A 57,671-nucleotide genomic window follows, 5' to 3' on the forward strand; every position below is an offset into this window, starting at 1 on the left:
TGGCGTCCCCATCGTCGGCGACGACATCAAGAGCCAGGTCGGTGCCACCATCACCCACCGTGTCATGGCGAAGCTGTTCGAAGACCGCGGCGTGCAGCTCGACCGCACCATGCAGCTCAACGTCGGCGGCAACATGGACTTCCTCAACATGCTCGAGCGCACCCGCCTCGAGTCGAAGAAGATCTCCAAGACCCAGGCCGTCACGTCGAACCTGCAGAAGGAATTCAACGCCAAGGACGTCCACATCGGACCGTCCGACCACGTCGGCTGGCTCGACGACCGCAAGTGGGCCTACGTCCGCCTCGAAGGCCGCGCCTTCGGTGACGTTCCCCTGAGCCTCGAATACAAGCTCGAGGTCTGGGACTCGCCCAACTCTGCCGGCGTCATCATCGACGCAGTCCGCGCCGCGAAAATCGCCAAGGACCGCGGCATCGGTGGACCGGTCATCCCGGCTTCCGCTTACCTGATGAAAAGCCCGCCGAAGCAGCTGGCCGACGACGTCGCTCGCGAGCAGCTCGAAGCCTTCATCATCGACGCGTAACTCTCTGCGGCACTGACGCCCGCCGGTCCACTCAACGTGACATTGACCCCCCAAAAGGCCACCAAATGTCACATTGAGTACCGGCGGGCGTTCGGCTATCCCGCCTCGACGATGGCGCGAGGGTCGAATGTCACCCTGATTTCGGTGATTTTGCCGTTCTCGATTCGTTGCCAGTTCGCGGTGGGGGCAGGGGGTGCTATCAATGTGTGCAGCTCGAACCACGTCAGCACGTTCGGGCCATCGACGAAGACGTGCGCGATGTCGATGTCGGTGACGATCTGCGACATTCCCTTCAACCCGGCGACGCATTCTTCGCCGCTGTCGGCGGTGCCCAGTGGCCCGCGAAACGTGGCGTCTTCGTGCAGGATCGACGCCAGAGTGTCGAAGTCCTTCGACTTCCAGGCCTCGAAGTAGGTCGCTGCAATTTGTGCGGGTGTCTGTGTCATGGATTCGAGTCTCGAACCGGCGCAGTCAGAAGTCCAACAGTTGGTTCCGATCATCACCAGAACTTTTACTCATAGCCGCAGCTAGACGCTACGCGCTATCGTTCTCGCGTGGCCATCGATCCCACCTCGAAGCATCCGATTCTCGAACGCGTTCGCGCTCTGGCGTTCGCGTACCCCGACGTGACCGAGAAGGTTTCGCACGGCAGGCCGACCTTCCGCACGACCTCGGTGTTCGTCTACTTCGGCGGCGGCGTCAAAGGCGGCGATCAGTTCGATCTGTCGATCCTCGTCAAATGCGAGAGCGCCGAGGAGCAGCGAGCCTGCGAACTCGAGCCGCGCTACTTCCATCCCGCCTACCTCGGACCCGCAGGCTGGGTGGGATTCGACCTGAGCAGTGACCGCAAAGACAAGGCCGACAGCGATGTCTGGGCCGAAGCCGCCGAACTGATCGACTGCAGCTACCGCGTCACCGCGCCGAAGCGCGCGATAGCCCGACTCGACGCCGGCGAAGGTCCCGATCTGGGAGTACAGCAATGGAACTGAGGCAGCTCGAGTATTTCGTCGCGGTGGCCGAGGAAGCGAACTTCACCCGCGCTGCCGCCCGCGTTCACATCAGCCAATCGGGGGTCAGCGCGCAGATCAGGGCGCTCGAGCGCGAACTCGGTGCCGAGCTGATCGACAGATCCGGTGGCACAGCCACTTTGACCACAGCCGGCCAGGCGGCGTTGCCGCAGGCCCGCGCGACACTCGCCGCGGCCGGATCCGTCAAACAATCCGTCGACGATGTGACGGGCCTACTGCGCGGCTCACTGAGCGTCGGTATGGTCACCGCCTGCACCGTTCCCCCACTGTTCGACGCGTTGGCGGGCTTCCACGCGGCCCATCCCGGCGTCGACATTGCTTTGCGCGAGGGTACTTCGGACGATCTCGTCGCGGATGTTCGATCCGGCGAGATCGATCTTGCGTTGGTCGGTCTCGCTTCTCGGACCCCCGCCGGACTCGAATCGATGGTGGTGATCGACGAGCGGATCGTCGCAACCGTGCCGGCGGAGCATCCGCTGGCAGGGCGGCGAGAGGCAACGCTGAGCCGAGTGTGCGAACACCCGATCATCGCACTACCGCTGGGCACCGGCATTCGTGCGGTGTTCGACAAAGACTGCGCCGGGGTAGGTCTGTCACCATCGATTGCGTTGCAGGCCAGCGCACCTGACGCGGTGGCCGACCTCGCAGCTCGCGGTCTGGGCGTTGGGATCCTCAGCCGATCGATGGCCGAGTTCTACGGCGACCGGCTCGTCGCGGTCGAGCTGACCGACTCGCACACCGCCGCCCTGCTGGCCCTGGTGTGGCGCAGCGCGATGAGTCCGGCACTCGCCGAACTGGTGTCCGTGGCGACGACGAGTTTCAGCGAATCTTCTTGACGACGAACCACAGTGCCACCAGCAGACCGAGCAACGCCACAGACGGCAGCACGCCGGGATCACCTCCGATGATCCCGGCTACGGCGAAGCCGAGAGCGACCAGCGCGAAGAACCCCAGAATGCCTGCCAACAACTGCAGGTGGTCCTGCGCCGTCACGACTTGACGCCGCCCGCCGTCAGTCCGGAGATGATGCGGCGCTGGAACAGCAGCACCATGATCACCAGTGGAATCGCAACGATGGTGCCCGCGGCCATGATCGCGGCATACGGCACCACGAGCGGATCGTTGCCGGTGAACCGCGCGATGGCCACGGTCACCGGTTCGGTCTTGTCACTAGAGAGCTGACTGGCCAGCAGGTACTCGTTCACTGCGGCGATGAACGCGAGAATCGCGGTGGTGAACAAGGCAGGCGCGGCGAGCGGGAGCATCACCAGGCGGAATGCCTGGAATCGTCCGGCACCGTCGATCCGCGCGGCTTCTTCGAGCTCCCAGGGCAATTCGGCGAAGAACGCCGCCAACGTATAGATCGTCAGCGGTAGGACGAACGAGATGTTCGGGATGACCATCGCCTGGTAGCTGCCGATCCAGCCGATGTTGGTGAAGAACTGGAACAGCGGGGTCACCAATGCGACGACGGGGAACATCGACGCACCCAGGATGATGCCCGTCACCACGTACTTGAAGCGAAAGTCGATGCGCGAGAGTGCGTATGCGGTGAAGATGCCGATGACCAACGCGATCAGAGTGGTCGCGCCGCCCACGATCAGACTGTTGCCCACCGCACGCAGGAAGTTGTTGCCGTTCGCCGTCGACAACGCGTTCTCGAAGTTCTCCCACGTGACGTGCGTCGGCCACGGCGTCGTGTCGAAGGTGTAGCGCGGGTCGCGGAATGCGGTGACGACCATCCAATAGAACGGTGCCAGTCCCCAGACGAGAATGACGACGACGCCGAGATAGATGCGAGCTTGCTTCATCGGCCGGGCCCCTTGCGCTGATTGTCCTGAGTGGCAACGGCATTGGCACCGAGAAACTTCACCAGGATGAACGCCACGACGAAGATCATGATGAACGAGATCGTCGACAGCGAGGCAGCGCTGTTGAATCCCTGCCGAATCTGATCCACCACCAGGATCGAGATGGTCCGGGTGGCGGGATTGCCCTCGGTGAGGATGGCCGGCAAGTCGTACATACGCAGCGCGTCCATGGTGCGGAACAGAATTGCCACCATCAACGCGGGCTTGACCAACGGCAGTGTGATCTTGGTGAACCGCTGCCACGCCGACGCCCCGTCGACGCGAGCCGCCTCGTAGACGTCGGCGGGAATCATCTGCAACCCGGCCAGAATCAACAGCGCCATGAACGGCGTCGTCTTCCACACGTCGGCGATGATGACGGCGAAACGAGCGGGCCACGCGTCACCGGTCCACAGAATGTTCGTTCCCAGAATGCGATTGGCGATGCCGTCGTACGCGAAGATGAAGTACCAGAGCTTGGCCGTGACCGCCGTCGGGATCGCCCAGGGGATCAGGATTGCCGCGCGCAACAGGGCGCGTCCGGCGAAGGTCTTACCCATGATGACGGCCATTCCGAAGCCGATGACCACCTCGATGGACACCGTGACGACCGTGAAGAACGCGGTGTTTCCGACGGCGCCCCAGAACTGCGACCCCAGCGTTCCCGGCGGGCAGGGCACCGATGTGCCCGACGCCGAGGTGCATTGCTGCAGGATCCAGTGCGTGTAGTTGTCGAAGCCGGCAGATCCACCGGTGACGAACATGCCGGTGGCGGGATCGAGACCGGGATCCTTGGAGAAGGACATCACCAGGGCTCGGATCACCGGGTAGACGATGACGATCGCGAGGATCACCATCGTCGGTGCGATCAACAGCCAGGCCCGACCCTGCGTCAGGCCGAACCGCTTGTTCTTGGACCGCACATGCCGACCGCGGCCGGGGGACGAGCCCCCGGCCGCGGTGGTTGCGGCGGCCCCACTGGTCACACCAGCAGGTACAGCCATTGGTTCTCCCGAAATCAGTTGGCGCCGGCGGTTTCGATACCGGCCTGCATGTCCGTGATCGCCTGGTCGACGCTCTTCTCACCCTTGATGGCGGCAGAGACGTTGTCCTGCACGGCCTTCGAGACGGCCGGGTAGAACGGGGTGACGGGGCGCGGAACTGCGTTCTCGATGGATGCCTTCAATGCGGGAAGGTACGGCATCGCGGCGATCAGTGCGGGATCGTCGTACAGCGAGGAGAGCACGGGCGGCAAAGCACCCTCGGCGATGATGCGCTGCGCCTTCTCGCCCTGCATGAAGCGCAGGAAGTCGGCAGCAGTTGCCTTGTTCTCGGAGTACGCGCTGATCGCGGCGTTGTATCCGCCGAGCGTCGAGGTGCCCACTCCGGTGACGCCGGGAAGCGGTGCGACCGCGTACTTTCCGACCACAGCCGAACCTTCTTCTGCGGCGGTGCCGTAGACGTACGGCCAGTTGCGCAGGAACAGCGTCTTTCCGTCCTGGAACGCCTGCTGGCTGTCGGACTCCTTGAACGTGGTGTCCTGGGCCGGGATGACGCCGGTCTCGAACGCGGTGACCAGAGTCTGCAGCCCGGCCTTGGCTTCCGGGCTGTTGACGGTGGGGGTCTTGCCGTCTTCGCCGACGATCGATCCGCCGTGCGCGTTGATGATCTCCGACGCGTTGGCCGTCAGACCCTCGTAGGGGGCGAATTGCCCTGCGTAGCAGTCGATGTTGTTGTCGCGAGCGACCTGGCAGTCCTCGGTGAGCTCGGCCCAGGTGGTGGGCGCTTCGGGGAGCAGATCACTGCGGTAGTAGAGCAGTCCGCCGTTGGTGTTCTTCGGTGCGGCGTACTGCTTGCCGTTGTAGGTAGCGCTCGCGACAGTCGCGGGCAGAACGCCTGCGTTGTCGAGTGCGAATTCGCCCTCGAGCGGCACGAGCCAGCCCTTGGCCGCGAACTCGGCGGTCCAGACGACGTCGAGTGCCATGACGTCGTAGTCGCTCTGCTGCGCCTGGAGCTGCTGAACGAAGTCGTCGTGGGCCTGATCGGCGTCGGCGGACTGCTCCTTGAAGGTGACCTGCTGATCGGGGTTGGCGGCGTTCCACTCCGAGATGATCTGCTGGACGACACCGGTCTCGGTGGTGTCCTGGCCCTCTACATAGGTGATAGGTCCACGGCCGTCGGCATTTTCGGATGCAGCACCCGAATCGCCGCTCGAACCGCTGTCGCTCGAACATCCGGTGAGCGTCAGCAGCGTGGCTGCTGTCGCAACCACTGCCACCTTCGTGATCAAAGACGCCATTGTTTTCTCCACTTACTTCTACGCGGTGGTATGCGCCCGGAGATGGGCACGCAGAATCGTGCTGTGATGCTCCCCCGACACATATGTCGATGGGTACTGTGGCACACAACTCACCGCGCAGGGGTCATTATCGAGTTCCTGAATCGGTCAACCCGGACGTGTCGGAGGTGCCCGGTACCCTTTCGCTCATGAGTTCGGACAAGATGCTGACGCGAATCGGCGGATTGCTGCGTCAGGCGGAGTCCACCGACAACCCCCACGAGGCCGAGGCCTTCATGGAGGCCGCGCAGCGTTTGGCCACGTCGGCGTCGGTGGATCTGGCGGTGGCGCGTTCGCACAGCGCATCCCGCGAACGGCAGGCGACGCCGACTCAGAAGGTCATCCCCATCGGTGAACCGGGCAAGCGTGGACTCAAGACCTACGTTCAACTGTTCGTCGCCATCGCCCACGCAAACGATGTGCAGTGCGACGTCGCCAGATCGTCGACGCAGGTGTTCGCCTACGGTTTCGACTCGGACATCGAGACCACCGAGGCCCTGTACTCCTCTTTGCTGATTCAGATGGTCCGAGCGTCCGACGCGTACATCAAGTCGGGTGCCTACAAATCCGAGACGGCCATCCGCACCGTCACCGAGGTCAAGAATCGTCGCCGCTACACCCGACGCGAGGAAGTGCCCGTCGCCGCCGTGACGGCGCGTCTGAACTTTCAGACGGCATTCGCGTCGCGCATCGGTCAACGGCTCGCGGAGGTCAAGAAGGACACCGAGGCCAAGGCCATCGCACAGGAGACCTCCGGTGCCGGAACCGCTCTGGTGTTGCGAGACAAGGAGATCGAGCTACGCGACTACTACCGCCACACGTCCACTGCACGCGGGCACTGGCGAGGCCAGAGCGCGAACGCCGGGTACTCTGAGGGCGCACGCAAGGCCGGAGATCGAGCGGGACGAAACGCGAAGATCGGTGCCCACGCAGAGATCGGCGGAGCAAGCCGGCAGCTGGGACGCTGACTGCTACGTGGCCGGTGATGCCGTGAACACCGGCCATCCGATGTCGGTACGCCAGAGCGCCGAGTTCTCGGTATCCCGCGGCCCGACGACATAGACCTCGCGAACCGGCCCCGCAATGGCGAGGCCGTTGGTCTCCACGTGCACCCCGAGCGCACCGTACGTGACGTCGATGTCGTCGTGGGGTCCGTGATGAACCGTCACCGCGAGTTCGACGGGAGGCAGCGTCATCGGCCGAACTCTGCCGATGGATGGCGCATCGACGGTGGGAACGTAGACGGTCAGCTCACCCCGCCCGTCGGTGAAGAGTTCGTTGTCGTACAACCCGCCCGGTGGCCCGGTGGTGTCGGACACGACCGCGTCGATCTCGGCCATCGCGTCGGAGTACCAGCCCAGCACGTCGGACGCGTCGACTACCTCGGAAATGGCTGCGACAGAACACTGTTCAGTGAGAATTCGTCGGACATCGATCGCGGGCGGAGTGGGATCGAGCAATCGTCGCAGCGCCGTCACGGCTGATCTGGTGTCGTCCAACTGACGCTCGAGTCGAGTGAGATGCTCGGTGATCAGTCGAGCGCGGGCATCGGGATCGGGTGTCTGCACGATTGCCCGCACCTCCCGCTCCGGCATCTGCATCTTCCGGAATCGACCGATGATCTGCGCTACCCCGACCTGATCGGTGGCGTAGTACCGATAGCCCGAGTAGTCGTCGACCGTCGCGGGTTCGAGCAGCCCCGACTCGTGATAGCGACGCAGGGTCTTCACCGACAGATGCGTGATTCGAGAGAACTCGCCGATCGTCAGCAATCCGTTCATGCCCACATTCTCGCCCCTCCCCGTGGGGGAGAGTCGACTCTCCCCGGGGGAGGGGTGACGCCGGATGTAGCCGCGGCCGCCGCAAACGCGCGCGCGTTCGCCAGGTGCGCGCGGAATAGCCCCGAATTCGAGGCGAATCCACGCGCGTATGACAAACGCGCGCGCGTTTGCGGGAAATGGGGGCGGCGGGATGGGGACGACGGCGGGATGGGGACGACGGCGGGATGGGGACGACGGCGGGATGGGGGCGGCGGGATGGGGGCGGAGGAAAGGGGGCGGGGAAATGCGGGCGGCCGACAGAAGCCGGCGACACCAGAACCAACTCAGTCGAGTCGAGCCAACACGATTCGCAGGCCGATGACACTGGCGATGGGGAACAGGGCAGCGACCAGCCATGGGATTGCTGCTCCCCAGCCGGTGTCGGGTGACGCGTCGATCACCGCTCCGACGGCGATCGAGCCGAGGAGTACCCCGATGCCGCCGAGGGAGGCCATGAATCCGTAGTACGAACCGAGTCGGCGTTCGGCGGCCATCTTGGGGACGAGGTCCCGGGCCTGCGGCATCGCGATCATCTGCCCCAGTGCCAGCAGCAGCACGAACAGGGCGGCCGGAATCAGGCCGACGAGCCCCGTCAGCTCCAGAGGACTGAGGACCGCCACCAACGCGAAAGAGAGTGCCATGACGGCAAATCCGATCGGCAGCGTGATGCGCGGCGAGACCGCGGCGACGCGTCGGGTGATGGGCAACTGCGTCGTGACGACGAGTACTGCGGAGATTGCGAAGAACCAGCCGAGTACCGTCTGGGTTCCCCAGGCCCGTTCGACCTCGAGGGGGAGCAGCAGATACAGCTGGTTGTAGGCCACCAACTGCGCGCTCATGGCGACGGCGAACAGCACGAAGGTGCGGTTTCGGATCACGTCGGTCCAGCCCGAGAGCCACGGATCGTCGCGGTGTTCGCCGGGCTCGCGCGGCAGCCATCTGATGTGTGCGGCGATGACGAGGACGAAAATGACTGCGGCCGTGAGGCATGCGATCCGAAAGTCGGCCAGCAACAGCAGAGATCCGATGAGCGGGCCGGTGAACGATCCGATCTGATTGCACACCGACAACAGCGCGAAGGTCTGAACCCGGGTGGCACCGCCGGTGCGTTCGCTTTTGCCTGCTTCGATGGCGATCGCGGATTCGACTGCGGGAGAGAACAATGCGGCTGCGAACCCGACCAGTACCGTCGCGGCGACGACACCGGCGAGAGAATCGAACGCGGCCAGGCCCAGGAACCCCAGGACTCGCAGGACACAGCCGACGAGGACCACCGGCTTGATGCCCCACCGATCGGCGAGGGTGCCGCCCACGAAGAACAGGCCCTGCTGCGAGAACGTTCGGATACCGAGGACGACGCCGACGAGTGCCGCTCCGAGTCCCAGATCGGAAGTCAGGTGCACCGACAGATACGGCAACACCATGAAAAAGCCGATGTTGAACGTCATCTGGGTGAGAACCAGCAATCGCACCGTGGGCGTGGCGCGCCCGAGGTCGACGAGAAACGACCACCGCCACCGCGTCGGCGACTTGTCGGTCCTCGAACTCATGTAACGCGCCCTCCTGCATCGACTTTGCCGTCAACGCTACCGGTCGTTCTCACCCGCCCCGACGTCGCGCTGGCGACGGAGACGGCGAGGACGGCCAGCGCGATCAACGACGCCAGCGGTGCTGCCGCGACCCACGGTGCTCGCTCGACGGCGGCTACCCCGTCGGACAGGATCAGTCCCCAATCCGCGGTCGGAGGTTGCGGACCGAGTCCCAGAAATCCGAGGGCGGCGAGTGCCAGAGCGACACCGGGAAGGCGGATCATGGCGTGCCGGAACACGGCCGGCAGCACGCCGGGAACGATGGAGCCGAACAGGATTCGACCGTTGCGGGCACCGAGTGTCGGCAAGATGGAGATGTAGGGCTGTGCTCGCGCCTCGTCGACGAGTGCGGCGGTGTGCGCGGCGAGTGGAGCCCACGTCACGATCAGGACCGCGACAGCCGCCCCGCCGGCGCTCGGACCCCAGATCGCGGCGATGAGGATGCCGGTCACGACGGGCGGTGCGGCATTGGTGACCTCCACCAGGCCGCGGGTCGCTCGGGGAATCAGCCCCAGCAGTACCCCGACGCACAACGCCGCCAGCGTGACTGCCAGCGACAGGCCGATCGACCGCACTGCCCCGTCCGCCACTCGGGCGAGCAAGTCGCGGCCGGACGCGTCGGTTCCGAACGGGAACGTCGACGATGGTCGGGCGAACTTCTCACGGGTGGTGACCTGGCCGTCTCGTGGCAGCCCCACCAGTACCATCACCGCGAGCATCGATGCGGCTGCTATCGGGACGATCCACCGACGCGATGAGGGGTGGAACACCCCGCCTGGAATTGGCATCGCCTTCTCGTGCAGTGCGCTGCCGAGCAGTAGACGGCGTAACAGTTCCGCCGCGATACCGAGGGCGGCACTGACGGCCAGCAGCAGCAGGATGTCGATCTGTAGGGCGGGCAGGTCCTGCGACTGCGCGTCACCGAGCGTCGAGCGCCCCAATCCCGGTATGGCGAAGACCTTTTCGACGGCCACTGCGCCGCCCGTCATGGCCACCATGATCAAACCGACCTGCGACGCGAGTCCGGGGACGGCCCGGCGCAACACAGCGACGGCAATCTGCCGCCGCGAGAACCCGGCCACCGTCCACGTGATCACCCATCCCTCGGTGAAGGTCACGGCTACCGCGTCGGCGAGGAGGCGACCGATCAAGCCACCCGCTGGAAGGCCCAGTGCCAGTGCGGGCAACACCGCATATTCCGGCCCGTTCCACCCGTACGCCGGAAACGACAACCACACTGCTCCGACGACCACCAGTACCGAGGCGAGCAGGAACTCCGGCAGAGACGTCAGCGCGGCCGCAATGCTTCCGCCGGTACGTTTCGGCGTGCCGCGCAGCCCGGCCCGCATGCTCGGCAGGACGACGAGAGCGGCCGTCACGAGCGCGACGACCATCGCGAAACCCATCAGGGTCAGCGAGACGGACAGTGCCTCGAGCGCACCGGGCAGTACGGGTTTGCCGGTGTTCCAGGATGTTCCGGGATTGCCCGACGCGAGGCCGGTGAGCCAGTTCCAGAAAGTTCGTAGCGGCCCGGCGTCGAGACCGAGGTCGTTGCGGATGGCCGCGAGGGCCTCGGGCGTCGCTTCTTGCTCGGCGGAGCGTGCCCGCAGAATGCTCAGTGCGGGGTCTCGGTCGGACAACCACGGCAGCATCCCGACGAGCAGTACGACGCCAGCCACCGAGAGCAGCCGTGAGACAGTCGTTCTCACTGCCTACTCGAAAGCGGTCTGGTTGGTGATCAAGGTGCGCTCGCGTGGATCGCGGGCCACGCCGGTCACGCCCTCGGATTCTCCCTGGATGACGCGTTCGTGCAGCAGCGGTACCGCAGCGTCTTTTTCGAGGATCAGTTTTTCGGCGTCGAGGATCGCGGTGCGGCGAGCGTCGCCGGGATCGGTGGCTGCGGCGTCGGCGAGCGCGGTGTCGACCTGCGGATCGCAGAACTGCGAGATGTTGAACGATCCCTCGCAGGCGAAGTCGGAGTACATGTACGCGGCCGGGTCTCCGGAGTCGAGCACGGTGGCGCGGGAAAGGATGAACGCATCGAATGCACCGGCGAGAGCATCGGTTTCGATGAATTGATACTCGCGCACGACCTGTTCGACGACGAAGCCCTTGGCTTCGAGCTCCTGCTGCAGCAGCACCGCGACCTCCGGGAGTTCGGCTCGGTCGGTGAAGGTGGCGAGGGTGATCTTCTTGCCTGCGGCGTCGCCGGCCGGGGTCTGCGTACGCGCCGGACGGTCGGCGGCCCACGGCAATGCCGGGCCGAGCAATCCGTTTGCGGCGTCGGCACGGCCCTCGTACACCTGGTCGACCAGCCGATCCTTGTCGACCGACTCCCGCGCGGCGGCGCGCATGGCCGGGTCTGCGAAGACCCCGGACTCGGTGTTCAGGTACAGGGTGTTGGTGCGCGGCATCGGCACCTCGTGCACGAGTGCCTGATCGACGTTGGCGGCCTGAGACACCGGAATCGCCTCCACCACATCGGCTGTGCCGTTGCGTAGCGCTGCGGCGCGGGCCGTGCCGTCGGGTACGAAGTCGACGTCGATGCCGGAGACCTTCGCCGGCTCTCCCCAGTAGTTCTCGTTGCGGTCGAGAGTTGCTGTCGACGTGCCGTTCACGGCCTTCAACACGAAGGGTCCGGTGCCGGTGCCGATCGGGTTGCTGCTGCCCGTCGAGTACGCGTCGGGTGCCAGGATGGCCAGCTGCGGGCTCGACAGTCGTTGCGGTACCAGTGGATCGACGTCGGCAGTGGTCACGGCGACGCTGTCGGCGTCGGTGGCGGTCACCGTCATGTCGACGCCGTCGAGGATGCGCGGCTTGGGGGCCGACTGCGTGGCTGCGGTCAGTGCGGTGACGACGGCTGCTGCGTCGAGCGGGGCTCCGTTGTGGAACGTGACGTCCGGCCGGATGTCGAAGTTCCAGGTCCGATCGTCCACGCGGTTCCAGGCGGTGGCCAGACCCGGCTCGGCCTCACCGAGATCGTCGAGAACGATCAACGTCTCGGCGGTGGACCAGCGCGACAGCTTGAAGGCGTCGTCACTGAACTGGGACAACCCCGAACGAGGTGGCTGCAGCATTGCGACGCGCACGCGGTTCTCGCCGTCGTCGGAGGAGGCAGAACTGGACGAAAAGCACCCGGTGAGCGTCAGCGTGCCCACTGCTGCGAGCGCGCCGATGCGAAACATGTTGCTGGTCAATGTAGCTCCTGATTGTGTTACGTGAGCCGAGGAACGGCGTCGATCAGATCTCGGGTGTGCTCGTGTTGGGGCCGAGTGAGAATGCTGCGGACAGAACCGGATTCGACGATGCGACCCTCCTGCATCACCGACACGTCGCTGCAGAGTCTGGTCACGGCCGACAGGTCGTGGCTGACGATCAGCAGCGCACCCGGTAGGCCGGCAAGAACATCGAGTACCTGCTCTCGGAGGTCGGGATCGAGTCCACTGACCGGCTCGTCCGCCAACAGATAGTGCGGCGCGCAGGCCACGGCTCGGGCGATGGCGACTCGTTGTTTCTGCCCGCCGGACAGCTCGGCCGAACGGCGAGCCAGGAAGTGCGCATCGAGTCCGACGGCAGACAATGCGCCGGTGGCCATGGCTCGGTGATCACCCTCGATACCGAGCAGGCGTAGCGGAGTAGCGACGAGGTCGAGGACGCTGCGGCGCGGGTCGAGGCTGGTCGCCGGATCCTGCGGAATGTACTGCACCCGGCGGCGGAACCACCGTAGCGATCCGGCCGATCCGGGTCGGACGACTCGCCCGTCGAGCGAGATCCTTCCGCCGCTCGGGGCATCGACGGCAAGCAGCAGGCGCAGCAACGTCGTTTTACCGGAACCGGATTCACCGACGACGGCAATACGCCCGATCGGCGGCACCGCGAACGTGACGGCATCCAACGCGGTGTGCGACGTGCCGTGCCGGTCGTACTGCCGGGTGAGTGCCGTACCCACCAAACCGGCAGCCTCGTCCAGGCTCACGATGCAACCAGCTGCCGGAACGGATCAGCCGCCCGAGCGACGTCGATCATCTGTCGCGATCGATCCGAGCAAGGGTTCTTGAGTACCGTTGCAGTGGAACCGGATTCGATGATTCTGCCGGAATCGAGAACCAGCAGGTGGTCGCACAACTGCGCGGCGACGGCGATGTCGTGGGTGATCAGTAGCAACGACGACACCTGTCGCAGAGCGTCGAGAACGCGCGCCTGACTCAGGACGTCCAGTGCCGTCGTCGGTTCGTCGGCGATCACCAGCGAGCTCTCGCGCGCCAAGGCCAATGCGATGCAGACTCGTTGACGCTGACCACCCGAAAGTTCGAGTGGGTGCGAGGCCAGCACACGCGCGGTGTCGTGCAGACCCACTCGCGCGAGCAGCGCGGCGGCGTCGGGCGTGCGGAGTTGCCTGCCGACGGTGACCATCGGGTTCAGCGCCGTCGCGGAGTCCTGGAAGACCATCGCCGGGCGTGCGGTGCGCGGCCGCCGCGGGGTCGGAACACCGGCGACATCGTGGCCGTCGACGACGACGCGACCGGAACACGTGATGCCCGGCGGGAGGTATCCGACCAGAGCCGAGGCGATGGAGGACTTGCCCGAACCCGAGGCGCCCAGCAGGCCGACGCGTCGACCCGTGGGTATCTCGAACGAGACGCCGTCGACGATGCGGGTGCGTCCGGCGTCGATGCGGAGATTCTCGACGACGAGCACGACGAACTCCTGAGCCTGGAAGTGGGAATGACTTCGACAATCGTTGTCACTTGAACCATAGGCGAGCGCCGGTACGGAAACAACTCGACCTGCTTAAGCTGGACGAGTGAGCAGACCGAGGGATGCGCAGCGGTCGGCGGTGTACGACGCCGAACAGATGGTGCGGATCATGTTCGATCGAGCCGAGGAGCGCGACAACCGCGTCGTGACGGTGTTGGGCTCACAGATCACGCTGCCGATCGAGCGGAAGTTCGCCTCGTTGGAATCCGTGCAGAGCTATGTCGATGCGGTGCTGGCGCTGGACTGGATCGCGACTACGTGGCCCGACGCCGGTCGGACGGTGACCGTCCGGGCCAGATCCGGATCGGGTGCCGCCCACTACGAACGCGACGCCGCGACCATCGCGGTACCCCTGCATCAGGGCAATCGGGCCTGGGCGCTGCGCGAGCTGGTGGTGCTCCACGAACTGGCTCACCACTTCGGTGACGAGGACGAGCAACAGCACGGCGGAGCGTTCGTCGATCGCTACATCACGTTGGTCGGCGACATCGTCGGCTCCGAGGCCGGGTTCGTCCTCCGAGCGATGATGGCCGAGAGCGGAGTACGAGTCGGCTGATCTCGGTCGACGTGCATCGCGCGAAACGAGGTGCATCATGGGTGAGACAGCCCACACGACGAGGAGACGTACATGACCGTCAAGATCGGTGTTCAGCTTCAGCCCCAGCACGCGCCCGACTATCAGTTGATCCGCGACGCGGTGCTGCGGTCCGAAGACGCGGGGGTCGACATCGTCTTCAACTGGGACCACTTCTATCCGCTGTACGGCGACCTCGACGGCGCGCACTTCGAGTGCTGGACGATGCTCGGTGCCTGGGCCGAGCAGACGTCGAACGTGGAGATCGGCGCGCTCGTCACCGGAGGTGGCTACCGCAATCCCGACCTGCTGGCAGACATGGCGCGCACCGTCGACCACATCAGCGGCGGCCGACTGATTCTCGGTATCGGTGCCGGATGGAACGAGAAGGACTACGACAACTTCGGCTACGAATTCGGTACGGCCGGTTCACGTCTGGCGCTGCTCAAGGAGAGCCTCGGCAGGATTCGGCACCGCCTCGACGTCGGCAACCCGGCCCCGACGCGAGACATCCCGATCCTCATCGGCGGCGGCGGTGAGAAGAAGACCCTCAAGCTCGTGGCCGAGTATGCCCACATCTGGCACAGCTTCGCCGACCTCGATGCACTGAAGCGTAAATCCGAGATCCTCGCCGAGCACGGCACCACCGTCGGGCGGGACACCTCGGGCATCACCCGCTCGGTCTCGTGGCCCGGCGCGGACACCGCACAGGACTTCGTCGACGCCGGAGCCACGCTGTTCACCGTCGGTACCGGGGGACCGGATTACGACCTCACGGAACTGGGCGAGGCCATCGCGTGGCGGGACGCACACCGCTAGACGCGATTGAGGTGAGGGAATTTCGGGAACAAGCGGGTTGCTTCATACAACTGCAATGTGATTGTCGTGTGCCTCCATCGGCACGATAGCCTCGTTCGTCCCTCCCGATTGCACCTAGGAGCTTCATCTTGAACACACGTCGTTTACGAGGCCGTGCCATCGCAGCAGTCGCTGCGACGCTCGCACTCACGCTCGGAGCCGTCGCGTGTTCCGACGGAAGCTCGGGTGGCACCGGCGAGAACGCTCTGGCCGGTTCCGACCAGGCCTCGCTCGACAAGTACACGACCGACAGCGTCACCGCGCTCGATCAGATCGACACCGCGAACCTCGGTCTGATCAAGCCGGGGACGTTGTACGTCGGCACCCTGTCCGACGCGCCGCCGAACATCTTCATCGACGATGCAGGCAACTTCACCGGCTTCGACAACGAGCTGCTCAAAGCCGTCGCGGCCAAGCTGAACCTCACCGTCGAATTCTCGGCGACCGAGTTCTCGGGCCTGCTCGCAGCGGTCAACAACAAGGTCTACGACGCCGGCTCCTCGTCCATCTCGACCACGGATGCGCGTCGCCAGACCGTCGGCTTCACCAACGGGTACGACTTCGGTGAGATGGCACTGGTCGCGAAGAACGACTACTCGATCAAGACGATCGCCGAGTTGAACGCCGATCAGCGCATCGCCGTGGTGCAGGGCACCGTGCAGGACGACTACGTCACCAACACCCTCGGCATCGAGCCGGTGCGGTTCCCGGATTACAACACCGCGTACGCGAACGTGAAGTCCGGTCAGGTCGACGCCTGGGTCGCACCGTCGCAGCAGGCAACCGGTCAGGTCAAGACCGAGGACGGTGTCTCCATCCTGGAGAAGACCATCAACACCACCAACTTCACCGCGTACGCCGTCGCCAAGGACAATCAGCCGTTGATCGACGCGCTGAACGCCGGCCTCGATGCGGTCGTCGACGACGGCACCTGGAGCACGCTCGAGAAGCAGTGGTACCCGGACCGCGAGGTCCCCGCCGACTGGAAGCCAGGCAGCAAGGCGTCCGTTCTGCCGGCGTCGTAAGGGCACTCGTACCTCATGAGCACTCTGTCGAATCTGTACGACACGTTCTTCGATTGGGAACTGATCGGCGAGACCATTCCCAAACTGGTCACGGTCGGATTGCCGAACACCCTCATTCTGGCGGCCTCGTCGGGAGTGATCGGTACCGTGATCGGACTCGGGCTGGCGGTGGCGGGTATTTCCCGCACCCGCTGGCTCCGGTGGCCGGCGCGGGTGTACACGGACATCTTTCGTGGACTACCTGCCGCTGTGGTCATCCTGCTCATCGGCCTCGGGTTCGGCCCGACGCTGACCCAATTCACCGGCAGCAGAAGCCCGTTCCCGCTGGGCATCCTGGCGCTGTCGTTGATGGCAGCGGCCTACTTCGGTGAGATCTTCCGCTCCGGCATCCAGAGCGTCGACTCCGGGCAGCTCGAAGCCTCCCGCGCACTGGGTTTCAGCTACCGACGGTCCATGAACCTCGTGGTCGTGCCGCAGGGCATTCGGCGCGTGCTACCTGCGATCGTCAACCAGTTCATCTCGTTGATCAAGGACAGCTCGCTGATCTACTTCCTGGGTCTGCTTGCCTCGCAACGAGAATTGTTCCGCGTCGGCCAGGACACCGCCGCCCAGACCGGCAATCTCTCGCCGCTGCTGGCCGCCGGATTGTTCTATCTCATCCTGACCATCCCGCTGACGCACCTGGTCAATTACATCGACCGACGCCTACGATCCGGTAAGGCCGACACCTCGGGCACCCTCGGTCCCGTCGAAACATCCATCGTGGTGGAGAGGTAGCCGACGTGACTTCAGTTTCTCTGACCGGCAAGGACATTCACCTGTCGTTCGGTACCAACAAGGTTCTGCGTGGGGTGAGCCTGCATGTCGACGCAGGTAAGACCACCACTGTCATCGGGCCTTCGGGCTCGGGTAAGTCCACGCTGTTGCGGGCCCTCAATCGCCTGCACGAGCCCGAGCAGGGAGACATCCTGCTCGACGGCAAGTCGGTGCTGAAGGACAATCCCGACGAACTTCGTCAGCGGATCGGAATGGTGTTCCAGCACTTCAACCTGTTCCCGCACAAGACCGTCGCAGACAACATCGCGCTCGGCCCGCAGAAGCTGCTGGGGCTCAACAAGGATGCGGCGCGCGCGGCCGCGATGGAGCAGCTCGAACTGGTGGGCCTGGCCAACAAGGCGGATTCGCGTCCCGGCAACCTCTCGGGTGGCCAGCAGCAGCGCGTCGCCATCGCGCGAGCACTGGCCATGAAGCCCGAGGTGATGTTCTTCGACGAGGCCACCTCTGCACTGGACCCGGAACTGGTCAAGGGAGTGCTGGCATTGATGGCCGACCTCGCCAAGGGCGGCATGACGATGGTCGTGGTGACCCACGAAATGGGCTTCGCTCGGTCCGTGTCGAACAAGGTCCTGTTCATGGATCACGGCAGCGCCGTCGAAACCGGAACGCCGGAGCAGTTGTTCGACGATCCGCACACCGATCGACTGAAGACGTTCCTCTCGCAGGTGCTGTAGCAGCGACCAAGGGTTACCTCGTTATCCGGGACTTCACCTGAGCGTTCCTTTACTTTCGCTTTTGGGTGACAGCGTGCCGTGACATGAAGCCACTGCCCCTGTTCGCCGTTCACGACGGAAGCTCCAAACGATCATCGTTGACCTGCAAGTACAAGTGCGGCGATGCCTGTTTCCACGAGATTCCCAATACGTCGAAGGGCCAGTACTTCGGCGACATCGTCAAGACTGCGATGTCACGGCGCGGCGTCATCAAGGGCGGGGCGATGGCAGTGCTCGCCGTCGGCGCGGGTAGCGCGCTGGCCGCATGCTCGACCGACGAGCCGGCAGCCACCGGAACCTCGACCACCTCGGGCTCCGATACCCCGCCCGTCGACGGCGTGGATTTCGTTGCAGTGGAACCGAACACCGAGGACGCGGTCGTCGTTCCCGACGGCTACGAGCAGGGCATCGTCATTCGCTGGGGCGACGCCGTCGTCGCGGGCGCACCGGCCTTCGACTTCGACAAGCAGACCGGCGCGGCGCAGGAGAAGCAGTTCGGTTTCAACAACGACTTCGCCGGCCTGCTGCCGATCGAGGGCACGCCCAACGCCCACCTGCTGGTGGTCAACCACGAGTACAGCACCGAGCCGGCAATGTTCAAGGGCTACGACGCGGAGAACCCCACCCGTGAGCAGTTCGACGTAGCCCTTGCGGCACACGGCCTTTCCGTCGTGCAGGTGCAGGGCGAATCGGGCACCGGCAAGCTCACCCCCGCTATGGGCCAGTACAACCGGCGCATCACCGGCACCACCGAGTTCGTCATCACCGGGCCCGCCGCAGGCAGCGACTTCCTCAAAACCAGCGTGGACCCCACCGGCACCAAAGTGTTCGGCACGTTCAACAACTGCTCGGGCGGTCTCACGCCGTGGGGAACGGTGCTCTCCGGCGAGGAGAACTTCAACCAGTATTTCGCCAACGCCGAAAGCGTCACGGATGCGACTGTGGCCAAGCGCCTGTCGCGCTACGGCGTCGAAGGCGCCGCCAGCGAACGTAAGTGGGAGCGCTTCGACAAGCGATTCGATCTGGCGCAAGAACCCAACGAGGTCAATCGATTCGGCTACATCGTCGAGGTGAATCCGTGGGATCCGCAGTCGGCACCGATCAAGCACACCGCTCTCGGCCGGTTCAAGCACGAGGCCGCGACCATCCACGTCACCGACGACGGCACGGTGGTGGCGTACAGCGGCGACGACGAGCGCTTCGACTACATGTACAAGTTCGTCTCGAGCCGAAAGATGATGCCCGGCACCGGCCAGGCCGCGATGCGCAACAACCTGACCTTGCTCGACGCCGGCACGCTGTACGTCGCCAGCCTCACCGGTGATACGCCCGACGAGATCGACGGCTCGGGCACGCTGCCCTCCAACGGTGAATTCCGTGGCAGCGGAACGTGGATTCCCTTGCTCGAAACCGGCGAGGACGGCCGCGGCAAGTCTCTCGTCGACGGTATGTCGGCCGAGGAGGTGGCCGTGTTCACCCGTCAGGCGGGTGACTCCGTGGGCGCAACCAAGATGGACCGCCCGGAGGACTTCGAGCCGAACCCGGTGACCGGCAAGGTGTATGTAGCACTGACCAACAACTCCAACCGCGGCACCGAGGGCAAAGCGGCGGCCGACGAGGCCAATCCCCGCAACAAGAACAAGAACGGGCAGGTACTCGAACTCGACGACGACCACGCCGGGACGTCGTTCACGTGGAACCTGTTGTTGGTCTGCGGTGATCCGAACGAGGCCGACACGTATTTCGGCGGATTCGACAAGAGTCAGGTCAGCCCTATCTCGTGCCCCGACAATCTCGCGTTCGACTCGAAGGGCAACCTGTGGGTCTCGACCGACGGCAACGCCCTCGACTCCAACGACGGCCTTTTCGCCGTGGTGCTCGACGGCCCCCGTCGCGGCGAGACACGTCAATTCCTGACCGTCCCCGCCGGCGGCGAGACCTGCGGCCCCATCGTCACCGACGAGCGCGTCATGGTCTGCGTCCAGCACCCGGGTGAAAGCGACGACGCCACCGCCGACGCACCGATCTCGCACTGGCCCGACGGCGGCGACACCCAGCCACGGCCGTCCATCGTTGCGGTGTGGAAGTCCGCATAGCCCAAGCTGTTTCGAGTCAGCCACGATGCCCGTAGTCGAACCCTCGACTACGGGCGTCGGGCGGTGGTCACTGCGCCACCGACGACGCGATCAAATCCTCGACCACCGCGGCGATCGCGGCATTCGCGTGCTCGGGGTTGGTCACCACCGACACCGTCCGGGTCGGTGCATCGATGACGTCGATCATGTGCAGTCCGGGGAGGATCGACGCCAAGGACGACGGCAGCAGTGTCACACCCAACCCTGCTGCGGTGAGTTGACCGATGAGGTCGGCCGAATCGGCCTCCAGAATGCGTCCACGGGGAACCGACGAGCGGGTGAATGCATGATCGGATTGCAGTCTGGCCTCGCTGCCCGCCGGCCGGTCGATCATCGTCATCTCGGACAGGTCTGCCAGCCGGATCGAATCCCTCTGGGCCCAAGGATGATCGGGGCCGACGAACAGTGACAGTGGTTCGGTCCACAGGGCCGTGACCGACAATCCCGGATGCGGCCGTCCGGGCGCGAGTCCGATAATTCCGAGATCGAGGTCTCCGCGTGCGATGCCGTCGAGAACGTCGGCGCTCGGCCGCGGCAGCAACGTCACCGACGTGTTGGGAAATCGCTGGGAGATCCGGCCGACCACCGCGGCCAGATCGACACGGGCGAGAGGCGCAATCATGCCGATACGCAGCCGCCTGATGGCGGTCGTGGGATCGGGCGCGACGTCGGCCACCAATCGGGACACGGCACCGAGCACGCTGTGCGCGCGTTCGAGAAAGATCTGTCCGGCCGGGGTGATGGTGACGCTTCGGCTCGTGCGCGCGAACAGTTCTACGCCCAGCTCTTTTTCCAGGTCTCTGATCTGGCTGCTCAGCGCCGATTGAGCGACTCGCAGCCGAGCTGCTGCACGCCCGAAGTGCTGCTCTTCGGCGACCGCCACGGCGTACCGCATGTGTCTGAGTTCCACGTTCGCGACTCTATCTGTTTCGACGATCGATCTTTCGGAACGTTCTATTGGACAGCTGGATGTGCAACGAGCACCCTTGTTCATGTGAAGACAGCAAGCACCTCGCGCACCGGCGTGAGCACCCCCGTCGTCGCCCTGATGGCGATCGCCACCGGACTCTCGGCCGGCGGCAACTATCTCAACCAGCCGCTGCTCGACCTCATTGCCACCGAATTCGACGTGTCCGAGACAGCGGCAGCCACCTCGGTGACCGTCGCACAGATTTCCTATGCCCTCGGCCTGCTGCTCATCGTGCCTCTCGGCGACGTCGTCGATCGCCGCACGTTGAGCGTCGGGCTGATGATTCTCGCTGCGACGGGTCAGGCGATCACCGGATTCGCTCCCGGCCTCTCCTGGCTCCTCGTCGGCACGGCGATCGCTGGACTGTTCTCGGTGGCGGCGCAGGTGATCGTGCCGTTCGCCGCGTCGATGGCACACCCGGAGCAAGCGGGACGCATCGTCGGAGTGGTCATGGGCGGGTTGCTGACGGGCATCCTGCTGGCCCGCAGCATCTCGGGGCTGCTGTCGTCGGTGACGGGGTGGCAGGGCGTCTACCGCGTGGCAGCAGTGTTGATGCTGGTCGCCGCGGCCGGCCTGTGGCGGGTGCTGCCACGCAACACCGTGACGGCCGACGTCACCTACGGCTCGGCGCTGGTGTCGATGGTTCGGCTGGTACGCACCCACCCCAGGCTTCGGACTCGCGCGGTGCTCGGCGGTCTCGGCTTCGCGTCGGTGAGCACGGTGTTCGCGACGATGACGCTGTTGCTGTCGTCGAGGTTCGGTTTCGGTGCCGTCCAGATCGGACTGATCGGATTGGCCGGTGTCGGCGGCGCGTTGATGGCCTCCGTCGCGGGCCGGCTCGCAGACCGCGGACTGGTGCAATGGGCCAGCGGTACCTGTGCGGTTCTGCTGATCGCACTCTGGCCGATGTTCGCCGTCGGCGGCCACTACTGGGTGGTGTTCGTGGTCGCATTCGTACTTCTCGACCTGGCACTGCAGGGCGTGCACGTGAGCAACCAGCACATCGTCTACGCCCTGGAACCGGCTGCTCGCGCCCGAATCAACTCCGTCTACATGACGACGTACTTCGTGGGCGCCTCAGCAGGATCTGCCGTCGGGACGTTGGCGTGGAAGCATTTCGAGTGGGCAGGTGTGTGCGCTGCGGGGGCCGTGTTCGCGGTCGCCGCACTGCTGGTCTGGCTACTGGATCTGCAGGTGGACGCCCGTCGACGTCGGGAAAACACGTGCGGGACGCCCGGTGGGTCCGAGCCGACGATGGTGAACAGTCACTAATGCGTTCTGTTCCGAGACGTGGTTGAGTCGTTCTCGATGAGACGTGGGTAACACTCACGCTGCCGACGGCGACATACCCAGAGTCGGCACGAACAAACCATAGAAACACGAACTACTTCTCTTGGCTCGGAGGCGCACCCATGACTGTCGTGAACGATCGCATCCACGTGGCTCTCACGGAACTCGACCCGTCCGATTACGCGGTGCCGACCATCGCACCGATTCGTACGGCCGGCCACCTCGACCCGGTGTTCTGCATCCACCCCCTCGTCGGGCTGGTCGACTGCTACGCGGAACTCGCAGCACACGTCGACGACGCGCGTCCCATCTACGGCGTCCAGGTCCCGACGTCGGGAGAGCTCGCGGAGTCCCTCGTCACCTTGGCCTCGCAGTACGCCGACGACATCGTTCGCATCCAGACCGACGGGGCCGTACACCTGCTGGGCACGTCCTTCGGTGGAGTACTCGCGCACGCCATCGCCGTCGAGCTGCAGAGTCGCGGCGTCACGGTCGGTGCACTGACGTTGCTCGACAGCGACCCCGTTCGGTCCAGCGCCGACAGCGCCGACCTGCTCGGATCCATGGGCGACGACATCGATCGCAGCCACGCCGAAGAGTTGCTCGCCGTTGCCTCGCACAACGACGAACTCGCCCAGCGGCACCTGCCGGGCATCTACTTCGGCGACATCCTCGCCGTGTCCTCGATGGGAACCGATTCCGGTTCCGCGTGGCACCCCTTCGTCTGCGGCACGATCGCCAAGTACCTCGTGCCCGACGCCACCTCGTTCGACGTCGTCGGCCCGCTGGTCGACAGCTACCTCGGCTGACCCGGCCGGCTCATCCGAGCCAATCCAGCACGGCGGCGGCCGTCCAGGACTGCTGCATGCTGCCGAGCGGCTTGCCGGTGAACGGCTCGTAGTACTCCGCGAAGCTGCCGTCACTCGCCTGACGCAGACCCTCGTCTCGCAAAGACAGTGATCGCTCCGACCACCCGCGGCGTGCGAAAGCCCACGAGAACAGCCATGTCATCACCGGCCATACCGGTCCCCGCCAGTACTCGCGAGCACGGAAGTCCTTCGACACCGGGGACGTCGACGGCGGTACCGCGTACCGCAGATCCGGATGTCCGCAGAACCGGGTGCCCTCGAAGATCCGAATGAGATTGCGCTCCTGCTCGCGCGGCAGTCCTCCGCACAGCAGCGGCGCGAACATGGCAATGGTCTCCGTGCCGATCCACTGACCCGTCCGCAGATCGAAATCTCGTGCCCCACCCGAACGCGTGTCGGTGGTCGCGATGACTCCCTTGCGGAACTTGTCCGCCCACCCGCGCAATTCGCGCACATCCGAGCGCGGCCGCGAGTGGTCCTCCCCGATGGTGGCGAGGACGTCGCACGCGACGGCGAAGATGGCACTGACGAACACGTCCTCGACGGCGAAGCTCATCTTCGTCTTCAACGCATCGTCGTCGTAGCCGACCTGTTTCATCTCCTCCACCAACCAGATGTAGCGGTCGTACTCGACATTGCTGGGCCGCTGAGACGAGTCCGTGATGACCGCCTTGTCCTCTCGAAAATACGGATCCATCTCGCCGGCAACCACATTGGCGTAGGCCGAATCCCATCGCGGCGAATTGTCCATGCCGGACTCCCAGCCGTGGAACAGCGCAATACGTCCGTTGTCGTCGACGTCGCGGGCCTGGGCGAGCCAACGATGCCACCGCACCAGATCACCCCAGCGGCGATCCAGGAACTCCTCCGCCACCGCTCGCGTCGTGCGGCCGTGGCGTTTGGAGTGATCGAGAATGCGCTGCACGGCGATCGCGTGGACGGGCGGTTGGGTGATTCCGGAAGTTTGCGGACTCATCGGAGCGTGGGTCGCCAGCGTCCCGGTGGCCCACCGCGCAGGGCCGGGGAAGTAGCCGTCGACACCGTTGGCGAACACGATGTGCGGAATCATCCCGTTCTTCCACTGCGCCGACAGCAATGTGTCCATCTCCACGACGGCCCGCTCGACGCTCAACGGTGCCAAGCCGACGGAAACGAATGCGGCGTCCCAACTCCACATATGCGGGTACAACCTGGGTGCTGCGCTGGTCATGGTGCCCAGGTCGTTGCCTCGGAGCAGATACGCCGCACGTGCGGCCAGCTGCGTGGAAGTGAAACCGCGATCGCCCATGCAGATAGTTTGCGTCCGGCGGCCGATTTCTGCTCGGTTGGATTGCGGACCGAAGGTGTCCGCGATCGCTCCTAGTGTGAGTTTCACCAGCTACCAGGAGGAAAACAATGGCCACCGAGAACACCGACATCCAGAAAATGCTCGCCGAACAGCGCGCGAACTTTCTCATCACCGTCCGCGGCATCAGCGAGGAACAGGCACGCACCCGCACCACCGCGAGCGAGCTGACCCTCGGCGGACTGCTGCACCACGTGATCAGCAACGAGCGCCACTGGATGACAGTGATCGCAGAGCTGGACGAGACGGCCGAATTCGACATGGCCGCCGCCGGCAGCGAGTACGTGATGGCCGAGAACGAGACCGTCGCCGGACTCGTCGCCGAATGGGAAGAGGTGGCCGGTGCCACCTCGGCAGCGCTGGAAACTTTGGACCTCGACCTGTCGGTACCTGTCCCGACGGCGCCGTGGGCACCCGAACGAATCTGGCAGAGTGCACGATTCACGGTTCTGCACATCCTTCGCGAAATCTCTCAGCACGCCGGCCACGCGGACATCATTCGCGAGGAACTCGACGGCGCGAACACCACCCAGGCATGGGCATCGGAGGCGGGGATGAGCTTCTAGCTAACCTGAGTTCATGACTCGTACTGCGTTGGTGACCGGAGCAAGCCGGGGTCTCGGGGCCCATATCGCTCGATTGCTCGCTCCGGACCATCACGTGTTGCTGGGTGGTCGGTCCACCGAGTCCCTCGCCCCCATTGCGTCGGAACTGTCCGGGTCCACCCCGTGGCCGGTGGAACTGACCGATCCGGACGCGGTGGCCGCTGCCGCGTCGAACATCGATTCTCTGGATGTGTTGGTGCACAACGCCGGGGTGGCAGCACTCGGGACGGTCGAAGAGTCGACGGCGGACGATTGGCGTCGCCAGTACGAGGTGAACGTCATCGCCGTCGTCGAACTCACTCGATTGCTACTCCCTGCACTGCGCTCCGCCAAAGGCCATGTAGTGCTGATCAATTCGGGTGCCGGCATACGCGCCAACCCCGGTTGGGGTGCCTACGCGGCGAGCAAGTTCGCGCTCCGCGCCTTCGCTGATGCACTGCGCCTCGAGGAGCCGTCGTTGCGCGTCACCTCGGTGCACCCAGGACGCATCGACACCGAGATGCAGCAAGAGATCGTCGCGCACGAAGGCGGGGAGTACGACGGCTCGAAGTTCTTGCAGCCCAGCACCGTTGCCCGTGCAGTGCGCAACGCAATCGATACTCCCGCCGATGCTCATCCCACGGAATTGGTGCTCCGCACCAGGTGAGCGAAACTTCGTAGCAGGGGTCGAGTTTCCACTCACAACATGAGCTTCGTCCCCGGCGTTGTTCACAGGACCGACTGCATCTCCCTCTTCACCCTTGCCAGTGGACGAATGGAGTCTTCTCATTCACTCGGATGATCTATCGCTTACGGTCCGGGGCGGCGACTGCCAAAGAGCTCGGGAACGCATCCACAGGCTTCAGCAACGCGGACAACCTAGCTTCAGAGCTCGTCCAGTTTCACGATGCCGTCTTGCAGGGCGCGCGCGACGAGTGCAGCTTTCGTGGGAGCGGCGCGTCCGACGCGGGAGTACTTGTCGCGGATCCTCGTCAGGTGCGTGTTGACGGTGCCCAATGCGATGTGGAGGCGTGCGCCCACGTCGACCTTGGAATCGCAGTCCAGCCACGCCTTGAGCACGGTGATCTCACGCGCGGTCAGGCCCGGTGAGGTGTACACCCCCACAGCCCGCGCGGGCGCAGGGGTGGGCCTCGCTCCGCCGGGCCTGGTACCGAGTGGAGAGCGGACGCCGCTCGACACCGAGACTCGCGAATAAAGTTGGGGTCGATGACTCGTCGCTACCATCTTGGCCTCCTGATGCAATCGGCCTACGGACCGATCTGAATCTGACCACGGTTGCCGAACTCTATGCAACACAAGCTTATTCGAGGCTTTACTCCACAAAGCATGTCCGGCTACACCATGCTTTAGTTGAAACTAAACAGCAGGATCCGGACCATCCAATTGCTATAGTTCAAGATCCAACAATGCGGTGCAGGTGGACGAAGGCGGTAGTCGGTGAACCAGAAATCACTCCCACGGGAGCAGTTCCTTCAGGCCGGATATCGCCTGCTCGGTGAGATGGACACGACCGATCTTGCGCGCTCGCTCTCGATCTCGGCCGTCGTCGAACGCGCGGGGCTGTCGCACCAAACTTTCCACAACACGTACCCCGGTAACTCTCGCGGCGGCGGGTCCGGCGGCAAGGAAGCTTTCGTCGAAGACCTCCTCGACCACCTCACACTCGATTACACCGGCACGGCTGCTCCTACCGGCACGCAGGACGTGAAAGCTCCGGTGTCGGCCCTGTTCGACGACCTCACGTCCGGTCTCATGCGACGTCGCCTCGTGGCAGTGCTGCTGGCTGCCGACCACAACGGTGCCCGTAAGGCCGTCATCCCCGAGTTCGAGCGCTTCGACACCGACCTGCGATCCATCATCGGCCGAGCGGTGCAGGCTCACGGCGGATCGTTGCGTCAACCACTGTCGCTGACAAACCTCTCGGCGGTCGTCGGGGCTCTGCTCGATGGGCTGGCGCTCCGGGAGGTGCTCACGCCGGGCTCGGTGTCCTCCGACGACGTTGCATCGGCCACCAACTCGATTCTCCAGTGGGCCATAGACCCACTGCATTCTGACCGCACCGTTGCCCAACCCGATCCGGGCGAAATCTCGGATGCTCTGCGGCCCGACCTCGAGGCCGACGTGATCGCGGCGACCGAAACTCTGTTCGTCGACAACGGCTACTTCCTGGTCACCCTGGCCGACATCGCGGCGGCGGCGAAGATCCGCGTAGAAGACCTTCGACGACTGTTTCCGAGCAAGGTCGACATCATCGTTGCGGCGCTGAAGCCCGAATTCGACCGTGTGCTCCGGCTCCGTCGCGCCGACGAACGCCTCGGAGTCGACCCCGCCACCGCACTGCAACGCACGTTGGTTTCGTTGGGCGAGTTCGTCATCGACAATCGAGCCATGAGCTCGGGCATGCTGCTCGCGTTGAGCTTCGAACAGTTCCATCAACCGAGCACCATCACGACGGTCATCGAAAACCTCTACCTCCCGTCCGCTGTGGTCCCCATCCTCGAACGCGGACGTGAAAGCGGCGTGTTCAGCGACGACGCGCCGGCACTCGAAGCCGCAATCATGTTGACCAACAACGTTCTCTTCCGCTGCCTGACGCGTCCTGCGGAGTCCGCAACCGAAGTGGCGCAGGGTGTCCTGCGAATACTGATGCCCGGTGTTGCGATACGGCCGGCGTGAGGACGCTCGACTGAACTGTTGTCACCACTCCGGATGCTCGTGCTCTGCCCACTCCCTGGTCACGGCACCCTGTGTCATTCCGCGCATTGCTTCCGGGTCACGCCAGGCGTAGGTGATGTGACCGGCGACGAGTAGCCCGAATCCCAGGGCGAACCAGTCGTGTACGAAGGTCGCGCCGATGCGCCAGTCCAACGGACTCCACGACGAGAAGTACATGACGACGCCGGTACCGAGGAGTACAAGAATCGACCCGGCGCTCAGTGCACCGTTCAGCTTCTGGCCGGCGTTGAATTTCCCGACCCCCACCGCCCCGAGTCGACGTGCTTTGGAGCGCAACCACTTCCAGTCGTCGGCGACGAATCTGTTGAGACGGCCGAGGTCCGTGCGATAGCTGCGTGAGACTGCACCGAGGATCAACGGAATCGGCAACAGAAAGCCCGACCACACGTGCACGAACTCCACCACCGGACGATTGCCGACGAGTACCGCGAGTGACCCGATGTACAGAATCGCAGCGGTCACCATGCACACGATCACCAAGACCCCGACTGTCCAGTGCACGTACCGTTCGACTCGGTCGAACCGGGCGCGGTCGTCAGCTCGTGGGGTCATCTCGACGTCCGTTCGACTCGCCGACGTACGCATCGATGTCGTATCCGCGTTTCTCCCAGTATCCGGGAACCACGTTGTCCGTCAGCTCGATTCCGCCGAGCCACTTGATGCTCTTGTAGCCGTACATCGAAGCGACGAACAGCCGCACCGGACCTCCGTGATCGTGGGTGACGGGGCCGTCGAGCATGGTCAACGCAACCAGCACGTCGTCGCGACGGGCCTGCTCGAGCGTCAGGCTCTCGGTATACGTGCCGTCGAACGAGGTGAACCGCACCGACGTCGCCGACGCGGTGGGTGCGACGGCATCGAGGACATCCGCCAATCGCACTCCGCTCCAGGCAACTTCGGGTACCCGCCATCCCGTCACGCACTGGAAGTCACGTACCAACGACGTCTGCGGCATCGCGCGGAGGTCCTGCAGCGTGAACGTGCGCGGTGTGTCGACGGAACCGCCCACCGTCAGGGCATAGGAGTTCTCGTCCTTGCGCGGCGCGCCCTGCGTCACCGAATAGAACCGAAAATTGTTCCCGACGGGAATCAGTCCGATCAGTCCCGTCGGATCGTGATTTCCGAGCGGCCCGAGTACGGACGCGAGACCCTTCTGGACCGCGCCCCCACCGACGATGCCCGCGACCCCGGCCGCCACCAGGCCGAGCACGACTCGGCGACCCACGGGACTACCCGCAATCTTCGGCTCGTCGATCGGCATCCCTCCACTGTCCACGGCGGACCAGGATCAGGCCACATCGGGCGTCGAATCAGGTCTGGAACTTCGCCCGGGGAAGTCTTACGGTTGATTCATGGCACTGTCGAAGACAGAACGCGAAGAGTATCTGGCCGAATCGCATATCGCCGCCCTCTCGGTAGCGGCCGGGGCGGACCGTGGCCCGCTGACGGTACCGATCTGGTACGACTACACCCCCGGCGGTGAAGCCTGGGTGTTGACCGGTGCCACGTCCAAGAAGGCCCAATTGATCAGGACTGCAGGGCGATTCACCCTGATGATCGAGCAGTCCGATCCGACGATCCGCTACGTCAGCGTCGAGGGCCCCGTGGCGCGAGAGGAGCCGAGCACCCCGGAGCTGCTGCGCGCCATGGCAGCCCGTTACCTGCCCCCGGAGAAGGTCGACGGCTACCTCGAGATGGCCAACCGAGAGCACGAGGAGAACGTGGTGTTCTACCTGCGCCCCGAACACTGGCTGTCTGCCGATCTCGGGGCCATCTGAGAGAACTACGAAGTCGGGGTCAAGGCATTGCCGGGCGGGATCGTCACACAGTTGCTGTGCGTCGGCCCACCGCTGAACCGTTCGGTCAGGAACTGCAGGCTCTGCGCCTCGAATACCGGGAAGGCGTCGCTGTGCGTCAGGCCGTCGTACTGCGCGTACTGCACATCCACGCCCCGGCCGCAGTAGCCGTACGCCAGTCCCTGCACGTCGCCGGTGATCATGACGGTGTCGCCGATCGGATCGGCGTGACCGACGGCCAGAAACATCGGCGTCCGCGGGGTGCCCTGGCTGCCCATGATGTTGTCGTCGATCGCCGCCACCACCTCGGGTACATCCAGCAGGGAGGTGTACGGGGCCTTCACCATCGAGGCGTCGGTGAGCGTGGGGTAGTCGTCGGCGAACTGGGCGATGCACTCCTGATCGACCTGATCGATCACCTCGAAGCCGTAGTCGGAGACGAAGCTGTTCAGGTCGAGGCCGTACGCGCGGTCGTAGGCGACGATCAGTGCCGGGATGACACCCGCCCACTCTCTGTTACCGCTGACGTACGGAAGGTTGTGAGCCAGGTCGACCGGTAGCCCGCCGGCCGCCGCACCGACCAGATTCAGCTCGGGTGCGTACTCGGGGCCAACTTCGGCACCCCACTGCGTCGGGACGGATCCACCGGAGTAACCGACCATGCCGACGGGCGTGCTCGACGGAAGCTGCAGGAGGGACTGCGCGGCACGAATGCCGTCCAGAGCGGCGTAGCCCGACTGCCGCCCGATCGTCCATTCGAGCTCCTCGCCCTCGTAATCCGGCACGACGACGGTGTAGCCGGCTGCAAGGTAACCGGCAATGACCGTCTGTTCCGCGCCGGCAATGGGACTCGTGGACCCGCCGCTGAGGGTGTACGAGGGATTGCATTGCGAGCCGAGGGCGTCGTACGCCATGTGGTACGAGACGATCCGCGTCGGCCCGGGGATCAAGGGCCGCAGCACTGTGGCGACCGTGACGACGCCGTCGCCCTGCTGGTCGGTAGTCCTGTAGAGCACCTGGCTGCCTGTGATCGGCGTCGGCTGGGTGGGGGTACGGAACGTCATGGACCTCGACCGCAGCACCGTTCCCGGGGAGACGTCCAGGCCGCCGTCCCAATCGTAGAACGGATCGTCGGCAGGAATCGGTGAGCCGGGTCCCGGATCTGCTTGTGCGACAGGGACACTCACCAGAGTTACGGACCCGAGAAGCAGTACGACGGAGGCGATCAGCCTCAACGCAAACCCTCTACCAGCCAGTGACATGCAACAAATTAAACCCCCGCGAGCTCGAAGTTATGGACGGAAATCGCAAGATTTTCATCCATAACTTCGAGTTCGGCGGAGGCGGGGGTTACTTCAGAACGATGTTCACCATGCGACCAGGGATCACGATGATCTTGGTCGGGGCCTTCCCGTCCAGCAGGGCCACGATTTTCTCGTCTTCCAATGCCGTCTTCTCGACGTCGTCCTTCGTCGCATCGGCAGAGACCGTGATGCGGCTGCGGACTTTGCCGTTGACCTGGATGGGGTAGTCGACGGTATCGGCGACCAACCACTTCTTCTCCACGCGCGGGAATGGCCCGTGCGCCAACGACTTCTCGTGTCCGAGCCTGCCCCACAAGTCCTCGGCGAGGTGCGGCGCCAGGGGAGCGAGCATCAGGATCAGCGGCTCCACCACACCGCGTGGAGCACCGTCCGGGTACGCCTTGGTGATGTGGTTGGTCAGCTCGATCAACTTGGCACCGGCCGTATTGTCGCGCAGCGCAGCGTAATCCGCGTGCACACCGTCGATCACCCGGTTGAGCACTCGCAGGGTGTCCTCGGTGGGCTTGGCGTCGGTGACGCGAACCTCGCCGGTCACCTCGTCGAGCACCAGTCGCCACACGCGCTGCAGGAAGCGCTGCGCGCCGACGACGTCCTTCGTCGCCCACGGGCGTGAGGTGTCCAGCGGACCCATCGACATCTCGTAGACACGCAGGGTGTCGGCACCGTACTCGGCGAAGATCTCGTCGGGCGAGACCGAGTTCTTCAACGACTTACCCATTTTGCCGTACTCACGGTTGACGGGCTGGTCCTGGTAGAAGTAGCCGCCGTCGCGTTCGACGACCTCGGCTGCAGGTACGTAGACCCCGCGGGAATCGGTGTACGCGTAGGCCTGGATGTAACCCTGGTTGTACAGGCGTCGGTAGGGCTCGCTCGAGCTGACGTGACCCAGATCGAACAGCACCTTGTGCCAGAAGCGCGAGTACAGCAGGTGCAACACCGCATGCTCGACGCCACCGACGTAGAGATCCACTCCGCCCGGATCGTTGGGTCCGTGGATTTCGGGACGCGGCCCCACCCAGTACTTTTCGTTCTCCGGGTCTGCGAAGGCCTCGGAGTTGGTGGGGTCGACGTAGCGCAGCTGGTACCAGGAGCTGCCGGCCCACTGCGGCATCACGTTGGTGTCGCGGGTGTAGGTCTGCAGTCCGTCGCCCAGATCGAGTTCGACGTTGACCCACTCGTCGGCCTTGGCCAGCGGTGGGGACGGCTCGGAGCTGGCGTCGTCAGGATCGAACGAGACCGGGGCGTAGTTCTCGATCTCGGGAAGTTCCACCGGCAGAGCAGAATCGGGCAGTCCGTGCAGGTTGCCTTCGGAATCCCAGACGATCGGGAACGGCTCGCCCCAGTAGCGCTGGCGCGCGAACAGCCAGTCGCGCAACTTGTACTGAATGGTGCCGCGGCCCTTGCCTTCTGATTCCAGGCGTGCAATGACGGCGGCTTTGGCCTCGTCGACCGGCAGGCCGTCGAGGAAGCCGGAGTTCACCAGCGCACCGTCGCCAACGTACGCTGCCTCGGTGACGTCACCGCCCGAAATGACCTCGCGCACAGGCAGATCGAATGCCGTCGCGAACTCCCAGTCACGTGCGTCGTGGCCTGGAACGGCCATGATGGCACCGGTGCCGTACCCGGTCAGCACGTAGTCGGCGATGAACACCGGCACCTGCTCACCGTTGACCGGGTTCTCGGCGTACGCACCGATGAAGACGCCGGTCTTCTCCTTGTTCTCCTGCCGCTCGAGATCGGACTTCGCGGCGATCGACGCGCGGTATGCGGCAACGGCTTCGGCCGGTGTCGCGGCGCCGCCGGTCCACTTGTCCGAAATTCCTGCAGGCCACTGCTCGGCCACCATGCCGTCGACCAGATCGTGCTCGGGCGCGAGCACGACGTAGGTGGCACCGAACAGCGTGTCCGGACGGGTAGTGAACACCTCGATCCCGGAGAACGAGACCTGCGCTCCGCGAGAGCGTCCGATCCAGTTGCGCTGCATGGTCTTGACCTTCTCGGGCCAATCCAGGTATTCGAGGTCGTCGACCAGCCGATCGGAGTACGCAGTGATGCGCATCATCCACTGGCGCAGGTTCTTTCGGAAGACCGGGAAGTTGCCGCGATCGCTACGTCCGTCGGCGGTGACCTCCTCGTTGGCCAGCACGGTACCCAGGCCAGGGCACCAGTTGACCATCGAGTTGGACTCGTACACCAAACGGAAGCCGTCGATCACCTCGCGGCGTTCACCGACGGTCAGCGACTCCCAGGAGCGGCCGTCGTCCAAGGTCCGCTCACCCGAGGCGAATTCCGCCTCCAGCTCCGAGATGGGGCGCGCCTTGCCGAGCTCGTCGTCGAACCAGGCATTGAAGATCTGCAGGAAGATCCACTGCGTCCAGTGGTAGAAGTCGACATCCGTCGTCGCCAGGGACCGTCGACGATCGTGCCCGAGACCCAGGCGACGCAGCTGGCGTCGCATGTTGACGATGTTGTCCTCGGTGGTGCTGCGCGGATGCGTACCCGTCTGCACGGCGTACTGCTCGGCGGGCAGTCCGAAGGCGTCGTAGCCCAGTGCGTGCAGCACGTTGCGTCCCTGCATGCGGTGGTATCGCGCGAAGACATCGGTGGCGATGTAGCCCAGGGGGTGCCCGACATGCAGGCCGCTGCCCGACGGGTACGGGAACATGTCCTGGACGAAGAGCTTGTCCTTCGGGACGTCTCCGGCGAGCGCTCCGACCGGGTTGGGCGCGTCGAAGGTGCCCTGCGATTCCCACAGGTCCTGCCACTGCTCCTCGATGCGCCCGGCGAGTTCGGCTGTGTAGCGGTACTCGGGAACGGACTCGGTGGATGCTTCAACGGAATCGGTCACACATACCAGCCTAAAGTGTGACGCGGCCCGCCTGGTACCAGGACCTCGCTGCGCCGTATCCTGGCCAGGTGGTCATCGTCTCGGTTGTGTTGTTCGTGCTCGCCCTCGTCGTCGGGGCTGTCGCTGCCCTGTCGCTGCTCGGCCGGCTCCCGCGCAATCGTTTCGCCGGTGTCCGTACCCCAGAGGCAATGCGCGACGACGAGACGTTCGTCCTCGCGAACCGTGTCGCCGGCCCGACCACAGCAGCATCTGCGCTGGTACTGGCCATCGGCGGCGTAGCCGCACTCGCACTGAGCGGCATCGCAGCGGTCGTCGGAGTGGTCGTTGCCCTCACTGCAGCGCTGTTCATCGCCGCAGCCGGCGGATCCATCGGTGCCCGCGCAGCCGCGGCAGTGCCGGCACCCGCCGAGGCCGACGGATGCGGACAATCGTGCATCTCGTGCAGCCTCAAGGACGCCTGCCAGCCGAGCTGAGCGCATGAAACAGAAGAGTCTGCGCACCTTCGATCCTGCCGGAGTCGTCTTCGGCGTCGTCCTCCCGCTCGCGGTTGCCGCTCTCTGCCTCGTCCTGGCCTATCTGTGGGAGGGTCGCCTGCCGGACCAGGTGGCGACTCACTTCAGCGGAACCCAGCCGGACGACTTCTCCGATCCGCTCGCCAACGCCTGGACCGTCGCCATCGTCATCGTGTTGGTCGGCGGCGGTGTGAGCGCGGTGGCCGCCCTGGCCCGAGTGCTGCTGATCATGCGTCGGACGATGTTGATCATCGGGCTTACCGTCGTCGGGACGATCGGCGTGCTGGAGATCGCGACCCTCGCACGCGAACTCGACCTACCCACCGAGCAGAGCGTCACCATTCCCGGCTGGGCCATCGCCGTCGGTACCGTTGCCGGGTTCGCAATCGGACTGTTCGGAGCGACACGCCTGCGGGATCACCGCGAACGCGTCGTCGCCACCGCACCCCTGCACACCGACCTACCTCGGTGCGGCCTCGAACTGCCGCTGGTGGTTCCCGTCGGAGCCAGCCGCGTCGCCGCAGTCACGGTGATCGCGCTGTCTGCGGCTGGAGCCAGCGTGACGTGCTACCTCTCGAATTCGCCGTGGCCGATCTTTCTGTTCGTTCCGCTGACCATCCTGATCCTGTCCCTACTGCGATTCACCGTGCACATCGACAGCGACGGTCTCTACGTCTCGAGCCTGGGAATGGCGGCATTCGACTACGACATCGCCGAGATCACCGGTGCCTCGGTGCGGACGGTGAACCCGGCCAAGGACTTCGGCGGGTGGGGTCTTCGAGCGAAGGGCCGCGGCAACTACGCCGTCGCCACCGAAGCCGGGCCGGCGGCATTCGTCACCTTCGCCAACGGTGATCGACTGACCATCGGAACCGCAGCCGCCGACACGATCGCGGGAACGCTCAACACCCTCACCGACCGTGCCCGCACCACCACTGCGGACTGAGTGGCCGAGTGAAAGCGTTGCGGGACACCGTCCTGGATCCCTTCCTGCTGAGCATCTTCGCGGTCGCCGCGCTGGCGAGCATCTTCCCCGCGTCGGGAACCGCCGAGGACGTTCTCGGCTGGGTGACACGCGTCGCCATCGGGCTGCTGTTTCTCATCTACGGCGCGCGACTGTCCCCACGTGACGCCTGGGAAGGCGTCAAACACTGGCGCTTGCACTCGGTGATCCTGGCGTCGACGTACCTGCTGTTCCCCGCGCTCGGCCTGGCCCTGAGGGTCCTCGAACCGAGTCTGCTCAGCGAGGACCTCTACACCGGAGTGCTGTTCCTCTGCCTGGTGCCCTCGACCGTCCAATCCTCGATCGCCTTCACCTCCATCGCCCGAGGCAACGTGGCCGGTGCCGTGGTGAGCGCGTCGTTCTCCAACATCCTCGGCGTGTTCGTCACCCCGCTGCTGGTGCTCGCGCTGATGACCACCACGGGTTCGGCGAGCATAGATCCCAGCTCGATCCTCGACATCGTTGCGCAGCTGCTGCTCCCGTTCGCCGTCGGTCAGTTGCTCCGACCCTGGGTGACGGGCTGGCTGACCCGCCACAGCGCGTCGACGAAGCTCGTCGACCGGGGATCGATTCTGCTGGTCGTCTTTTCCGCCTTCAGCGCATCGATGAATCAACACGTGTGGTCCTCGGTCGCCCTGTGGCGCATCGGCATCGTCGTCGCCGTGTGCATCCTGCTGCTCGCCCTCGTTCTGACGATCACCTGGTACGCAGGCAAGTGGTTCGGTTTCTCGCTCGAGGATCGTCTGGTGCTGCTGTTCTGCGGATCCAAGAAGAGCCTGGCGAGCGGACTGCCGATGGCCGCCGTGCTGTTCGTCGGCCAACCCATCGGGTTGATCGTCCTGCCGCTGTTGCTGTTCCATCAGATCCAACTGATGGTGTGCACCGTCATCGCTCAGCATTTCGCGCGTCGACCGGAACCGAGCCCGGCGGCGGTCGTCGCGGACTAGGTTGGTGTCAGTCGAGAAATCGGAGAAGACAATGCCCAGGAAACTGCACACGGACGGCGTCGTCTCTGCCGCCTACACCGGCCGGCTCGCCACCGATCCTGTACCCGCACTGCGACTCCCCGAGAATCAACTCGACCCCGACGCCGCCTACCGCTACATCCACGACGAACTGATGCTCGACGGCAGCTCACGCCTCAACCTGGCGACGTTCGTCACCACCTGGATGGATCCGCAGGCCGAAAAGCTGATGGCGGAAACGTTCGACAAGAACATGATCGACAAGGACGAGTACCCGTCCACCGCGGCCATCGAAGAACGCTGCGTCAACATCGTCGCGGACCTGTTCCACGCACCCGGCCTCGACCGCAAGGACCCGTCGTCGGCCACCGGCGTGTCCACCATCGGCTCCAGTGAAGCAGTCATGCTGGCGGGGTTGGCGCTCAAGTGGCGCTGGCGGGCGAAGGGCGCCGGGACAGGAACCCCGAACCTGGTGTTGGGCAGCAATGTCCAGGTGGTGTGGGAGAAATTCTGTCGCTACTTCGACGTCGAACCCAAGTACCTGCCCGTCGAGCGCGGTCGCTACGTCATCACCCCGGAACAGGTTCGGGACGCGGTGGACGAGAACACCATCGGCGTCGTGGCGATTCTCGGCACCACGTTCACCGGTGAACTCGAACCGGTACAGGAAATCTGCGCCGTCCTCGACGAGATCGCCGGCGGCGGTGGACCCGACGTACCGGTTCACGTCGACGCGGCCAGCGGTGGTTTCGTCGTACCGTTCTTGTACCCGGAGCTCGAATGGGACTTCCGTCTGCCTCGGGTCAAGTCCATCAACGCCAGCGGACACAAGTACGGATTGACCTATCCGGGAATCGGATTCGCCATCTGGCGGACCAAGGAAGACTTGCCCGAGGATCTCGTGTTCCGCGTGAACTACCTCGGCGGCGACATGCCCACCTTCACGCTGAACTTCTCGAGGCCGGGCAATCAGGTCATCGGCCAGTACTACAATTTTCTGCGCCTGGGCCGGTCCGGCTACACCGACATCATGAGAGCACTGCGCGACACCGCAGTTCGCGTCAGCACTCATCTCGCGGGACATCCAGACATCGACGTAATCACCGACGGATCGGCCATCCCGGTCCTGTCGTTCATGTTGAAAGAGCACTGCGAGTTCACCGTGTTCGACGTGTCCCACGAACTGCGAGCCCGCGGCTGGCAGGTGCCGGCGTACACGATGCCCGACAACGCCACCGACGTCGCCGTACTCAGAATCGTCGTCCGCGAGGGCTTCAGCGCAGACCTCGGCCGCATGCTGTGCATCGCCATCGACGAGGTGATCGACGGTCTGAAATCGGGCGGACACTCGACCGCGCGGGCTTTTTCGCACTAGGTTGCGTCCTGGGTCGTGAGTGGAAACTCGACCCCTGCTACGAAGTTCCGCGCACGTGCGGCGCAGCCGCTCTCAGTTCCGTTCGACGTCGATCGGGTGGGATGCCAACAGCGCCAACGGCATCGGCTGACGACGCAGCACCTGCGCCCACAGGTCGACGCGCGGCGGACCGATCACGTCGGAAGCCAAGGCCGACAACACGATCCAGTCTTCTCGGTCCAGTTCACCTTCGAGCTGCCCGAACGTCCACCCCGAGTACCCGGCGAAGATGCGCACACCCTCCACGTACGGCGCGATGTCTGCGGGGTCGGAATCCAGATCGACCATCACCACCCGGCCGTCGACTCGGCGCAGACCGGCGACCCCGTCGATCGACGCGCCGGTGCGCAGCGTGGCCAGACACAGTGCCGAATCACGCTTGACCGGACCACCGACGTACAGGGCCCGCGGCTTCGCGGCGAGCTCGGACCAATCGGGCAGCACGTTCTGCACCGCGGTCTCACTGGGGCGATTGATCACGACGCCGAGACTGCCCGCGTCGTTGTGTTCGATGATGTAGATAACGGTGCGCCGAAACGTGGGCTCCACGAGTTCGATGGACGACACCAGCAGACTGCCGGGACGAACATCGTGCAGTGCCGACGCCGTCCGGTCCTCGGGTTCCTCCGCATGCGCTGCCACATCAGCCATTGTGGCACCGCACACCGCCGGATGTGGCACAAGCACGACGGCCAGTCCTCGGTCCTACTCGAGCCCGGCAATCTTCGTCAGAATCCCCAACTGGAACTCGAACAACGCGTCCCGGTCAGCGAACGTCGTCGCGCCGTACTGATCGAACACGTCGAAGTTGATCGCACCGAACAGTGACGCCCACACCATCACGCCCAATGCGATGAGCTCGTCGGGCAGGTCCATGTCCATCTGGGCGCGGATGTCCTCGAAACTTGCGTGCAGCGACGCCAACTCGGTGGGTGCCGATTCGATGTCCGGGCGACGGATGTCCCAGGCCGACTGCAGGACTGCTACCAATGTGGTGATCACCCGAGTCCCCGGGCCGGTGGTCTGTTCGGCGGGCGCGTGGTAACCGGGTACGGGGCTGCCGAAGAGCAGCGCGTACCGGGCCGGCTCTCGCAGTCCCCATCGACGCACCGCCCGGCTCAACGCCCGGAATTCGTCGGCGGGGCCGTCCGCTGCGTCGACAGCCGCGTCGACTTCGTCGCCCAGCTCGGAATACGCGTCGACGACGAGCAACGTCAGTAGTTCGTCCCGGCTCGAGACGTAGCGATAGACCGCCGAGGAGACGACGCCCAGATCTCGGGCGACCGCGCGAAGCGACAGGGCAGCAGCACCGTCTGCGGCCAGGTGCTCGCGTCCGATGCGGGTGATGTCGCTCAGAGTCTGGGCGCGGGCTCGGGTACGCGGAGTGCTCGCCATGCTCGCTACTGTAACTGCCGCTCTTTTCCGAGAGCAATGCTCTTGCTTTTCTCCGAGCAGAGGTGCACACTCGACACATCAGAGAGCACCGCTCTCGTTTACCGAAACGGAGTAGCCATGTCAGAACTTCACGTCGTCACCGGTGCCGGACCCGTCGGCTGGACGATCGCCGAACAGCTTGCCGCGCAGGGACATACGGTGCGGATCCTCACTCGATCCGGAAGCGGGCCACAGCATCCGAACATCGAACGGCGATCGGTCGACGTCGAGTCCGACGACCTCCGAGCGCACGTCGACGGAGCAACCGCCATCTATCACTGCACCCACGCCGCCTACGAGAACACGGTGTGGCGCGACAAGCTCGAGGCGATGGAACGACGTGTGCTCGACGCGGCCGCGGGCACGGTCGTCGTGTTCCCCGAAAGTCTCTACGCCTACGGCCGGATCGACGGGCCCATTCGCGAGGACTCGCCCAGAAATGCCACGTTCCGAAAGCTGGGTGTGCGCACCGAACTCCTGGCCGCACGCGACGCTCACTCGACCCCCACCGTCAGCATCGCGGCATCCGACTTCTACGGCCCACGGGTGCTCGTCTCGCACATGGGAGAACGTGTGGTCGCCAATGTGCTCGCCGGTAAGACCATTCGGGTGATCGGGGCCGCGAACCTACCCCATTCCTTCACGTACGTGCCGGATTTCGCAGCCGCGATGATCGTCGCAGCCGCACGACCGTCCACGTGGAACACCGTCCTGCATGCACCGACCGCCCCCGCGGTGACTCAGCGGGAGATGATCGAGATGTACTCCGCTGCAGCGGACTTGCCGACTCCGAAGATCGGTGCCGTGCCGGCTTGGGTCATGCGAGCACTGGGGCTCGTTTCCGGTCCGATGAAAGAGCTGGGGGACACCCTGTACCAATTCCGCTACCCCTACATCCTCGATTCGAGCCACAGCGAGCGCGTTCTCGGCCTCGAGCCCACCCCTCTCGCCGACGGCACGGCCGCCACGATCGCATGGTGGAAGGCAGACAAGCCCGCCGTATCGGTGTGACCGACGCGGGATAGAGTCCCGTCGGTGAACGACGCCTCCTTTCGTACCCGCCTACGTGAGTCCCCGGGCGTCGGCAAGCTCACCACTGTTCGTTTCGCCGGCCAGTTCGGTGATGGATTGTTCCAAGCCGCATTGAGCGGTGCCATCCTGTTCAATCCCGAACGCGCCACCAACCCCGCCGAGATCGCCGCCGGTTTCGCTGTTCTGCTCGTGCCCTACTCGTTGGTGGGCCCGTTCGCAGGTGCGCTGTTGGACCGCTGGGATCGTCGATCGGTTCTGTTGTGGGCCAATATCGTTCGCATCGTTCTCATCACCGCTACCGCCGGGCTTCTGTGTGCCGGGGTCGACGCCACGCCGCTGCTGCTGTTGGCTCTGGCCACCGTGGGGCTCAGTCGGTTCGTCCTGGCGGGCGCGTCGGCATCCTTGCCGCATGTGGTGCGGCAATCGTGGCTGGTGCCGATGAACTCGGTGCTGGCCACCGTCGGCTCCGGTTTCGCGGCGGCCGGTGCGGGACTGGCGGTCGCAGTGATCGGTGCCGTCGGAGCGGGGGATGTCGGTTCGGGTGTAGCCGTGGGGCTGGCCGCGACCGGCTCGGTGGTCGGTGCTGTTGCGGCCGGACGGTTCGCGCCGCGGTCTCTCGGTCCCGATACGGACGATCGGCCCGGCAACCCGCTGAAAGATGTTGCCGCCGGCCTGAAATCGGGTGCCCTGGCGGTGTGGCGGTCCCCGGGCGTGACCACCGCGATGATCGGCATCGGGGCACACCGCATCGTGTTCGGCATCAACACCCTCATCATGGTGCTGGTGCTGCGGGAGAGCACGCAGAGTTCCCTGCCCGGCGGCCTCGCCGGCTTCGGCATTGCCGTCGGAGCAACGGCCACCGGAATGTTCCTCGCCGCCGTCATCGCCCCGTTCGCCGTCCCGCGGTTCGGCCGCACCCGCACCATCGCCACGGCCCTCGTCCTGGCCATCGCCGCTCAGGTCGGTGCCGTCTCCGGCCTCACCCAGACCAGTCTGCTGCTCGGCGCATTTCTCCTCGGCATCGCCGGGCAGACCGTCAAACTCAGTGGGGACGCGGCCATGCAGATCGAGATCGACGACGCGCATCGCGGACGAGTCTTCGCGTTGCAGGACACCGTGTTCAACGTCGCGTTCGTCGGCGCCCTCGCCGCGGCCGCATTCGCCGTCGGACCCGACGCCACGGAGCTGAGCCAGGATCCCACTGCGCACGCGCTGGTGTTCGTCGGAGCAGGGATCTACGCCGTCGGCTTCGTCGCAGCGATACTCAACACGAGGCGCGCACCGCGCTGACGTGGTGTATCTTGCCGTATCGGACCGCTAGGTTTCGTCGGACAACACGGGGGCACCGCATGCATGGCCGCACGACGTCGCTCGGCTGCATCATCGCGGTTGCCGCAGGTACAGCCGTTCTTGCCGCACCCCCCGCGTACGCGGCGCCGCCACCGCCGGTGAATTCCTGTGGAGAAACCGGATTCGACCCCAAGGACTACCAACCAGAGCCCATCGGGGCCGGCAATCCGCCGCAGCTGCCGCCGTTGCCGGATCGTGTGGTGATCCCCGTGCCGTATCCGTCGATCGAACTCGTGCCGGTGCCCGACCCGCCGCCGAACAACACCCGTGTCCAGGCGGAACCGTCGACCGACCCGTGCGCGGACCCCTGCCCCGACCTCACCGACGCCACGGAGTCGCCCACCACCGGCTCTGCAGACCATCTGCCGTTCCCTCGCATCGAGATCGACCCGCAACCCGAGACCATTCCCATCCCGATTCCCGGCCCCGGTGGAACTCCGGGAACCCCGCCGCCGGCACCCGCCGTGACCGCGGCGGAGTCCGGGCCGACGACGGTACCGCCGGTGGCACCGGCCGTCGGACACGTCGAGGTGGTCTCGCAGCTGACCGGACCGGGATCGGAGAACCGCACCGACAAGCGCTGGCAGGTCGACGGCACCGACCTCGGCATCATGTGGGAGAGCAAACCGGGCGAGGTCGCCGTCGTATTCGGCGATTCCTTCGGCAGGGGTTGGGAATTCGGTGTGGTCGGCGGAGAGGATTGGCGGTCGAACGTACTGGGACTCAGCACCGACACCGACCTGTCCGACGGTATGACCCTGGACTCGATGGTGCAGGATTCCCGCTGTCACGCAGCCGAATTACTACCCTCGCGCAAGATCAAGAATTGGGAGACCACCGTCATCCCCACGTCCGGGTTCGCGATCGACGACCGGCAGTACATGTCGTACATGTCCATCCGGCGCTGGAGCACGATCCCCGGCATGTGGTGGACCAACTACGGCGGCATCGCCTACTCGGACGACAACGGATCCACCTGGGTCAAGGACGAACATGCCAAGTGGGACAATGTCTTCGGGTTTTCCAAGTTCCAGGTTTCGACGATGGTCCCGGCGGGGGAGTACGTGTACATGTTCGGCACCGTCAACGGTCGCGCCGGACAGGTCGGCCTGGCACGCGTCCCGAAAGCGGACGTACTGAACAAGACCGCCTACCAGTACTGGGTGAACGGCACCTGGGCTCCCGTCGGATCGAACGAGGCCACCCCCATCGCCGACGGTATGGCCGGGGAACTGTCGGTCCATCACGACGAGGCCCGAGACCTCTGGCAGATGACGTATCTGGATCCGTTACGCGGCGATATCGTTCTGCGCGAAGCGAATTCACCGCAGGGCCAGTGGACCGCCCCGAGCACCCTGATCGACACCGCCGAGTACCCCAAGACCTACGGCGGCTTCATTCATCCATGGTCCACGGCGAACGAGCTGTACTTCACCGTCTCGGAGTGGGACAGCTACAACGTCTATCTCGTCAAGGCCGAGCTTCGCTCGTCGTGAGTGGAAACTCGTAGTGGGCTACGAAGTTCCGCGCACGTGCGCGGGACGCGCTACTGCGTCGGCCACCACTCGAGCAGCGCCGCTTCGGCGTCCTCACGTGAGAGTGGTCCCCGATCGAGGCGCAGTTCCTTCAGGTATTTCCACGCCTTGCCCACGTCGGGACCGGCGGGGATACCGAGCAGCTCCATGATCGCGTTGCCGTCGAGGTCGGGACGAACCCGCGCCAGGTCCTCCTGCTCGGCGATGCGGGCGATGCGCTCTTCGAGATCGTCGTAAGTGGCTTGCAGGGCAGCCGCTCGACGCTTGTTCCTGGTGGTCGAATCGGCTCGAACCAGCTTGTGCAGCTTGGGCAGTAGCTCGCCGGCATCGGTGGCGTAGCGACGCACCGCCGAGTCGGTCCACTGACCCTTGCCGTACCCGTGGAATCGCAGATGCAGGAACACCAGATGCGAGACGTCCTCGATCATCTTCTTCGAGTACTTCAACGCGCGCATACGCTTTCGCACCATCTTGGCCCCGACGACCTCATGGTGGTGAAAGCTGACGCCGCCGCCGGGCTCGTTACGTTTGGTATCGGGCTTGCCGATGTCGTGCAGCAGTGCGGCCCAACGCAATACGAGATCGGGGTCGCCGTCCTCGAGGTCGATGGCCTGCTTCAGAACGGTCAACGAATGCCAGTACACGTCCTTGTGCTGATGATGCTCGTCGATTTCGAGCTTCATGTTCGGCACCTCGGGAATGATGCGCTGAGCCAGACCGGTCTCGCACATCACGTCGATGCCCTCGATCGGGTGGGCACCGAGAATCAGCTTGTCCAGCTCCACCTGAATGCGCTCGGCGGTGATGCGGTCGATCTGATCGGCCATGTCGACGATGGCGCTGTGCACCCGCGGCAGCAACGAGAAACCGAGTTGCGACACGAAACGAGCCGCGCGCAGCATCCGCAGCGGATCGTCACCGAACGACGTTTCCGGTGCCGACGGGGTATCGAGAACGCCCTCGAGCAACGCGTCCATGCCGCCGAGCGGATCGACGAACTCCTGCACGCCGTCCGCACCCAACCGCACGGCCATGGCGTTGACGGTGAAATCGCGTCGAACGAGATCTTCTTCGAGGCTGCTGCCGTACTGCACCTCGGGGTTACGCGAGACCTGGTCGTACGAATCGGTGCGGAACGTCGTGATCTCGATCTGCTGGCCGTCCTTGGCCGCACTGATCGTTCCGAACGCGATGCCCGTATCCCACTGATGGTCCGCCCACCCGGACAGCAGCGTCTGAACGACCTCCGGCCTGGCGTCGGTGGTGAAATCCAGATCGGTTCCCAAACGACCGAGAACCGCGTCCCGAACGGACCCACCGACGAGGTAGAGCTCGTGGCCCGCGGCGGCGAACAACGCGCCCAGCGGGGTCAATACCGGCGCGAGTTCACGCAACGTCACCGCAGCTGCAGCCAGCAACCTTTCCCGGCGCGCATCGGCGTGCTCGGGGGAAACGGAAGACAGGGACTGATCGGCCACGGTGGAAGAGCCTACTGGCGCAGTACCGACCGGATCGTCTCGGCCATCGGCCACGGTGCGGCAAGCCGGGGCGGGGCGCCGAGGCAACTAGTATGGATCGGGTGTCTGCTGCCGAACGTGCGAACAGGAGCCGCCGCAACCCGCGGCGGCGTCAAGCACGCGCCGACACCGAAGCACCCAAGCTGCGGACCGTCCGAGAAACCTCTGCCGGAGGCCTGGTGGTCGACGGCCTCGACGGCCCGCCTGCCACCCGCTGCGCAGCCCTGATCGGCCGCACCGACCGGCGCGGACGCCTGCTCTGGTCCCTGCCCAAAGGACACATCGAGCAGGGCGAAACCGCCGAGCAGACGGCCATGCGCGAGGTCGCCGAGGAGACCGGCATCCGCGGCACCGTGCTGGCGTCGCTGGGAAGCATCGACTACTGGTTCGTCACCGAAGGCCGCCGAGTCCACAAGACCGTTCACCACTATCTCCTCCGCTTCCTGGGCGGTGAACTGTCCGACGAGGATCTCGAGGTCACCGAAGTCGCCTGGGTACCGCTGAGCGAACTGCCGTCCCGACTCGCCTACGCCGACGAACGCAAACTCGCCGCCATCGCCACCCGACTCATCGAGGACATGAACGGCGAGCAGACAACCGGCGGCGACACGAACGCACCCACGCCCGGCGGGAAGTGATCGTGCGGGCCCGGAAGGTCGCTGCCGCCGCATTGACCTCGTTTTTCCTCGCTGCAGCGCCGGCCGTCGGCACCGCAGCACTGGGACCCCAACAGCTCCCTACTGCCGCGGCGCAGCCAGATTCCGCCGGAGACACCAGCGGTACGACCAGCGCCGTTCCCGATACCCCGATGACGCAGTCCGGCGATCCGTTCCTGACGCTGAGCATCGACACGGTCGCCCCCTCGACGGTCACCACCAGCAGCGATCCGTTCGTCACGGTTCGCGCGACAGTGAAGAACACCGGCGATCGACGCGTCGACGACGTCAGCGTTCGCCTACAGGGTGCGGCGGCCATCGACACGACGTCCGGTCTGCGGACCTCGCTCACCCTCGACCAGGAAAGGTTCGACCGCGTCGGGACTTTCGTCACGGTCGCGGAGTCGCTGGAAAAGGACCAGAGCCGCCAGTTCGATCTGTCGATGCAGCTACGAAGCAGCACCGAGCCCTCCCTCGGGATCGACGCTCCCGGTGTCTACCCCCTGCTTCTCAACGTCAACGGAACCCCCGAATACGGCGGGACGGCTCGACTCGACGACGCCCGCTTCCTGCTACCCGTCGTGGGACTGCCGCGGAATCCCGGTCAGCTCGACCCCGCAGCGCCCGACGCGATGCCGCTACCGCCCAACACCCGGAATCCCGTAGCGATGACGGTGTTGTGGCCACTCGCCGACATTCCCCGTCTCGCAGCCGGAATCCCCGGTTCCATCGACGATCGAGTGCGTTTGATCGACGACGACCTGGCGACCCAGCTCGCCGCTGGTGGTCGCCTCGATACCCTGCTCAAAGCCCTGGAATTCGCGACGCAGCCCGGTCTCGATCCCGACGGCAAACTGGCGTCGAGCCTGTGTATCGGCATCGATCCCGACCTGCTGGTCACGGTCTCGAACATGACCCGCGGCTACCTCGTCGTCGACAACCCGGCCGATCCGGCCAGCTCCGCGCGGGAGGGCTCCGGCAGCGGGGCCGCAGCCCAGTGGTTGACGCGGCTCGAGGCACTGGCGTCGAACACGTGCGTGACGGCCCTACCGTTCGCTCAGGCCGACCTCGCCGCCGTCGCCGACATCGGTGATTCCTCGCTGCTCAGCAGTGCGGTCGCCGCCCCGGCCGACATCGTCGACGGCATCCTCGGCATCAGCTCGGTACGCGGTTTCACCTGGAGTGCCACCGGCGGCGTCGACGCGGGCGCTGCCGACGCGCTGAGATCGTCGGGAACCGGGACCGTCCTCGTCGCCGACAACAGCATCAGCCCACCCACGTCGTCGCCGACGTCTCTGCTGGTGTCCACCGACACCGCGCCGACCGCCGCCGATCCGACCGGCACCTTGGCCGCCACCCACTACGACTCGGCGACCACCGCGGCACTGGCCGGCGTCGGGACGACCCCGTCGACCCCGGCCTTGACCCCGGCGAATCAACGCTTCGACCTGGGCACCGACTCTCGCACCGCACGGCTGCAGGACGCCCTCGGCGCCATCAATTTCCACGCCCTCGTCGGTGCCGATCGACCCGGCCGCACGGTGACCGTCGCACCGCCGCAGTACTGGACCGCGGGAGGAGACGAACCCTCGGCAATCCTGTCGACTGTGTCCTCGCTGTTGCGTTCGGGCCTGGCGACGCCTCGTCCGCTGCCCGGCCTGATCACCGAGCCTCCCACCGGAATCCCGGTGACCAGCATCGATGTGCCGACCGATCTCGATGCGTCCGCCATCGACACGGTGCGAACACAGAGCGCACGCGTGGACACCCTGGCGCAGTCGGTGGTCGAGGATCCCCAGTCCGCACTGACTCCGCGCCTGTACACCGCCCCGCTGCGAGAGGACATGCTCCGCGCCTTGTCGACCGCGGGTCGCGCCAGCGCCGAGGGCGAGGACGCCGCGGCCATGGCACGCACCCGTCTCACCGCGACCCGCGTCGGACTCGACACCGTCTACGGATCGGTGACCGTGCTGGCCCCGGGCGGCGTCTACACACTGGCCTCCGAGCAGAGTCCGCTGCTGCTCGTGGCCCGCAACGACCTACCGGTGCCGGTCAACGTGCTCCTCCGAGTGGACGCGCCACCGGAGATGACGATCAGCGACGTCGGTGTGACTCAACTTCCGGCGCGCGGATCGCGAACCATCACCGTGCCCGCCGAGGTGGACGACAAACGCAATCTGTCGGTCGACTTCTCCGTCACCACGCTCGACGGCACCCGGCTCGGCGAGGTATCGACGGTGTCGGTTCGATCGAACGCATACGGTCAAGCTCTCGCGATAATTACCGCCTGCGCCGGCGCGCTCCTACTGTTGCTTGCAGGCCGACGACTCTGGCACCGATTCCGAGGACAACCCGACCCGGCCGACGAAGGGTACGAGAGACCATGACAGGCAATGTGCCGTACGACGGCGACCTGCCCCGGTCACGCATGCCCGCAGCGCAGGTGTTCCGGCGCACGACGCCCCCACGCCCCGCCCCCTGGGAGCGGCAACCACGACCGGAGATGCGTTCCTATCCGGCACCGCCCCCGCTCGACGGTCAACCGGCAGCGGACGACTCCGCAACTCAGCTCATCCCACGGTTCCGGGACGAGGACTACCCACCCGCCGCGCCGTCAGGGAACATTCCTCCGCCGCAGACACCACCGGGCGGCAACGAGTCACCACCGCAGCCCGAACCCAGACCTCAGAAATCGTTGCTGGCCGCGTCGGGCTCGATCGCCGTTGCGACCCTCGTCAGCCGGATCACCGGATTCGCCAAGCAAGTAGCCATGACGGCCACCCTGGGTGCCGGCCTGGCCAGTGCGTTCACCGTCTCGACGATTCTCCCGAACATGATCTCCGAGCTGGTGCTCGGTGCCGTCCTCGGAGCGATCGTCGTTCCTGTCCTGGTACGCGCAGAACAAGAGGACGCCGACGGCGGACGTGACTTCGTCCGACGCCTGTTCACCATTGCGGTCGCGCTGCTCGGCACCGTGGCGTTGGCCGCAACCATCGCTGCGCCGCTGCTGGCGCGTCTGATGCTCAACGGTGATCCGAAGGTCAACGAGGACCTGACCATTGCCTTCACCTATCTGGTGTTGCCTGCGCTGATGTTCTACGGGCTCTCCGGCTTGCTCACCGCGGTGTTGAACACCCGACAGAACTTCAAACCCGGTGCGTGGGCACCGGTGTTCAACAACCTCGTGGTACTTGCGGTGTTCGGCATCTACTTCCTGATGCCGGGTGAGATCACCGTCAACCCGGTCGACATGACGAACCCGCAGCTGTTGATCATCGGTCTCGGCGTCACCACCGGTGTCATCACGCAGGTGCTGGCGCTGATCCCTGCGCTCCGCCGCGAGAAGATCGACCTGCGCCCACTCTGGGGATTCGACGCGCGCCTGAAGAAGTTCGGCGCGATGGCGGCCGCAATCGTGCTCTACGTCGTCATCAGTCAGATCGGTCTGATCGTCGCCACCAACATCTCGTCGGGAGCCGACGACGCGAGCCCCACGATCTATTCCCAGGCCTGGATCGTGCTGCAGTTGCCCTACGGCATCCTCGGCGTCACGGTTCTGACGGCGATCATGCCCCGACTCAGTCGTAATGCCGCCAACGGTGACACGCCCTCGGTCGTCGACGATCTCTCCGTCGCCACTCGGCTGACGATGGTCGCGATGGTCCCGATCGTCGTGTTCCTGACGTTCGCGGGGCCGTGGGTGGGCGAGGCGCTGTACGGGTTCGGCAAGTTTGCGCCCGACGCCAACCGGCTGGGTGAGGCCGTGAGCTGGTCGGCGTTCTCCCTTATCCCGTACGCGCTGGTCCTGATCCACCTGCGCGTGTTCTACGCCCGCGAGCAGGCCTGGACGCCCACCTGGATCGTCCTCGGCATCACCGCCGTCAAGATCGGCCTGTCGTTGCTCGCCCCGATCGTCGCAACCGATCCGGAACAAGTGGTGCTGCTCCTCGGCACCGCGACCGGCCTCGGCTACACGGCCGGTGCCGTCATCGGCGGATACCTGCTGCACAAGAGCCTCGGCAACCTGCGGATGGCCAACGTCGGGAAGACTGTCTGGCTGGTTCTCATCGCCTCGCTGGCCGGCGGCGCAGCCATGCTCGCCATCGACCGGATCGTCGGATTCGACGCCATGGCGAACGGCTGGATCGGCAACTTCGTGCGCGTCGCGATGGACGCCGTCATCATGCTCGGCATCACGTTCTCCATCCTGTGGTTCGGCAAGATTCCCGAAGTACTGGCCGTCACCGTCGCGTTGAGCCGGCTCGTCCGCCGGGTCCTCGGACGGTCGGCCCCGCCCGAGCCTGCGACGTCCGGTTCGGTGCCGGATCCGGCTGCCGCGGAAACCAGCGTGATTCCTGTTATTCGAACCGAGCCCACATGGGACACTGCGCGGGATCGACTCCCGTACCCTGGTCAACGGCACCCGGGGGCAAACGCCCCTGCAGGTCGACCGCTTGTAGAACAACACGGGGCATATTCGCCTGAAGGAGTAACAGTGACCGACGACGATGTTGCTGGGGGGCCGGCACAGTCTCCAGCAAACGAAGCCGACCGAACGAGCGGCGGAGTCGAAGTCGACACCCAGGACCGCACCGAGCCCGTGAAGGCCCAGTCTGCTGCGTCGTCGAAAACACCCGAGTCGAAAACACCCGAGTCGAAGACAGCGGACCCGAAAGCACCTGGTTCTTCGGAGAAGCCGAGCACACCCAGCACGCCTGAGTCGGCGGCAGCATCGAGCGCCGAGGCCACCGAGAAGAAGGAAACCAAGGCGTCCGCTCCCAAGGATCAGACGATCGCTATCTCCAAGGCCGCGCTGGCGGCCAAGCCGTCGGACAAGACCGTCTCCATCTCGAAGGCGAAGCTGCCGGTCGACGACGCGAGCAAGGCCGAGCCGAAGACCGACAGCACACCGGTGGAGGCGACGAAGAAGTCAGCTGCAGTCGACACACCAGTAGCACCGAAGCCGACGACGGACAAAGCTGCCGAAAAACCAGCCGAGGACCAGGCCACCGCGGACGCCCCCGGGCGCACCCTTCGCGGACCGACGCTGATTCCCGGCGCTTCGGTGGCCGGCGGACGCTACCGCCTGTTGGCACCGCACGGTGGAGCTCGCGGGCTCAAGTTCTGGCAGGCCCACGACGTCAAGCTCGACCGCGAGGTCGCGTTGACGTTCGTCGATGCCGATCAGCAGTCCACGGCATCACCCAACGACCGCACTCAGGGCCCGCAGGCAATCCTGTCCCGGACGCTGCGCCTCGGCCGGATCAACTCTCCCGGTCTCGCCCGGGTGCTCGACGTGGTGCGCGGTAGCTCCGGCGGCATCGTCGTCGCCGAGTGGACTCCCGGTCGCTCGCTGCGCGAGATGGCCGATACGGTTCCGGCCCCCACCGGTGCCGCCCGTGCGATCAAGGTCCTGGCCGCCGCGGCCGAGGCTGCGCACCGAAGCGGCGGCGCACTGTCGATCGACCACCCCGATCGCGTACGCATCAGTACCAGCGGCAACGCCGTCCTGGCGTTTCCCGCGACTCTGGCGGACGCCGACTCCAGTTCGGACGTCCGTGGTCTCGGTGCCATGCTCTACGCCCTGATCACTGCACGCTGGCCGTTGTCGGACACCACCGGAGAAGCCGTCGTTCCCGGTGACGCGGCATCCCTGCGCAGCGTCGGCGGCATGCGTCCGGCCGATCGGGACGACAAGGGTGCGCCGCGCGAGCCTCGCGAAATTCGCCCCGACGTTCCGTTCGAGATCTCTGCCGTCGCGGTACGAGCGCTCGAGCAGAACAGTGGCATTCGCACCGCCGCGACGGTGCAGCACGTTCTCGATCAGGCCGCGGTGGTCAACGACAAGACCGACCTGATGCCGGCACTGCGACTGGGCCAGCGTGCCCCGGGAGCCAGCGGTCACTCGCTCGCGGACCCGGAAGAGCTGGCCGCAGAGAAGGCGAAGTCGACGCGAACCAACATCGCCATCGCCGTTCTCGGCGCTCTGACGGTGCTGATTCTGGCGTTCGCCGGCTATTGGTTGTTCACCTCCATCGCGGGCGACAACACCGATGCGCCGCTGGACAGCCAGGAGTTCGGACTGACGACCCCGGCTGCCGCACCGCCGGCCGGCGACACCGCTGCGCCCCCGGCGCCGACGGGAGGGCCCGTCGCGATGAGCGATGTCAGCGTCTTCTCCCCACAGGGGTCTGCAGACAACCCGGGCACGGCATCGAACGTGATCGACAACAACCCCAGCACGGCCTGGACCACCGACTCCTACTTCCAGCAGTTCCCGGCACTGAAGAACGGTGTCGGATTGCTCGTCACCATCCCGTCGTCGACGTTGAAGAACGCGTGGATCGAATCGACGTCGCCGGGAACGGTCGTCGAGATCAGGTCCGCTCCCAACGATTCACCGAGCCTCGGCGACACCACGGTGCTCGGTGAAGCCACTCTGCAGAACGGCCGCACCGACATCGCGCTCGACGGCACCGAACCCACCGGCAACGTCCTGGTGTGGATCACCTCCCTCGGAGAGCAGGGTGGCCGCATCGCTACCTCGATCTCCGGGATCGGTTTCGACACGTAAAACCGGCGATACAGAGGCAAATCGCGTTCGTTTCGTACTTCGCGGTATCGATGGCCTAGGCTCCCCCCAATGCGTTAACACGGGGGGAGCCGTTTTCGTATGACCGAACGTATCGATTCGGCGCTGGGGGAGCGCACGGATGCGGAATTGTTGGCTGCTCATGCAGCCGGTGAGCCCACCGCATTCGCCACGTTGATCCATCGCCATCAGGAACACCTGTGGCTCACGGCACGCCGCACGAGCTACACACCCGAGGACGCATCCGACGCGTTGCAGGAGGCGTTGCTCTCCGCGCATCGAACGGCCGGGTCGTTTCGCGCGGACGCTGCAGTCCGCAGTTGGTTGCACAAGATCGTCGTCAACGCGTGCCTCGATCGCATTCGCCGAAACAAGGCACGTCCGTCGGTTCCGTTGAGCGAGAACGAGAGTCACGAACCGGTGTCGCCTCGGGACCGAATCTCCGAATCCGAGACGAGCATCCTCGTCCGACAGGCCCTGATGACGCTGCCGCCCGACCAGCGAGCGGCGGTGGTCGTCGTGGACATGGAGGGCTACTCGGTGGCCGACGCCGCAGCGTTGCTGGGGGTTCCCACCGGTACCGTGAAGAGTCGATGCGCTCGCGGCAGACTCAAGTTGTCGACGCAGCTCGCATACCTCAAGGACGCAGGGAACCGAATCTAGACCCCTCGCGTCTAAACCGTGTGAGAGGGAAAGAAGACTCGGCGAAGGGAGGCAGGAACGTGTCGTCGAACACCGACGCTCTACCCGGTGCCCCGTTCTCACCCGAGTTGCTGGCCGATCTGCATGCAGATGCGCTACCCGAGGATGTCAGCAGTCGGCTGTGGCCGTTGGTGCGTGCCGACGCCGAGGCGATGCGAATACTGGCGACACTGGACACCGTCACCGCTCGGCTGCACGAATTGGGCGAGGATCCGAAGGGCACGATGCCCGTTCCCGCCGACGTCGCCCGGCAGATCGATCGCACCCTCGAGACCCTGGCCGACACAGAGTCGGCGGACCGTACCGCCGATGTCCTTCCGCTTCGCAGACCTCCACGTAGCGCGCGTACACACCGGCACATGATCGTCGGAATCGCCGCTGCTGCAGCACTTCTCGCGGGTGGTTCGGTCACCTTCGCCGCCGTCCTGCACAGCCCGGGCACGTCGGATCCCGTCGTAGCCGAGCCGGGGACCACGCCACCCGACTCGTCCCTCGTTCTCGATTCCACCGATCTCGACTCGAACGTCGCGTTCACCGTCATCGGTAAACGAGACTCCGGCAGCCTGTCGGATCCGGCAGACCTGGCCGCGTGTCTCGACGCCAACGGCGTGGACCCCGCCGCCGCCGTTCTCGGATCCAGTCAGGTTCGAATCGACGGCCGACAGGGAACTCTCCTCGTCCTCGCCGGGGCCGGGCCGGCGCAGTTCATAGCTCTGGCAGTGGGCAACGATTGCCGCGGCGGTAATCCCGATGTCCTCACGCGTCGCGATATCGGCTGACACATCTCTCACCGGGGAACAACTGCCTCTAGGGTGGTGTTGACCAGATGTACGTCGATAGGCAGTGCTCAGTGCACTTTCGCGTCGACGCCAAGAACACGCCGCACAAGATCGGAAGGTCTGCATTGAGTACCCCCAAGGTTCACGATCTCATCATCGTCGGCTCGGGACCGGCCGGATACACCGCCGGTGTCTACGCGGCCCGCGCTGAGCTGGAGCCCATCCTGTTCGAGGGAACCCAGTTCGGCGGTGCCTTGATGACGACGACCGAGGTCGAGAACTTCCCCGGTTTCCGAGAGGGCATCATGGGCCCCGATCTGATGGAGCAGATGCGCGAGCAGGCGCAACGTTTCGGTGCCGACATCCGCACCGAGGACGTCGAGGAGCTCGAGTTGACCGGGCCGATCAAGACCGTCTCGGCGGGCGGCGAGACCTACCGTGCTCGCGCGATCATTCTCGCGATGGGCGCAGCCGCTCGCTACCTCTCCATTCCCGGTGAGGAGAAGCTCCTCGGACGCGGCGTCAGCGCATGCGCCACCTGCGACGGGTTCTTCTTCCGCGACCAGGACATCGCCGTCATCGGCGGCGGCGACTCGGCAATGGAAGAGGCAACCTTCCTCACGCGCTTCGCCCGCAGCGTGACGATCGTGCACCGCCGCAGCGAGTTCCGCGCGTCGCGCATCATGCTCGAGCGCGCCAAGAAGAACGAGAAGATTCGTTTCCTCACCGACACCAAGGTTCTCGAAGTCCTCGGCGACACCAGCGTCACCGGGCTGGCACTGGAACATGCAGTCACCGGCGAGAAGACGACTCTGGACGTCACCGGGATGTTCGTGGCGATCGGCCACGATCCTCGCAACGAGCTGGTCAAGGGCCAGGTCGAACTCGACGATGCCGGCTACGTCAAGGTCGCATCGCCCACGTCGGCCACCTCGGTCGAAGGCGTGTTCGCTGCAGGCGACCTCGTCGATCACGTCTACCAGCAGGCCATCACCGCTGCGGGTACCGGCTGCACCGCATCCATCGACGCCGAGCGTTGGCTGGCCGAGCAGGGCGACATCACCACCAACACACTCGAGCACGCCGATCAGCCGGTCGACGCCGTCAACGCCTGACCGGTAGCCCCACCACCTGTTTGCAGACCCACACCGAGGAGATACACATGTCCGACGACAAGAGCACAGTCACCATCACCGACGCGTCGTTCGTCGACGACGTTCTGACCAGCGAGAAGCCCGTTCTGGTCGACTTCTGGGCCACCTGGTGCGGCCCGTGCAAGATGGTTGCTCCCGTTCTCGAAGAGATCGCCGCCGAGCACAAGGACAAGCTGACCATCGCCAAGCTCGACATCGACGCCAACCCGCAGGCGGCTCGGGACTTCAAGGTCATGTCCATCCCGACGCTGATCCTGTTCCAGGGTGGCAAGCCGGTCAAGCAGATCGTCGGCGCAAAGGGCAAGGCCGCGCTGCTCAAGGACCTCGAAGGCGTTATCTGACTCACCCACGCTTGGTGTGGATTGCCGCAGAAGCCTGTCTTTCTGCGACAATCATCTGATGTGCCGATGCTTGCGTCGGCACATCAGCGCATCGAAGTGCGTGTTGACCGTCAGGACGATCGAGAGGGTTTTTCCAGGATGCAGGAGCTCAGTCACGGCGATTCCGGACCCGCCGTCGCCGAGGTCCGCGGCACTCTCTCGGCACTCGGTTTCCTCCACGAGGCCGTGGTTCCGCCCGGCCCGATGGACGACGGCCACTGGACGGCCCCAGGATCGGTGTTCGACCGGGCCCTCGACGGTGCCGTGCGCGCGTTCCAGCAGCATCGCGGCTTACTGGTCGACGGTGTCGTCGGACCGGCCACGTACCGTGCCCTCAAAGAAGCGTCTTACCACCTCGGTGCCCGCACGCTGATCTACCAGCTGTCCGCTCCGCTGTACGGCGACGATGTCGCTACCCTGCAGACACGCCTGCAGGACCTCGGTTTCTACAACGAGCGCGTCGACGGCTTCTTCGGTCCGAAGACGCACGAGGGCCTGTCGTCTTTTCAACGCGAGATCGGTCTGGCACCCGACGGTATCTGTGGTCCGGCGACACTGCGTTCGCTCGACCTCCTCGGAACCCGCGTCACCGGTGGATCGCCCCACGCGATGAGCGAAGAAGAACTCGTACGCAAATCCGGCCCACAGTTGACGGGTAAGCGAATCGTCATCGATCCCGATCTCGGTGGTGCCGACACCGGCCGCATCGTCGACGGCACATTCGGACGCGTCTCCGAATCGGAAATTCTGTGGGATCTGGCCAGTCGTCTGGAAGGCCGAATGGCGGCGACCGGAATGGAAACGTTCCTCTCTCGTGCACGGGGCACCAACCCGTCGGTGGCCGACCGTGCGGAGACCGCCAACGCCTGGGGCGCAGATCTGATGATCTCGCTGCGCTGCGCGTCGAGCACCAGTCCTGTGGCCAACGGAGTGGCCAGCTTCCACTTCGGTAACTCGCACGGATCCACCTCGATGATCGGCCAGGTCCTCACCAGCTACGTGCAACGCGAAATCGTTGCTCGCACACCACTTCTCGATTGCCGCAGTCACGGCCGCACATGGGATCTGTTGCGGCTCACCAACATGCCGACCATCCAGATAGACCTCGGCTACCTCACCAACGAATCCGACGTCGAAGTACTGAGCGATCCGCGATTCCGCGACATCATTGCCGAAGCAATCCTGATCGCCGTCAAGCGGTTGTACCTCCTGGGTCAGGACGACCAACCGACCGGCACGTTCACGTTCGCTGAACTACTGGCCGAGGAACTCGCCGCCGCCGACCGCCCCTGATCGACGGCGCCCCCGCGCCACCGGTCGGAGCCCGTCGTTCAGCGAGCTCCGACCGTCGACTTCTGTTCGATGTCGACCACCGAGATACTCGCCGCCACCAGCAATTGCTCGAGCGCCGATTCGACATCCTGCTTCCACCCGTGATCGCGATCCAATTCGAGGCGGAGTCTCGGGAACCTGTGATGCGGCGCCACCACCTCGAAGCCGACCTTCTGCAGAAAGTCGGCGTCGATCATGCATGTCGCAGCCGAGCACGTCGCGTGTGCCGTCGCATTGGGAATTGCCGGCGACGCGTCGTCCGCATTGTGGCGAATGCCGAAGGCCTCCAAAGCACGAACACCACGATTGACGAGATCGCCGACCACGGCCTGAATCAGGGTTGCCGAATGCAGATCCGCATCGGCCGGGGAATCGATACGAAGCTGGGTCAGTAGGACCGCGTCGGGACTGACGGGCGAAGTAGGGAAGGTCGACGCCCGAGGAACTGCGCGGGGCGGGCAGTACAGCGCACACCCGATCGTGTTGCCGTCCACGGACAACAGCTGTCCGCACGATCCCCACTCGAGCATGATCGTCGACAACCACACCTCATTTTCGAATTCGAGGTCCACCGCCGCGCCGTCGGACGTGGGATCGAGGACCCAGAAGCTACACCGCCGAGAATGTGCCGGCAGATGTTCGAACGAGCCGAGGGTCACTCCGGTCACCATCGCCGACACCGCGTACCTCAGCCTCCGTGCAGTCGTTCCACCGCTCGATTCTCGGTGGGGAGCCGATTCTCTCCTCGACCAGGATAGGCGACGGGGTCGCGCTACCTGGTGATCGGGGAAGATCCTCGAAACCTAGTGCATCACAATAGTTTTCGATCCAACTTGCCGTTTTCGGGATCAATCGTCGTCGATATACGTCACAGTGACGTTACGCCCTGGTATGACTGGTCCTGAAAAAACGCGGCTACTTTTTCTTCTGGGCTTCCATCATCTCGACGATTCTCTGAAGGTCGTCGACCGACCCGAATTCGACGACGATCTTGCCCTTTCGCTTACCCAGACTCACTGTCACCCTCGTATCGAACGAATCCGAGAGGCGATCGGCCACATCCTGAAGGCCCGGCATCTGGATCGGCTTGCGCTTCGCCGCCGGTTCGGGGGACTTACCGTCCTCGCGATTGGCCAGAGTGACGGCTTCTTCCGTCGCTCGAACCGAGAGACCCTCGGCCACGATGCGCGCAGCCAACGATTCCTGTGCATCCGATCCCGCGTCCAACGACAGCAGCGCGCGTGCATGTCCCGCCGACAGAACACCGGCTGCGACACGTCTCTGTACCGGAATCGGCAACTTCAGCAGACGGATCATGTTGGTCACGACGGGGCGTGACCGTCCGATCTTTGCCGCGAGCTCCTCGTGCGTGACATCGAATTCTTCGAGGAGCTGCTGATATGCGGCCGCCTCTTCGAGAGGATTGAGCTGCACGCGATGGATGTTTTCGAGCAGTGCGTCGCG

General features: G+C 65.1%; 52 protein-coding genes and 1 pseudogene (2 of these 53 only partly in view). 30 read left to right on the forward strand and 23 right to left on the reverse strand.

The annotated features are described in order from the left end of the window. On the forward strand, nucleotides 1-541 hold the end of the coding sequence (locus RFA01S_RS00900; protein WP_027495057.1) for an inositol-3-phosphate synthase. It extends 542 nt beyond the left edge of the window; 541 of the gene's 1,083 nt are visible here — the last part of the coding sequence; its start codon lies off the left edge, out of view; it ends in the stop codon at nucleotides 539-541. A 95-nt stretch (nucleotides 542-636) separates the two neighbouring features. On the opposite strand, the gene RFA01S_RS00905 is transcribed toward RFA01S_RS00900, so the two are convergent. Then, the gene (locus tag RFA01S_RS00905; protein ID WP_032407935.1) at nucleotides 637-987 is read right to left on the reverse strand and encodes a nuclear transport factor 2 family protein; all 351 of its coding nucleotides are present in this window, start codon (nucleotides 985-987) and stop codon (nucleotides 637-639) included. A gap of 108 nt (nucleotides 988-1,095) precedes the next feature. Between RFA01S_RS00905 and RFA01S_RS00910 the strand changes: the two genes are divergently transcribed. Both RFA01S_RS00910 and RFA01S_RS00915 read left to right on the forward strand, forming a co-directional pair. Then, nucleotides 1,096-1,530, forward strand: a complete 435-nt coding sequence (locus RFA01S_RS00910) for an MmcQ/YjbR family DNA-binding protein (protein ID WP_032407936.1) — start codon at nucleotides 1,096-1,098, stop codon at nucleotides 1,528-1,530. Then, complete coding sequence (locus RFA01S_RS00915; RefSeq protein ID WP_032407937.1) at nucleotides 1,521-2,405, forward strand: LysR family transcriptional regulator; 885 nt, start codon at nucleotides 1,521-1,523, stop codon at nucleotides 2,403-2,405. The genes RFA01S_RS00910 and RFA01S_RS00915 overlap by 10 nt, the downstream gene beginning before the upstream one ends. Here the strand turns inward: RFA01S_RS00915 and RFA01S_RS27620 are convergent. Genes RFA01S_RS27620 through RFA01S_RS00930 form a run of 4 tightly spaced genes read right to left on the reverse strand, consistent with a single transcriptional unit; the run spans nucleotide 2,389 to nucleotide 5,718 of the window. Then, nucleotides 2,389-2,562 carry a hypothetical protein gene (locus RFA01S_RS27620; RefSeq protein WP_169879403.1) on the reverse strand — a complete coding sequence of 58 codons (174 nt, stop codon included), beginning with the start codon at nucleotides 2,560-2,562 and terminating at the stop codon, nucleotides 2,389-2,391. The genes RFA01S_RS00915 and RFA01S_RS27620 overlap by 17 nt on opposite strands. Next, complete coding sequence (locus RFA01S_RS00920) at nucleotides 2,559-3,380, reverse strand: carbohydrate ABC transporter permease (protein ID WP_032367661.1); 822 nt, start codon at nucleotides 3,378-3,380, stop codon at nucleotides 2,559-2,561. The genes RFA01S_RS27620 and RFA01S_RS00920 overlap by 4 nt, the downstream gene beginning before the upstream one ends. Beyond that, nucleotides 3,377-4,423: a carbohydrate ABC transporter permease gene (locus tag RFA01S_RS00925; RefSeq protein ID WP_174557187.1), complete on the reverse strand. Its 1,047-nt coding sequence runs from the start codon at nucleotides 4,421-4,423 to the stop codon at nucleotides 3,377-3,379. Before RFA01S_RS00925 ends, RFA01S_RS00920 begins: the two co-directional genes overlap by 4 nt. A 14-nt stretch (nucleotides 4,424-4,437) precedes the next feature. After that, on the reverse strand, nucleotides 4,438-5,718 hold the full coding sequence (locus RFA01S_RS00930) for an ABC transporter substrate-binding protein (RefSeq protein WP_032370043.1): 1,281 nt from the start codon (nucleotides 5,716-5,718) through the stop codon (nucleotides 4,438-4,440). A 188-nt stretch (nucleotides 5,719-5,906) separates the two neighbouring features. Here RFA01S_RS00930 and RFA01S_RS00935 point away from each other — a divergent pair, with 188 nt between their 5' ends. Next, nucleotides 5,907-6,725 (forward strand): DUF2786 domain-containing protein, encoded by an 819-nt coding sequence (locus tag RFA01S_RS00935; protein WP_032407982.1) that lies wholly within the window; start codon nucleotides 5,907-5,909, stop codon nucleotides 6,723-6,725. A gap of 3 nt (nucleotides 6,726-6,728) precedes the next feature. Here the strand turns inward: RFA01S_RS00935 and RFA01S_RS00940 are convergent, their stop codons facing one another. The 6 genes from RFA01S_RS00940 to RFA01S_RS00965 all read right to left on the reverse strand — a co-directional run bounded on the left by RFA01S_RS00940 (nucleotide 6,729) and on the right by RFA01S_RS00965 (nucleotide 13,864). Next, nucleotides 6,729-7,538 carry a MerR family transcriptional regulator gene (locus RFA01S_RS00940; RefSeq protein WP_081371240.1) on the reverse strand — a complete coding sequence of 270 codons (810 nt, stop codon included), beginning with the start codon at nucleotides 7,536-7,538 and terminating at the stop codon, nucleotides 6,729-6,731. A gap of 323 nt (nucleotides 7,539-7,861) precedes the next feature. Then, nucleotides 7,862-9,127, reverse strand: a complete 1,266-nt coding sequence (locus tag RFA01S_RS00945) for an MDR family MFS transporter (protein WP_032407729.1) — start codon at nucleotides 9,125-9,127, stop codon at nucleotides 7,862-7,864. After that, nucleotides 9,124-10,875: an ABC transporter permease subunit gene (locus RFA01S_RS00950; RefSeq protein WP_201010320.1), complete on the reverse strand. Its 1,752-nt coding sequence runs from the start codon at nucleotides 10,873-10,875 to the stop codon at nucleotides 9,124-9,126. The genes RFA01S_RS00945 and RFA01S_RS00950 overlap by 4 nt, the downstream gene beginning before the upstream one ends. A gap of 3 nt (nucleotides 10,876-10,878) precedes the next feature. Further along, entirely contained in the window at nucleotides 10,879-12,363 is a 1,485-nt protein-coding gene (locus RFA01S_RS00955; protein WP_238325138.1) for an ABC transporter substrate-binding protein, read from the reverse strand. A gap of 17 nt (nucleotides 12,364-12,380) precedes the next feature. Continuing rightward, the gene (locus RFA01S_RS00960) at nucleotides 12,381-13,142 is read right to left on the reverse strand and encodes an ABC transporter ATP-binding protein (RefSeq protein WP_202902217.1); all 762 of its coding nucleotides are present in this window, start codon (nucleotides 13,140-13,142) and stop codon (nucleotides 12,381-12,383) included. Further along, nucleotides 13,139-13,864 (reverse strand): ATP-binding cassette domain-containing protein, encoded by a 726-nt coding sequence (locus RFA01S_RS00965; protein ID WP_032407730.1) that lies wholly within the window; start codon nucleotides 13,862-13,864, stop codon nucleotides 13,139-13,141. The genes RFA01S_RS00960 and RFA01S_RS00965 overlap by 4 nt, the downstream gene beginning before the upstream one ends. 106 nt (nucleotides 13,865-13,970) lie before the next feature. Here RFA01S_RS00965 and RFA01S_RS00970 point away from each other — a divergent pair, with 106 nt between their 5' ends. From RFA01S_RS00970 to RFA01S_RS00995, 5 genes and pseudogenes are all read left to right on the forward strand, one after another. Next, nucleotides 13,971-14,480 carry a TIGR04338 family metallohydrolase gene (locus RFA01S_RS00970; RefSeq protein ID WP_032367655.1) on the forward strand — a complete coding sequence of 170 codons (510 nt, stop codon included), beginning with the start codon at nucleotides 13,971-13,973 and terminating at the stop codon, nucleotides 14,478-14,480. A 72-nt stretch (nucleotides 14,481-14,552) separates the two neighbouring features. Beyond that, nucleotides 14,553-15,317 carry an LLM class F420-dependent oxidoreductase gene (locus RFA01S_RS00975; RefSeq protein WP_032367654.1) on the forward strand — a complete coding sequence of 255 codons (765 nt, stop codon included), beginning with the start codon at nucleotides 14,553-14,555 and terminating at the stop codon, nucleotides 15,315-15,317. A 125-nt stretch (nucleotides 15,318-15,442) separates the two neighbouring features. Further along, nucleotides 15,443-17,158, forward strand: a pseudogene (locus RFA01S_RS28055) (ABC transporter substrate-binding protein/permease). A 5-nt stretch (nucleotides 17,159-17,163) separates the two neighbouring features. After that, nucleotides 17,164-17,892: an amino acid ABC transporter ATP-binding protein gene (locus RFA01S_RS00990; RefSeq protein WP_174557188.1), complete on the forward strand. Its 729-nt coding sequence runs from the start codon at nucleotides 17,164-17,166 to the stop codon at nucleotides 17,890-17,892. Nucleotides 17,893-17,975: 83 nt separating this feature from the next. Then, nucleotides 17,976-20,027 carry a PhoX family protein gene (locus tag RFA01S_RS00995; RefSeq protein ID WP_032407731.1) on the forward strand — a complete coding sequence of 684 codons (2,052 nt, stop codon included), beginning with the start codon at nucleotides 17,976-17,978 and terminating at the stop codon, nucleotides 20,025-20,027. A gap of 67 nt (nucleotides 20,028-20,094) precedes the next feature. On the opposite strand, the gene RFA01S_RS01000 is transcribed toward RFA01S_RS00995, so the two are convergent. After that, a complete protein-coding gene (locus tag RFA01S_RS01000; RefSeq protein WP_032407732.1) occupies nucleotides 20,095-20,976 on the reverse strand; it encodes a LysR family transcriptional regulator in 882 nt (293 codons plus the stop codon). 138 nt (nucleotides 20,977-21,114) lie between these two features. Between RFA01S_RS01000 and RFA01S_RS01005 the strand changes: the two genes are divergently transcribed. Together RFA01S_RS01005 and RFA01S_RS01010 are read left to right on the forward strand one after the other, a co-directional pair. Further along, nucleotides 21,115-22,308, forward strand: a complete 1,194-nt coding sequence (locus RFA01S_RS01005) for an MFS transporter (protein WP_081371272.1) — start codon at nucleotides 21,115-21,117, stop codon at nucleotides 22,306-22,308. A gap of 140 nt (nucleotides 22,309-22,448) precedes the next feature. Then, nucleotides 22,449-23,135: a thioesterase domain-containing protein gene (locus tag RFA01S_RS01010; protein ID WP_032407734.1), complete on the forward strand. Its 687-nt coding sequence runs from the start codon at nucleotides 22,449-22,451 to the stop codon at nucleotides 23,133-23,135. Between the two features lie 10 nt (nucleotides 23,136-23,145). On the opposite strand, the gene ggh is transcribed toward RFA01S_RS01010, so the two are convergent. Continuing rightward, complete coding sequence (gene ggh / locus RFA01S_RS01015) at nucleotides 23,146-24,483, reverse strand: glucosylglycerate hydrolase (protein WP_032389434.1); 1,338 nt, start codon at nucleotides 24,481-24,483, stop codon at nucleotides 23,146-23,148. A 107-nt stretch (nucleotides 24,484-24,590) separates the two neighbouring features. On the opposite strand from ggh, the gene RFA01S_RS01020 reads away from it, so the two are divergent. Continuing rightward, nucleotides 24,591-25,106, forward strand: a complete 516-nt coding sequence (locus RFA01S_RS01020) for a DinB family protein (protein ID WP_027495035.1) — start codon at nucleotides 24,591-24,593, stop codon at nucleotides 25,104-25,106. Between the two features lie 13 nt (nucleotides 25,107-25,119). Next, nucleotides 25,120-25,791, forward strand: a complete 672-nt coding sequence (locus tag RFA01S_RS01025; protein WP_032399372.1) for an SDR family oxidoreductase — start codon at nucleotides 25,120-25,122, stop codon at nucleotides 25,789-25,791. Nucleotides 25,792-26,009: 218 nt separating this feature from the next. On the opposite strand, the gene RFA01S_RS28060 is transcribed toward RFA01S_RS01025, so the two are convergent. Continuing rightward, on the reverse strand, nucleotides 26,010-26,243 hold the full coding sequence (locus tag RFA01S_RS28060; RefSeq protein ID WP_032367970.1) for a LuxR C-terminal-related transcriptional regulator: 234 nt from the start codon (nucleotides 26,241-26,243) through the stop codon (nucleotides 26,010-26,012). A gap of 339 nt (nucleotides 26,244-26,582) precedes the next feature. Here RFA01S_RS28060 and RFA01S_RS01035 point away from each other — a divergent pair, with 339 nt between their 5' ends. Beyond that, nucleotides 26,583-27,821, forward strand: coding sequence for a TetR/AcrR family transcriptional regulator (locus tag RFA01S_RS01035; RefSeq protein ID WP_032407735.1), 1,239 nt, complete (start codon nucleotides 26,583-26,585; stop codon nucleotides 27,819-27,821). Nucleotides 27,822-27,842: 21 nt separating this feature from the next. Here the strand turns inward: RFA01S_RS01035 and RFA01S_RS01040 are convergent, their stop codons facing one another. Together RFA01S_RS01040 and RFA01S_RS01045 are read right to left on the reverse strand one after the other, a co-directional pair. Further along, on the reverse strand, nucleotides 27,843-28,433 hold the full coding sequence (locus RFA01S_RS01040; RefSeq protein WP_032407736.1) for a cytochrome b/b6 domain-containing protein: 591 nt from the start codon (nucleotides 28,431-28,433) through the stop codon (nucleotides 27,843-27,845). Further along, nucleotides 28,417-29,142 carry a molybdopterin-dependent oxidoreductase gene (locus tag RFA01S_RS01045; protein ID WP_032367969.1) on the reverse strand — a complete coding sequence of 242 codons (726 nt, stop codon included), beginning with the start codon at nucleotides 29,140-29,142 and terminating at the stop codon, nucleotides 28,417-28,419. The genes RFA01S_RS01040 and RFA01S_RS01045 overlap by 17 nt, the downstream gene beginning before the upstream one ends. A gap of 91 nt (nucleotides 29,143-29,233) precedes the next feature. Between RFA01S_RS01045 and RFA01S_RS01050 the strand changes: the two genes are divergently transcribed. Continuing rightward, complete coding sequence (locus tag RFA01S_RS01050; RefSeq protein ID WP_032367642.1) at nucleotides 29,234-29,659, forward strand: pyridoxamine 5'-phosphate oxidase family protein; 426 nt, start codon at nucleotides 29,234-29,236, stop codon at nucleotides 29,657-29,659. A 5-nt stretch (nucleotides 29,660-29,664) separates the two neighbouring features. On the opposite strand, the gene RFA01S_RS01055 is transcribed toward RFA01S_RS01050, so the two are convergent. Further along, complete coding sequence (locus tag RFA01S_RS01055; RefSeq protein WP_032407737.1) at nucleotides 29,665-30,939, reverse strand: lipase family protein; 1,275 nt, start codon at nucleotides 30,937-30,939, stop codon at nucleotides 29,665-29,667. 88 nt (nucleotides 30,940-31,027) lie between these two features. Next, complete coding sequence (gene leuS / locus RFA01S_RS01060) at nucleotides 31,028-33,850, reverse strand: leucine--tRNA ligase (RefSeq protein WP_032407738.1); 2,823 nt, start codon at nucleotides 33,848-33,850, stop codon at nucleotides 31,028-31,030. A gap of 68 nt (nucleotides 33,851-33,918) precedes the next feature. On the opposite strand from leuS, the gene RFA01S_RS01065 reads away from it, so the two are divergent. Genes RFA01S_RS01065 through gad form a run of 4 tightly spaced genes read left to right on the forward strand, consistent with a single transcriptional unit; the run spans nucleotide 33,919 to nucleotide 37,705 of the window. Next, complete coding sequence (locus RFA01S_RS01065) at nucleotides 33,919-34,323, forward strand: SdpI family protein (RefSeq protein WP_032407798.1); 405 nt, start codon at nucleotides 33,919-33,921, stop codon at nucleotides 34,321-34,323. A 4-nt stretch (nucleotides 34,324-34,327) separates the two neighbouring features. Then, a complete protein-coding gene (locus RFA01S_RS01070) occupies nucleotides 34,328-35,308 on the forward strand; it encodes a DUF1648 domain-containing protein (protein ID WP_032407739.1) in 981 nt (326 codons plus the stop codon). Between the two features lie 8 nt (nucleotides 35,309-35,316). Then, nucleotides 35,317-36,312: a bile acid:sodium symporter family protein gene (locus tag RFA01S_RS01075; RefSeq protein ID WP_027495024.1), complete on the forward strand. Its 996-nt coding sequence runs from the start codon at nucleotides 35,317-35,319 to the stop codon at nucleotides 36,310-36,312. 31 nt (nucleotides 36,313-36,343) lie between these two features. Beyond that, the gene (gene gad, locus RFA01S_RS01080; RefSeq protein ID WP_032407740.1) at nucleotides 36,344-37,705 is read left to right on the forward strand and encodes a glutamate decarboxylase; all 1,362 of its coding nucleotides are present in this window, start codon (nucleotides 36,344-36,346) and stop codon (nucleotides 37,703-37,705) included. A gap of 72 nt (nucleotides 37,706-37,777) precedes the next feature. Here gad and RFA01S_RS01085 read toward each other — a convergent pair whose 3' ends face one another. Further along, complete coding sequence (locus tag RFA01S_RS01085) at nucleotides 37,778-38,395, reverse strand: YqgE/AlgH family protein (protein ID WP_032371389.1); 618 nt, start codon at nucleotides 38,393-38,395, stop codon at nucleotides 37,778-37,780. Between the two features lie 54 nt (nucleotides 38,396-38,449). Beyond that, nucleotides 38,450-39,139: a TetR/AcrR family transcriptional regulator gene (locus tag RFA01S_RS01090; protein WP_032407741.1), complete on the reverse strand. Its 690-nt coding sequence runs from the start codon at nucleotides 39,137-39,139 to the stop codon at nucleotides 38,450-38,452. 117 nt (nucleotides 39,140-39,256) lie between these two features. Between RFA01S_RS01090 and RFA01S_RS01095 the strand changes: the two genes are divergently transcribed. From RFA01S_RS01095 to RFA01S_RS01105, 3 genes are read left to right on the forward strand one after another with little or no spacing between them, the layout of a single operon-like run. Then, nucleotides 39,257-40,189 (forward strand): NAD-dependent epimerase/dehydratase family protein, encoded by a 933-nt coding sequence (locus tag RFA01S_RS01095; RefSeq protein ID WP_032407742.1) that lies wholly within the window; start codon nucleotides 39,257-39,259, stop codon nucleotides 40,187-40,189. A 24-nt stretch (nucleotides 40,190-40,213) separates the two neighbouring features. Continuing rightward, nucleotides 40,214-41,500, forward strand: a complete 1,287-nt coding sequence (locus RFA01S_RS01100) for an MFS transporter (RefSeq protein ID WP_032407743.1) — start codon at nucleotides 40,214-40,216, stop codon at nucleotides 41,498-41,500. Nucleotides 41,501-41,559: 59 nt separating this feature from the next. Then, the gene (locus tag RFA01S_RS01105; RefSeq protein ID WP_032407744.1) at nucleotides 41,560-43,056 is read left to right on the forward strand and encodes a glycoside hydrolase family 183 protein; all 1,497 of its coding nucleotides are present in this window, start codon (nucleotides 41,560-41,562) and stop codon (nucleotides 43,054-43,056) included. A 50-nt stretch (nucleotides 43,057-43,106) separates the two neighbouring features. Here RFA01S_RS01105 and RFA01S_RS01110 read toward each other — a convergent pair whose 3' ends face one another. Then, nucleotides 43,107-44,573 carry a CCA tRNA nucleotidyltransferase gene (locus tag RFA01S_RS01110; protein WP_032371394.1) on the reverse strand — a complete coding sequence of 489 codons (1,467 nt, stop codon included), beginning with the start codon at nucleotides 44,571-44,573 and terminating at the stop codon, nucleotides 43,107-43,109. 101 nt (nucleotides 44,574-44,674) lie between these two features. On the opposite strand from RFA01S_RS01110, the gene RFA01S_RS01115 reads away from it, so the two are divergent. From RFA01S_RS01115 to RFA01S_RS01150, 8 genes are all read left to right on the forward strand, one after another. After that, the gene (locus RFA01S_RS01115; protein WP_032373580.1) at nucleotides 44,675-45,250 is read left to right on the forward strand and encodes an NUDIX hydrolase; all 576 of its coding nucleotides are present in this window, start codon (nucleotides 44,675-44,677) and stop codon (nucleotides 45,248-45,250) included. A 2-nt stretch (nucleotides 45,251-45,252) separates the two neighbouring features. Then, nucleotides 45,253-47,655: a DUF6049 family protein gene (locus tag RFA01S_RS01120; RefSeq protein WP_238325139.1), complete on the forward strand. Its 2,403-nt coding sequence runs from the start codon at nucleotides 45,253-45,255 to the stop codon at nucleotides 47,653-47,655. After that, nucleotides 47,652-51,842, forward strand: coding sequence for a murein biosynthesis integral membrane protein MurJ (gene murJ / locus RFA01S_RS01125; protein ID WP_072691971.1), 4,191 nt, complete (start codon nucleotides 47,652-47,654; stop codon nucleotides 51,840-51,842). Before RFA01S_RS01120 ends, murJ begins: the two co-directional genes overlap by 4 nt. Before the next feature lie 99 nt (nucleotides 51,843-51,941). Then, entirely contained in the window at nucleotides 51,942-52,523 is a 582-nt protein-coding gene (gene sigM, locus RFA01S_RS01130; RefSeq protein WP_045841535.1) for an RNA polymerase sigma factor SigM, read from the forward strand. A gap of 59 nt (nucleotides 52,524-52,582) precedes the next feature. Then, nucleotides 52,583-53,341 (forward strand): RsmA family anti-sigma factor, encoded by a 759-nt coding sequence (locus RFA01S_RS01135; protein WP_032407746.1) that lies wholly within the window; start codon nucleotides 52,583-52,585, stop codon nucleotides 53,339-53,341. A gap of 125 nt (nucleotides 53,342-53,466) precedes the next feature. Continuing rightward, entirely contained in the window at nucleotides 53,467-54,456 is a 990-nt protein-coding gene (trxB, locus tag RFA01S_RS01140; RefSeq protein ID WP_032367966.1) for a thioredoxin-disulfide reductase, read from the forward strand. Between the two features lie 47 nt (nucleotides 54,457-54,503). After that, the gene (trxA, locus tag RFA01S_RS01145; RefSeq protein WP_008711582.1) at nucleotides 54,504-54,836 is read left to right on the forward strand and encodes a thioredoxin; all 333 of its coding nucleotides are present in this window, start codon (nucleotides 54,504-54,506) and stop codon (nucleotides 54,834-54,836) included. Between the two features lie 138 nt (nucleotides 54,837-54,974). Next, nucleotides 54,975-56,168, forward strand: coding sequence for an N-acetylmuramoyl-L-alanine amidase (locus RFA01S_RS01150; protein WP_032371397.1), 1,194 nt, complete (start codon nucleotides 54,975-54,977; stop codon nucleotides 56,166-56,168). 38 nt (nucleotides 56,169-56,206) lie between these two features. Here RFA01S_RS01150 and RFA01S_RS01155 read toward each other — a convergent pair whose 3' ends face one another. After that, entirely contained in the window at nucleotides 56,207-56,887 is a 681-nt protein-coding gene (locus RFA01S_RS01155; protein WP_032407747.1) for a hypothetical protein, read from the reverse strand. 235 nt (nucleotides 56,888-57,122) lie between these two features. Further along, nucleotides 57,123-57,671, reverse strand: the 3' portion of a protein-coding gene (locus tag RFA01S_RS01160; RefSeq protein ID WP_032392632.1) for a ParB/RepB/Spo0J family partition protein. Its footprint extends 528 nt past the window's final position; the window shows 549 of its 1,077 coding nt (coding positions 529-1,077); its start codon lies off the right edge, out of view; its stop codon occupies nucleotides 57,123-57,125.

This window comes from Rhodococcoides fascians NBRC 12155 = LMG 3623, assembly GCF_001894785.1.
In the GTDB taxonomy this organism is placed as follows: Bacteria; Actinomycetota; Actinomycetes; order Mycobacteriales; family Mycobacteriaceae; genus Rhodococcoides; species Rhodococcoides fascians.

Coding starts and splice junctions, on each gene's coding strand:
- RFA01S_RS00935 (WP_032407982.1), top strand. CDS start 5,907: ATGAGTTCGGACAAGATGCTGACGCGAATCGGCGGATTGCTGCGTCAG.
- RFA01S_RS00920 (WP_032367661.1), bottom strand. CDS start 3,380: ATGAAGCAAGCTCGCATCTATCTCGGCGTCGTCGTCATTCTCGTCTGG.
- ggh (WP_032389434.1), bottom strand. CDS start 24,483: ATGGGCGATCGCGGTTTCACTTCCACGCAGCTGGCCGCACGTGCGGCG.
- RFA01S_RS00975 (WP_032367654.1), top strand. CDS start 14,553: ATGACCGTCAAGATCGGTGTTCAGCTTCAGCCCCAGCACGCGCCCGAC.
- RFA01S_RS01150 (WP_032371397.1), top strand. CDS start 54,975: ATGCAGGAGCTCAGTCACGGCGATTCCGGACCCGCCGTCGCCGAGGTC.
- RFA01S_RS01055 (WP_032407737.1), bottom strand. CDS start 30,939: ATGTCACTGGCTGGTAGAGGGTTTGCGTTGAGGCTGATCGCCTCCGTC.
- RFA01S_RS01040 (WP_032407736.1), bottom strand. CDS start 28,433: ATGACCCCACGAGCTGACGACCGCGCCCGGTTCGACCGAGTCGAACGG.
- RFA01S_RS01010 (WP_032407734.1), top strand. CDS start 22,449: ATGACTGTCGTGAACGATCGCATCCACGTGGCTCTCACGGAACTCGAC.
- RFA01S_RS00925 (WP_174557187.1), bottom strand. CDS start 4,423: ATGGCTGTACCTGCTGGTGTGACCAGTGGGGCCGCCGCAACCACCGCG.
- RFA01S_RS01045 (WP_032367969.1), bottom strand. CDS start 29,142: ATGCCGATCGACGAGCCGAAGATTGCGGGTAGTCCCGTGGGTCGCCGA.
- RFA01S_RS00995 (WP_032407731.1), top strand. CDS start 17,976: ATGAAGCCACTGCCCCTGTTCGCCGTTCACGACGGAAGCTCCAAACGA.
- RFA01S_RS01005 (WP_081371272.1), top strand. CDS start 21,115: ATGGCGATCGCCACCGGACTCTCGGCCGGCGGCAACTATCTCAACCAG.
- RFA01S_RS01070 (WP_032407739.1), top strand. CDS start 34,328: ATGAAACAGAAGAGTCTGCGCACCTTCGATCCTGCCGGAGTCGTCTTC.
- RFA01S_RS01020 (WP_027495035.1), top strand. CDS start 24,591: ATGGCCACCGAGAACACCGACATCCAGAAAATGCTCGCCGAACAGCGC.
- RFA01S_RS01050 (WP_032367642.1), top strand. CDS start 29,234: ATGGCACTGTCGAAGACAGAACGCGAAGAGTATCTGGCCGAATCGCAT.
- RFA01S_RS01095 (WP_032407742.1), top strand. CDS start 39,257: ATGTCAGAACTTCACGTCGTCACCGGTGCCGGACCCGTCGGCTGGACG.
- RFA01S_RS00945 (WP_032407729.1), bottom strand. CDS start 9,127: ATGAGTTCGAGGACCGACAAGTCGCCGACGCGGTGGCGGTGGTCGTTT.
- RFA01S_RS01105 (WP_032407744.1), top strand. CDS start 41,560: ATGCATGGCCGCACGACGTCGCTCGGCTGCATCATCGCGGTTGCCGCA.
- gad (WP_032407740.1), top strand. CDS start 36,344: ATGCCCAGGAAACTGCACACGGACGGCGTCGTCTCTGCCGCCTACACC.
- RFA01S_RS01085 (WP_032371389.1), bottom strand. CDS start 38,395: ATGGCTGATGTGGCAGCGCATGCGGAGGAACCCGAGGACCGGACGGCG.
- RFA01S_RS00930 (WP_032370043.1), bottom strand. CDS start 5,718: ATGGCGTCTTTGATCACGAAGGTGGCAGTGGTTGCGACAGCAGCCACG.
- sigM (WP_045841535.1), top strand. CDS start 51,942: ATGACCGAACGTATCGATTCGGCGCTGGGGGAGCGCACGGATGCGGAA.
- trxA (WP_008711582.1), top strand. CDS start 54,504: ATGTCCGACGACAAGAGCACAGTCACCATCACCGACGCGTCGTTCGTC.
- murJ (WP_072691971.1), top strand. CDS start 47,652: ATGACAGGCAATGTGCCGTACGACGGCGACCTGCCCCGGTCACGCATG.
- RFA01S_RS00905 (WP_032407935.1), bottom strand. CDS start 987: ATGACACAGACACCCGCACAAATTGCAGCGACCTACTTCGAGGCCTGG.
- RFA01S_RS00940 (WP_081371240.1), bottom strand. CDS start 7,538: ATGAACGGATTGCTGACGATCGGCGAGTTCTCTCGAATCACGCATCTG.
- RFA01S_RS00915 (WP_032407937.1), top strand. CDS start 1,521: ATGGAACTGAGGCAGCTCGAGTATTTCGTCGCGGTGGCCGAGGAAGCG.
- RFA01S_RS01025 (WP_032399372.1), top strand. CDS start 25,120: ATGACTCGTACTGCGTTGGTGACCGGAGCAAGCCGGGGTCTCGGGGCC.
- RFA01S_RS01090 (WP_032407741.1), bottom strand. CDS start 39,139: ATGGCGAGCACTCCGCGTACCCGAGCCCGCGCCCAGACTCTGAGCGAC.